Source organism: Paraburkholderia sp. GAS42 (assembly GCF_050436565.1).
Lineage (GTDB): Bacteria > Pseudomonadota > Gammaproteobacteria > Burkholderiales > Burkholderiaceae > Paraburkholderia.
Genome location: NZ_JBNDML010000003.1, coordinates 459789 through 517459 on the forward strand (window position 1 = coordinate 459789; position 57671 = coordinate 517459).

A 57671-nucleotide genomic window follows, 5' to 3' on the forward strand; every position below is an offset into this window, starting at 1 on the left:
GCTCCGTGATACCACGCCGATCGTCGCTTTGTGCCGATGCATGCGCGTGAACAAAAGGAGTCGGAAATACAGTTCGAGTGGCGTCGGGGAATTCGAAAATGCGTCTGTCAAAGGTTGATCTGAATCTCTTCGTTGTCTTCGAAGCCGTCTACAGAACGCGAAACCTGACGCGCGCGGCGGAGATGCTATTCATCACTCAGCCAGCTGTTAGCAATGCGTTGGCGCGGATGCGCAAGGCATTCGACGATCAGCTCTTTGTCAGTACGTCGGCCGGCATGATACCGACTGCTGTTTCGGAAAACATCATCGGCCAGGTTCGTGAGGCGCTGCAACTGCTTGACTCGAGTACTCACGTCGGAGGACGCTTCGACCCCGCCTCGTCTGAGCGTACGTTCCGGCTCAGCATGACCGACCTCACGGAGGCGCTCCTTCTGCCCGCACTGGAGGAAGTGCTGCAGCGACAGGCTCCTGGCATCCGCATCGAAAGCTACTTCACGACGCGTAAAGAGGTTCCGGAAGCGCTAGCCAGCAGTGCGGTCAATCTTGCGATCGACGCGCCGCTGATTGATGACCCATACGTCGAGCAGGAGCCGCTGGGCCGCGACCGGTATGCATGCATGCTGCGTCACGACCATCCGTTTACCAGGAAGAAGCTGACGATCGATGACTACCTCAGGTTCGGTCATATCCACGTATCCAGCCGCCCCCAGGGACCTGGTCTCGTCGATGCGGAACTGAACAGGCTGGGCCTCAGGCGATCGATTCAGACACGGGTTCAACACTATCTGGTAGCCCCGTTGATCGCGATGCGAACCGATCTCGTCCTCACGGCCCCCCTTGTGCTCCTTCGGCGGTATGACGCGCGAATCCTGGCGCTGCCGTTCGATCTTCCGGATCTCGAGTCTCATTGCTACTGGCATCGAAGCGTGACCGGGGACCCGGCTCATCGTTGGCTGCGCGAGCAGGTTGGCCGTCTCATGCGGGAAATGAATCAGTAGCCGGGGCCTGCGAGGCCTATGGGGTACACGTGCCCGGTGTCACGAAAACTTATTGTCGGCTATCACGACAATAAATTTCCCGAATGACGCGGCGCTGGGTATTCTGCTAGCCATGTTGAAACGAGGATGGTATGGCAGAACTCTATCTTGTACGGCATGGTCAGGCGTCTTTTGGCGCCGAAAACTATGACGAGCTATCTCATTCCGGTCGTACCCAGTCGCGTTGGCTCGGCGAGTACTTCGCGCAGGCGAAATTGCGGTTCGATCGCGTTGTCATCGGAACGATGCAGCGGCATCGTCAAACTGCCGATGCTATTCTCGCCGCAATGGGGGGCCCGCAAGTAGAGATCGCGCAAGACGCGGGTTTGAACGAATACGATTTCCAGGCATTGTTCGCAGCCCTCGGCGACGAGGGTTTGCCGCTGGGTTTGTCTGCAGGTCTCTCGGCCACAAGTTCAAAAAAGGACTTCTACAAAGGACTCAGGCACGTGCTGCAGCTTTGGGCCGATGACCGTTTGCCTGGCCGTGTTCCAGAGACGTGGCATCAATTCCAGACGCGTGTCCAGCGTGCGCGCATCGACATCCAGCGGGCTGGCGGCAGGCGCGTTCTGGTGGTGAGTTCGGGTGGTCCGATTGCGGTAAGTGCCCAACAGGTTCTGCAGGCGCCTGCTGCGACCGCGATTGCACTGAACATGCAGATTCGAAACAGCAGCGTTTGCCAATATGTCTTTAACGACGGCGCGATGTCGCTAGTCAGCTTCAATTCGCTGCCTCATCTCGAACGTGCCGAGAGGCATGAGTTTGTCACCTACGGCTGACCTCAGTCGGGAATTACGCAATATGAACTACCCCCACGCTCACTTACGTTCGCTGCCCCCCGAGGGGGCCGTTGCCTCCCTTTGGGCGGCCCGGCGGGAGGCAGCATGAATGCCAGCCTTCAATTCGACATCGAAGATCTCACACGTTATCTGACGGTGCACGTGCCCGGGTTTCAAGGGCCGTTGTCCGTCGAGAAATTTCCCGGAGGACAATCCAATCCGACGTTTCTTTTGAAGGCGCAAAGCGGTCGCTACGTGCTGAGACGTCAACCTCCCGGCGCACTGCTCAAGTCCGCACATGCCGTTGATCGGGAGTTTCGCGTGCTGTCGGCGCTCGGCCGGACACCGGTCCCTGTCGCCTGTGCCATGCACCTTTGCGAGGACCGTGACGTCATCGGTAGCCTGTTTTACGTCATGAGCTACGAAGACGGGCGAATCTTCTGGAATCCGGCGCTGCCCGAAGTGCCCGTCGAGGAGCGTGGCTCCATCTACGACGCACTGCTCGGCACGATGGCGGCTCTCCACGGCGTGGATATCGACGAAGCCGGATTGTCGGACTACGGCCGCCCGGGCAACTATTTCGCGCGTCAAATCGACGTCTGGACCAGGCAATATCGCGCCGCGCAGACCGATACATTGGAGGCGATGGAGTCGCTGATCGAGTGGCTGCCTGCCCACTGCCCGCCGGAAGCTGGAAACCCTTCGCTCGTGCACGGAGATTTCCGTATCGACAACCTCATTTTCATGCGCGATGCGCCGCAAGTCCGCGCTGTTCTCGACTGGGAGCTATCGACGCTGGGCAATCCACTGGCTGACATCGCGTACTTCTGCATGTGTTTGCGGCTCCCGCCGGGCAGCCATATCGCCGGACTCAAGGGCTTGGATCGAGGGGCGTTGGGGGTGCCGGACGAGGCGTCGATTGTCGAGCGATATTGCGAGCTCCGGGGAATTTCGTCGATTGAGAACTGGAACTTCTACCTGGCGTTCAGCTTCTTCCGGCTCGCCGCTATCGCACAGGGCGTGAAGAAGCGGGCCTTGAGCGGTAACGCATCGAATGAAAAGGCGCGACAGGTGGGGGAGATGGCTGGGGTGCTTGCGAAGATGGGCGTTGACCTGATCTGAACGCAGGCAGGAAAAACGGGATGTAGACATATCGGAGATGATTGTGACTACTAATTTGTTTGATCTGAAAGAAAAGATTGCTCTGGTGACGGGCGCCAGCCGGGGGATCGGTGAGGAGATCGCCAAACTTCTCGCCGAGCAGGGTGCTCACGTGATTGTGTCGAGCCGCAAGCTGGAAGATTGCGAATCTGTGGCACGCGAGATCAAGGAAGCGGGCGGGAGCGCTGAAGCGAAACCGTGCCATGTCGGGCGTGTCGAGGACATTCTCGCGATCTTCCAGCATATTCGTGCACGGCATGGCCGTCTGGACATCCTCGTCAACAACGCAGCGACGAATCCGTATTTTGGCCACATTCTTGATACCGATCTGTCGTCATTCGAAAAAACGGTGGAAGTCAACTTGCGCGGTTACTTCTTCATGTCTGTGGAGGCGGGCAAGTTGATGCGGGAGCACGGCGGCGGTGCGATCGTCAACACGGCTTCGGTCAATGCATTGCAGCCTGGCGACAGGCAGGGAATCTACTCGATCACCAAAGCCGCCGTTGTCAACATGACGCGGGCATTCGCGAAGGAGTGCGGGCCGTTGGGGATTCGAGTGAATGCGCTGCTTCCCGGATTGACCAAAACCCGATTTGCGGGGGCACTGTTCGAGGATCAGACCACGTACGAAAACTGGATGTCGCGCATTCCGCTGCGCCGCCACGCGGAACCTCGTGAGATGGCGGGTACGGTGCTTTACCTTGTGTCCGACGCTGCGAGCTATACCAATGGGGAGTGTGTCGTCGTCGACGGTGGACTGACGATCTAGTCAAGTGGTCGAAGCACGCGGTTGGCCGCGCTGCTGGCCAATGCCTCGACGACATTAATCAGGATTATGGAAGCGTAAAAATGGATTTCGCATACAGCCCGAAGGTCGAAGCGCTGCGCACACAGGTGCGTACGTTCATGGAAGCTCACATCGTTCCGCGCATCCGGCAATGGCACGAGGAGGTGAATGCCGGTCAATATCCAGTTTCCTTTATGGAGACCTTGAAGGAGCGAGCGCGTGAAGAGGGTCTCTGGAACCTGTTCCTTCCGCATCTGCGCGATGACGAGCCCGGTACCCGCCTGACCAATCTCGAGTACGCGCCCCTCGCTGAAATCATGGGGCGGGTGTCGTGGGCATCGGAGGTGTTCAACTGCAATGCGCCGGACACGGGCAATATGGAGCTGCTCCATATGTTTGCCACGCCCGCTCAGCGCGAACTGTGGCTCAAGCCCCTTCTCGACGGCAAGATCCGCTCGGCGTTTGCAATGACGGAACCGGCGGTGGCTTCCTCAGACGCGACCAATATCACGACGTCGATTCGTCGCGACGGGGATGACTATGTCATTGACGGCCGCAAGTGGTTTATCACGAATGCAGCACACCCGAATTGCAAGCTCTTCATCGTGATGGGCAAAACGGATCCGGACGCACCGAGCCACCGTCAGCAGAGCATGATTCTCGTGCCCCGCGATACACCCGGCGTCAAGGTGATCCGCAATATCACGGTGGTCAATCACCTGGCACCGGAAGGACACTGCGAGATCGAGTTCAAAGGGGTGCGCGTACCCCGGTCGAATCTCCTCGGTGAAGAGGGTAGCGGCTTTGCGCTCGCGCAGGCGCGCCTTGGGCCGGGACGGATTCACCACTGCATGCGTTCGATCGGCGCCGCGGAACTGGCGCTCGAGTTGATGGTGGAACGGGCCCAGGCGCGCACGACATTCGGAAAGATGCTGCATGAGCATGGGTCTGTCGCCGAATGGATCGCGAAGTCCAGAATCGAAATCGATCAAGCGAGGCTGTTTGTTCTAAAAGCCGCGTGGATGATCGACAACGTGGGTGCGAAGGAGGCGCGCAAGGAGATCTCGATGATCAAGGCGCTCGTACCGGGTGTTCACACCGCCGTTTGCGAGCGGGCGATGCAGGTGTTTGGCGCGATGGGGCTGAGCCCCGACACGCCATTGGCCGATAGCTGGACGTGGGGCCGTGCGTTGCGGTTCGCAGACGGCCCGGACGAGGTTCACTTGCAGAGCATTGCACGAATGGAAATCAAGGCGCAGCCCTATGAGCAGGGGAAGGATAATCCCTACCTGATGGCTTCGGCGTAATGCCTGGAGCCAGTTTCAAAGAGTGACCCTGCGGGGGGCCTGGGCGGCGAGTGGCACGAATATTCTCAACGTTAAGGCCCTCCAGGGAGGTCGATCCCCCGCAGTGCGTTGAGCTTCCATCGCCAGGCGCAAGATGTGCCAATGCGGTTTCCGGTGCGTTGGCGAGACGACTAGCACTCGCCGTCAGATCCCCCCAACAGGGACCGCGTTTCCTCTGAGGGCTCCGCAGTAAGTACGCTTTCAAAGGTGTCCATCAAGCTGGACACCGCGTATTGCGGGGACCAGAGTCCTCCCGAATCGCCACTGTCCCGGCTCGCTTCCCACGCTGCAAGCGAGGCATTGCCGTAGATGCCGACGAGCGACAGTCTGTGATCAACGATTGCCGGCGGAATATCGGAAAGCAGGTTTCGGAGCAGGGCGTTGCAACGCTGATAACCCAGATTCCACTTGTCTTCCAGCGCCTCCCGCAAGAACGCGCGATTGTTCAACTGCAAGTTGGCAATCATGCGGATGTACGTCGCCTGACCCGTGCGATCCGCCAGCTCAAGCATCGGAAAGAGCAGCGCGCCTAATACCGCTCGCACGTTTATCCCTTCTTCTGCCTCCAGTCTGTCGAGCCGCGCCTGACGGTCTTCGTCTATCAGGCGCGCACCGTCGACTACCAGCTCACGTGCCAGTTCCAGTTTGTTCCCGAAGTAGTAGCGCAGCGAGGCGCTGTTTCGCTGCCCTGCGGCCGAGATGATGTCCTGCACGGAAACCCCGTCCAATCCGCGCAGCGCGAACAGGCGTTGGGCTTCTTCTTTTAAGCGAATTCGTGTCTCCGCCCCATCCGAGCGAAGGGTTTTCCCTGATGTCGTCATTACTTTACCGTGTCGAGTTAATTAACTACACTGGCTTAACTAACCCAGTTGGAGAAACTTAACATGAAAGTCGTAGTTGTTGGAGGAGGCATTGGTGGCTTAACGACCGCTCTGGCGCTGCTGCGCCACGGCATCGAGCCGATTGTACTGGAGCGTGCCCCGCAATTGACGGAGGTCGGAGCGGGCGTTCAGATCGCCGCGAACGGCACGATCGTGCTCCGGGAACTGGGGCTCGAGCCGGCGCTGGCGAGCATTGCGACCGTGCCGGAACGCTTTGACTACCTCGAACTGTCGACAGGGCGTCTCCTGTACGTTGCTCCATTGGGCAAGGAGGCAGAGGCACGTTACGGCGCGCTGCTCTACAACGTCCACCGTGCCGACCTGATCGACTTGCTCGCGAAGGCCGTACCGCCCAATGTGATCCGGCTGGGGGCGCAATGCGCGTCGGTTTCCCAGGACGAGGAGGGCGCCTGCGTCACGCTGCAAAATGGCGAAGTGATTCGTGGCGACGCCGTGATCGGCGCGGATGGCATTCACTCCGCCGTTCGGACGGCCCTCCGGGGACCCGAGGAGAAGCAGTTCGCCAATATCCTGATGTGGCGCTCGCTCATTCCTGCCGACCGGCTCAAGGGCCTGAAGTTGCCGGTGGCGGGGAACAACTGGTTCGGCGTGGGCAGGAATATCGTCTCGTACTGGGTGCGCAAGGACCTCTACAGCATTCTTGCGTCGGTGCCGGCAACCGAAGTGAGCCGCGAGTCGTGGACGCAGTCGGGGGACGTCGCGCAACTGCGGCGCTCGTTCGCGGGTTCCGAGCCAACCGTCCAGAAAATGCTGGAAGCCGTCGACTCAACGTTCATCACGGGGATGTACCACCGCGATCCAATCGAACACTGGAGTACCGGACGAATCGCCCTGCTCGGCGATGCTGCGCATGCGATGGTGCCCTACCTGGCGCAAGGCGCCTGCCAGGCGATCGAAGACGCCTGGGTCCTTGCCACCTGTCTCAAGAACCATGGCCCGGCCGGCGTTCAGGACGCGCTGCTGGAATACGAACGGCGCCGCCAGCCGCGTACTACGCGGATTCAGGCCGGAGCGCGATTTGTCGTCGATTGGGCACACGAGCCCGACGAGGCGCGGGTACGCCAGCGCAACGGGCGACTGAAGGGACTCTCGCGTATCGATCCGCTGGCAGAGGCTTCGTGGTCGTTCGCCTGGGGGCACGACGTCCTCGAGGCCGCCAGGCTGCCACCGGGCGAGGTCGTAGGCTTGAGCGCGGCACGCGAAGGAAAACGGATGGCGCGCCCCGAGAGCCAGCGCGCTTTCGATCTCTGGAAGGGCGTGTTCAAGCCGGATGACATTGCGCGTGGCGACCGGGGGCAGCGTGCGGCCTACGAACGGTTCCTGCTGGAGCAGTTCCCGGCGCCGGCAAGCACCGAAGTGACGGACGTCGATCTTCACGGGGTGAGCGCGTTGCGTGTGGTTGCAGCGGGAGCCCCTCACAAGGCGACCGTGTTGCATTTCCATGGCGGCGGCTACGTGCTGGGTTCGGCGAAGAGCTCGATTGAATACGCAAGCCGTCTCTCGCGCGCCCTGAACGCTCCGTGCTACACGGTCGACTATCGCCTTGCGCCCGAGCATCCGTATCCGGCGGCATTCGATGACGCCTTCAGCGCGTATCGCGGCTTGCTCGCTTCGGGTGTCGATCCGTCGACGGTGTTCCTGAGCGGCGAATCGTCCGGGGGCGGCCTCGCCCTGGCGCTGGCTGCTGCGTTGCGTCGCGCGAGGCTGCCGTTGCCGGCCGGCGTCATTGCAATCTGCCCGCTCACCGACCTCACGCTTGGTGGCCCCTCCGTCATGACGAATTCGGGAGACGACCCGGCCGCGAATCGCGAGACGTTGTCCAACCTCGTCGCGTCTTACTTCCAGGGCCATGAGCCGACCGATCCGATGGTGTCGCCGCTGTTCGCGGATCTCGCAGAGCTTCCGCCGGTATTCCTTGCGGCCGTCGAGGGAGAGGTGCTGGAAAGCGACACGACTCGTTTTGCGGAGCGGGCAAAGGCAGCCGGCGCGAACGTGAAGTTGAAGATGGTGGCCGATTCGGTTCACGTCTTCACGCTCTTCCCGTTCTTGCCGGAAACCGCCGGGACGCTCGAAGAAATCGGCCAGTGGAGCCGCGAGCTCCTTCAGAAGTAGAGAGACGCATCCGCCTCGCGCATGGCGCCAGGTTCGGATGCGACAACCTGCTCACGCGTCGCCGGCGTGGGCAGGTCCCGCTTGCGTCACAAGCGGTTTGCCAGTGACGCAAGCAATCGGTTTCAAGGCGCTTCGCCATATCACTGCATTTCGTCTCATGCCCGGAGTAGACATGACGGCAACATCAACGCGTCGACTGGTCGACACGCTGCGGCAACTATCCGCGCCGCAGACATCGCTGTACACCAATCTCGAAGTCTCCTCGAGCCGCCATCCAGAAAAGGCAGCAATCCTTTACTACGGCAGTACCGTAACCTACCGGCAGTTGCAATACGAAGTTCAAGCGATGGCGGGTTTCCTGCAGCAGCACTGCGGCATAACCCGGGGTGACCGCGTCGTCCTGTACATGCAGAACAGTCCGCAGTTCGTCGTCGCTTTCTATGCGGTGCTGCGCGCGGATGCGGTAGTCGTGCCCGTCAACCCGATGAACCGGACTTCGGAGCTGCAACACATATTCGAAGATAGTGGGGCTAGAGTCGCCTTCGTCGGCGAAGAACTCATGGAGCACGTACGGTCGCTGTCGGGCCGCCACGTGGACTATGTGATCCCTGCACGTTATGCCGACTATCTTCACGACCAGACCGATCTCCCGCTGCCCGATGTCCTGACATCGCCCGGACCGCAGCCTCATGCAGAATCTGTCGACGGCCATGCTGCCCCCATCGGCTGGAACGACGCGCTCTCGCGCGCGTGCATTCCGCGCGACCACGAATCCCGGCCCGAGGATCTGGCAGTCATTCCGTATACGTCCGGGACGACCGGTCGCCCCAAAGGGTGCATCCATACACATCGCAGTGTGATGCATTCGACGGTCTCGTGCGCTGAATGGCCGAGCCTCGCGAACAAGAGCGTGATGCTGTGCTCCGTGCCGTTGTTTCACGTCACCGGCATGCAGAACTGCATGAACATGCCGATATTCATCGGCGCCACGATGGCGATCATGACCCGCTGGGACGCGAAATGTGCCGCGCACGTGATCGAACGCTACCGCGTAAGCACGTGGATCACTGTTCCCACGATGCTCATCGACCTGCTGAACCTGGCGGACGTCGACAGGTTCGACCTGAGTTCCATTGCGTACCTGAGCGGCGGCGGCGCCGCGATGCCGCAGGCTGTCGCACGGCAGATAGAGGAGCGTTGGGGCATCCCGTACGTAGAAGGGTACGGTCTCACCGAGACGATGGCGGCGACCCACATCAATCCACCGAAGCACAGCAAGCAACAGTGCATGGGTGTGCCGGTCTTCAGCACGGATTCACTCGTCGTCGATCCCGAGACGCTCGAGCCTCTCGGCGAAGGAGAAACAGGCGAGATTCTCGTCAGCGGACCTCAAGTATTCGATGGGTACTGGAAGGCGCCGGAATCTACGCGAGATGCATTCGTTCTGATCGATGGGAAGCGCTACCTGCGCACCGGAGACCTCGGCTACGTCGATCGGGACGGCTATTTCTTCGTCGTCGACCGGCTGAAGCGCATGATCAATGCCTCCGGCTACAAAGTCTGGCCGGCCGAGGTCGAGGCCATGCTGTTCGAGCATCCCGCTGTCCAGGAGGCGTGTGTCATTGCGACTCACGATCCGCGCCGAGGCGAGTCGGTAAAGGCGCTCATCGTGCTACGGAGCGGCGAATACGCGACGGAAGAAGACATTGTGTCATGGGCCCGCGAGCGCATGGCGTCCTATAAGGTCCCACGTGTCGTTCAGTTTGCCACCAGCTTGCCCCGTACTTCGAGCGGAAAGATCCAGTGGAGACTGCTGCAGGAAGAGGAAGCGCGCAGTCGAAACGCCCAATCCGAAGGTCGCCCCTGAAGCATATCGGGGGAGATGTTCTCGTTTGCCGGCGCCTGCGCGATCTGCTTTGCCAGGCGTAGGGTTATCCCGCACGCCCGTTCAATGCGATGGAATAAGGCGTGCCGCAGTGGTCGATGCGTTCGCAGCGCGGAATGTAAATTTTCTGGCAGTTGTGGTCAACGTTTCCGGGCAACGTGTGGTTGTGGGCACAACGCCTTGATCGGAGCCAGTGCCGTCAAGGACGAAGTTTTCGTCGAGTCCGCAGGTTGATCAAGTCATCGCGGCCCGTCGAGTCACGCAACAAGCAGAAATCAAGCGCTCGAACTTTGCTGGCAATCAATAAGTTGTAGATGTGGTTCATATAGTTCGTAGTGCGACATAATCATAATATCGGAGTTTATAAATGAGGAAGGTAAGGAGATTGTCCGAAAAAGAGTTGCATCGACGCAAGGCCAGCCTGCTGGCTGCCATCATGTCTACTGCGACGCTGTATTCCGTCTCAGCAGCCGCGCAGTCGTCGGTAACGCTTTTTGGCCTCGTCGATGAGGGAATTCGCTACACGACTCATGCGAATCCGCAAGGCGATTCTCGCGTGCAGCTCGCCAACGGCGCAAACGAGAGTACTTGGGGATTCAGGGGAGCGGAAGACATCGGCGGCGGAACGAAGGTCGTATTCCAGTTCGAGAATCGCTTCTTCCCGAACTCCGGGGCGACCGACCCCGCTTATCCGTTCTTCAATACCGCATTTGTTGGCGTGCAGTCGAGCAGTTACGGAAAGCTGACAATGGGCCGCCAGCTCAACCCGCTTGCCGACGCTGTTCTGAGCGCCTTCATAACTAATCCATGGCTGCCGACCTTCTACCAGTTTCGGCCGGAAGTCACGATGGCTCAGGGCGTGTGGACCAGCAACATGGTCAAATACGCCGCGCGATGGCAATACCTGACGGCTGAGGTGTCCTACGCGTTTGGTGGCAATGCAGGCGCATTTGGTTCGGGAAGTCAGATTGGGGCATCGATTCTCTATTTGCCCGGTCAGCCATTGCGCCTGGCTGCCGCGTACCTTGACTCGCGCGATGCCGTGAACGGCTCCGCGCACTTCAAATCCTGGACTGCCGGCGGGTCCTATTCGTTCGAAGAAACGACGCTTATTGCCGGCTGGGCCGTGAACAGGCAGGACGCCAGATTTGTCGGCAATTTCCCTAACGGTCCATTCAGTCAGCCGGAATTGACCGCGCTGAAATTCAATACGTTCAGTTCCCGGCAAATGTTTTATGGTGGGGTCACGCAGCTGATAGGGGACGCGACGCACCTTTCTGCGAACGTGTGGCGCACGATTCAGACCGGGAAGACGCAGGCAGCCAACGGGAACGCGACGCAATTCCAGCTGCTGGCGGACTATAGCTGGTCGAAACGCACGGATACCTATCTGGAAGCCGACTACTCGCTGTACCGCGGCGGAATGGTTGGCGCCCAGTTCCAGGGCATCAACGCCCTGAGCTCGGCGTACGGCACGACCCAGCTAGGCATCATGGCTGGCGTACGGCATACGTTCTAGCTTCGGGACGACGAGCGGCTCGGGAGCGCACCGGCGGGAGCGATCACTAGGAATCCTGAAAGGACGCGAGGATGTCCTTCGAACATATTTCGATTCGACCATACCGGAGAGCGATCGCTCCTTTTTCGGCCATTGCCTTGAGCTCCAGCGACAGTGTCTGGCGCGTGATGCCGAGCATCATGGCCAGTGTGTCCTGGGAGACGCTGACGTCCTGGCGACTCTGTGGCCACGTTGCCACGTCGCCCGCCGCGAGCAGCAGCAGGCGCCGCGCAACACGTGCGCGCGTCGAGTGGAGGGTGGCATCTTCGACCATGCGATAGAGCCAGTTGATGTGGATGGACTGCAATTCGGCGATGGCCCGGAGGAACGCTTGACTCTGCATCAGTTCTTCAAACGCTGCTGTCCTGACCACGAAGACGGTCGAGCGCTCGATCGCTACGACATCACGTGCACGTGGCTGGCGACTGGTCATGGAAGTCTGTCCAAACCAGTTACCGGCTTCGATGACGGCCAGGATCGCCTCCTTGCCGTCTTCGCGAAGCGTGAAGGCTTTGAGTCTGCCGTCTTTGAGACCACAGAAGCTGGTCGGCGTATCGCCGCGGCGGAACAGAAATTCGCCAGCCTGCAGCGTGATCAATTCGCTTCGCTGGATAAGCGCCTCCTGCTCGACCGCAGGCAAGGCGCAGAACCACTGGTTTGTCCGCATTTCTTCGGACGTGTCGGTCATGAATGCCATTTTGAAGCGGTCAATGTATACATGTGTTGAAAACGCGACGGACGATCGCAAGTTGATGCGGCCTCCAACGCGTCCATATCGGACCGCGCGGCCGGAGGCCTCCACCCCATTATCGGGTTCGGGCCACTGATCGAGAAGCTCAATTCATTCTATCCCTGTGGAAAATCGCCATGCAAGGTCCACCTGGCGCGCTTTTGTTTGTGTTGTCCAGCGGCGAGACGCGGGAAATACGCACATGCAAAAGCCTGTCTCCCCCGACTGTATCCACAGCACTCCCCCATTCAGGGGGTACTTCCCGAGTCCTGACACCTGGATCATTGTCCCAACGCGATGCCACAGCAGGCCGAGAAAAATAACCAGATCAGCATTCGCTCGCAATTCATATTTGGACTAAAGGAGATATCGATGCACGACGAAGTCAAGACGCCAGGGTCCACCGCCTACGCCTATCCGTTGCTGATCAAGCAGCTGTTGCTCACGCCGTTCGTTCAGGCGCAGGACGAGGAGATCGTCTACCGGGATCAGTTCCGGATGACCTATGCGACCTTGCGCGAGCGTATTGCACGTCTCGCCAACGGTTTGAGCCAACTTGGCGTGCAGCATGGCAGCACCGTCGGGGTGATGGATTGGGACAGCCACCGCTATCTCGAATGCTATTTCGCTGTTCCGATGATGGGCGCTGTCTTGCAGACCGTGAACGTGCGTCTGTCCCCGGCTGAAATCGCCTACACGATCAATCACGCCGGCGCAGAAGTCCTGCTGGTGCACACCGATTTTCTGCCCGTCGTCGAAGCGATCAAGGACAAACTGGAAACAGTGCGTACTTTCATCTGGATCGATGAGCGAGGCGCCGAAGCTTGTGCACACAATATTCCCTTCTCGGCTGAATACGAGGCCATGTTGGCGGCGAACAGCACGAGCTACGCGTTCCCCGATTTTGACGAGAACACGCGTGCAACGACGTTCTACACCACCGGTACGACCGGTCTTCCCAAGGGCGTCTACTTTACGCATCGGCAACTGGTTCTGCACACCATCACCCTGATGGCGGCACTGGCGAGCCCTGTCTCGGGACAGCGTTTCCATCGTGGCGACGTGTACATGCCACTCACCCCGATGTTTCACGTGCACGCGTGGGGCATGCCGTATATCGCAACGGTTATGGGTGTGAAGCAGGTCTATCCCGGGCGCTACCTGCCGGACCGGCTCGCACGACTCGTGCGCGAAGAGGGCGTCACGTTTTCACATTGCGTCGGCACGATCCTGCACATGCTGCTCTCGTGCGCGGAGGGGAAGGCGACGGACTTGAGCAAGTGGAAGATCGTCATCGGCGGTGGCGCGTTGCCGCAAGGCCTCGCCCAGGCGGCGCTAGACCGGGGCATCGATGTGTTTGTCGGTTACGGGATGTCGGAGACTTGCCCCGTGCTCAGTCTCGCGCAACTTCCACCCGGGACCGAAAAGCTCGGCGCCGACGAGCAGCTTCGCCTGCGCTGCAAGACCGGTCGGCCTGTTCCTCTCGTTGACCTGCGTGTCGTCGACGACAACATGGACGAGCTCGTCCACGACGGCAAAGCCACTGGCGAGATCGTCGTGCGCGCCCCGTGGCTCACGCAGGGCTATCTGAACAATCCCGAGGCTTCCCAACAGCTTTGGGCCGGCGGCTATCTCCATACGCAGGACATTGCCAATATCGATCCAACGGGCAACATACAAATCACCGACCGTTCGAAGGACGTGATCAAGTCCGGCGGCGAGTGGGTTTCATCGCTCGAGATAGAAGATCTGATTTCGCAATACGAGGGTGTTTCCGAAGTGGCCGTCATCGGCATCAAGGATGAGAAGTGGGGGGAGCGACCGGTGGCGGTGGTCGTGCTCAAGGAGGGGGCGGCAGTCACGGAGGACGACATCAAGCAGCACGTATTGTCGTTCAGCACATCCGGAAAGATATCGAAATACGCGGTGCCGCAGATCGTGAAGTTCGTCGATGCGATCAGCAAGACGAGTGTCGGCAAGATGAACAAGAAGTGGCTGCGCGAGCAGTTCGCCTGATTGTCAAGAAAATTTCCGGGAGTGGAAGCGATGAGCACGGGCAATTACAGCGTGGCCAACATCGGCGACTTCGTGGGTCGCGAGCTGGGAGTATCGAACTGGGTCGTTGTCGATCAGATGCGTATCAACGCGTTCGCCGAGTGTACGGGCGACAGGCAATGGATTCACGTGGACGAGGAGCGGGCGAAGCGCGAGAGCCCGTTCGGCGGCACGATCGCACACGGTTATTTGACCCTGTCGTTGCTGGCGGGCCTCGCGATCGAGATCGGCATCGTTCCCAAGGACGCTTCGGCGGGGCTCAACTACGGTCTGGACAAAGTGCGTTTCATGACGCCCGTCAAGGCAGGTGCGCGGGTGCGTAGTCGTGTCACGCTCGTGTCGGCGGAGAACAAGGGCGGCGGCCGCATCCTCATCAAGGCAATGAACGAACTGCAGATCGATGGCGAGGACAAGCCGGCACTGGTTGCAGAAACCCTTGCGATGCTGGTCGCGTGATTCATGACTTTTGGCGCAGCGGAAGATATTCCTGAAGGAGCAGCAAAATGGCGGTAACCACTGAAAGCCCGCAGCAAGGCGACAAGGCCGATGATCTCGCGGCGTCGGCTGCTGAGGGAATGCTGGGTCCCAATCCCTTTGTCGGTCTGCGGCCATGCGATATCGTCGCAACTGCGCAGCAAATCGGCGCTCAGGCATGGCGGCAACCTGGGTTGGTCATGGAGCAGGAAGCGGCTTTCGCTCGCGAGCTTTTCGGGCTTTTCTCGGGTAGCGCGGAATCTACGCCGCCAAAGGGCGACAAACGCTTCACCGACGCCGCATGGCAGAACAATTCGCTGTATCGCGTGACGCTGCAAGGCTACCTCGCGTGGCGCAATGCCCTTGCAGGTTTCGTCGAGCGCTCCGGGCTGGATCCTGATAACAAGGAGCGCGCGCGGTTTGTAATGTCGCTCATTACGGACGCGGCGTCCCCGACTAACACGCTGCTGGGCAATCCTGCGGCGCTCAAGAAGGTCATTGATACGGGTGGCGCCAGCCTGCTGGACGGCTGCAACAACATCGTGATGGACCTGCTCAAGAATCACGGGATGCCCGCGCAGGTCAACAAGACGGCTTTCGACGTAGGCAGGAACCTCGGTACATCCAAAGGCGCGGTCGTCTTTCGCAACGAAGTGCTAGAACTGATCCAGTACGCGCCGGCGACGCAGGAAGTCTACAGCCGGCCGCAGCTGATCGTGCCGCCGCAGATCAACAAGTTCTACATCTTCGATCTCTCCGAGGGCAAGAGCATCGTCGACTATCTGGTCAAGAACGAGCTCCAGGTTTTTGTCGTCAGCTGGCGCAATCCGACCGCGGCTCAAAGCCACTGGGATCTGGACACGTACGTCAGCGCGCTCGTGGAAGCCATTGCGGCTGTGCGCGAGATCACCGGGTGCGACGACGTCAACCTGCACGGCGCCTGCTCGGGGGCGATGACCATTTCGGCTTTGCTTGGACATCTCGCGAGCCAGGGTGAAAAGACGGTCAATGCGACCACGCTGATGGTTGCCGTACTCGACAACACCGCCGACTCGCAACTCGGCCTCTTTGCAACGCCTGAGGCCATTGCGGCGGCGAAGCAGCACAGCATTTCACGTGGGGTGCTGGCGGGCGAGGAAATGGGACGCGTCTTCGCCTGGATGAGGCCCAACGATCTGGTGTGGAACTACTGGGTCAACAACTACTTGCTGGGCAACGCACCACCTGCTTTTGACGTCCTTTACTGGAACAACGATACGACTCGGCTGCCGGCGAAGACGCATGGGCAATTGCTCGACATTTTCACGCAAAACCTCTTCAGCAAGCCAGGCGCGCTGATGGTGCTGGGCACGCCGATAGACCTTTCCGAGGTCAAGTGCGACAAGTATGTGGTGGCAGGCATGACGGATCACATTACGCCGTGGAAGGGCGTGTACAACACCGCCACGACGTTTGGTGGCAATACCCGTTTCGTCCTGAGTTCAAGCGGTCATATCCAGAGCCTGATCAATCCTCCCGGTAATCCGAAGGCAAAGTACTACCTCAACCCCGAGTTGCCCGCGAACGCCGATGCGTGGCTTGCCGGCGCACAGGCTGAAACGGACTCGTGGTGGGGCAACTGGAGAGACTGGCTGGTCGCCCGGTCCGGCGACAAGCGGGCAGCGCCTGCGGCGCCAGGCAGCGAACAACACCCGGCTGGTGTGAAAGCACCCGGGACCTATGTTTCGGAAGCCTGACCGGCATCATTGCCGGATAGCGAAAACGTTTTTTTGCAACTACTTTAACGGAGTTATCATGACAGCGACCCATCCCAGCAATATCTTTGCTGAATATACGAAGCTCATCACGCAGTTCAAGCTACCGGGCGTCGACGTAGCCGCCATCCTCGAATCGCGCCGCAAGGACATTGAAGCGCTCGCTGAGGCGAATATGACTGCGCTCGCTGGCGTACAGCAACTCGGTCAGAAGCAGGTAGATATCGTGCGTTCGACGATGACTGAACTGCAATCGCTCGTTGCCCGCTTGAGGTCCACTGGCAGCGAACCCGCTGCTGCGACGGGCGAAGGGGTTCAAAAGACACTGCAAAAGGCATTCGTGGACATGCAGGAGCTCGCGGATGTGGCGTACCGGGCTCAAACCGACAGTATCGCTGTCGTCACGAAGCGCTTTGCGGAGCATGTCGAGGAATTGAAAGCGCTCATGCAGCCCAGGAAGTGATCTGGCGGGCTGGTGCGAGCCGCCGCCATAGCGATACGAAGCCAAGCGTCCAACCAGCAACCATCTTGCATGGGACCAGAGTAAGCGCTAAGGGGGCAGGAGTAAGCGCTAAAGTGCTAAAGCGCTAACTCCAGCCGACACGCTAACGCTGGTCGACACAGAGGATCAACCGGATGACCGGATTACAAACAAGCGCGGAGTGTGTCGACGCCATGCAAATTCAGACGATCGATCTGGACGGCCAGTTGCTGCGTGTCGCAGTCCGGCGTGGTAGCGACGCCTCGCCGCCGCTGCTTTTATTCAATGGCATCGGCGCAAATCTCGAACTGGTTGAACCATTCGTTGCGGCACTGGATGACGTGACCGTCATCGTCTTCGACGCCCCCGGCGTTGGCGGCTCGCCCGTCCCCGTGATCCCGTATCGGTTCTCGACGCTTGCCGTCCTGTCTGACAAGCTGCTGACGCGGCTCGGATACGACGGCCCTGTCGACGTGCTCGGCGTATCGTGGGGTGGGGCGCTGGCCCAGCAGTTCGCGCACCTTTACCCCCGGCGCTGTCGCAGGCTCATTCTCGCGGCCACCTCTCCCGGGGTAATCATGGTGCCTGCGCGGCTGTCGGTGCTTTCAAAACTGATCGGGCCGCGACGCTATACCGATCCGGCGTACCTGCGGCAAATCGGGGCGGAGATATACGGGGGCGCCTACCGCCACGATGCCGCGCTGCTCGAGGAACATAGCCGCCATATCCAGGCGCCACGCGGCCGTGGCTATCTCTATCAATTGCTGGCTGCATCCGGTTGGACCAGCTTGCCGTGGCTGGGCGCGCTTCGGCAAACGACGCTCGTCATGCATGGAAGCGACGACCCCATCGTGCCGCTCACAAACGCCAGGATTCTCGCGGCAAGGATTCGAAATGCGACCCTGCACGTGATAGATGACGGCCATCTTTTTCTGATCACCCGGGCAAGTGAAGTCGCTCCGGTGGTGAAGCGGTTCCTGCGGCAGGAGGCGAGTTGAGCTTCGTGACTGGGACAGACAGGAACTCCGGGCACGCACAGGCTGACCCAGTTTGGGACGAAAAGCTGGTTCGGCTGAAGCGCATGCGCACGACAGCGACCTGTTTGCTCGCGGCGATGATCGTGCTACTCCTCACGTGTGTGGCCTGGCAGGCTGCGTATCCCTGGCTAGCGTGGCCACGTGCTTTTGCCGAGGCGGGTACAGTCGGTGCGATTGCAGACTGGTATGCCGTCGTCGCGTTGTTCCGGCACCCGTGCGGGATTCCGGTCCCGCACACGGCCATCATTCCGAAGAACCAGCAGCGCATAGCCGAGAGTTTGGGCAGCTTCGTCGAGGAAAACTTCCTGACCCCCGAAATCATCGTCGAGCGACTGAGTGGTTTCAACGCGGCGCAAGCGCTGGCGGGATGGCTCGCAGTACGTGAAAACAGCGCGGTGATCGCGGATGTGGTGGCCGGTTCGCTCCCCCGATTGCTCGACGGCATGGACGAGACGGACGTCGAACATCTCTTCGGTCGTCTCGTCATTCCGCGATTGCGCACGCTCGAGGTGTCTCGCATGGCGGGTCAGGTCCTGGATATCCTCACCGAAGGCAACCGTCATCAGCCTTTGCTGGATCGCGGACTGAGCGCCGTGGAAAGGTGGTTGAGCACCCATGTGGACCTGATCAAGGCGAAGTTCGGCGAGGCGTCGAAATTCACGCCGGCGCCGCTGGACGCATACATCGTCAACAAGTTTGTCGAAGGCATCATTGCGCTCATCCATGAGGTCGTGGCGAACCCCGAGCACGCGCTTCGGCGTCAGTTCGACGGGGCGGTGCAAGATCTATCCAGCAACCTGCGGACGTCAGCTGTTTATCGCCGGTTTGGTCGACTGTTGCTGCGCGACTGCATTCGGCATCTCGAAGAGGGGGGCTATTACCGTGTCCTGCTCTATCACGTCCGTGCGCACGTGCTTGCTGATCTCGGAAGCGGGCACTCCGCGGTGCGCGACATGATCGCCGGTACCTTCGTATCCATCGGTAAAGGCGTTGCGAGTGAGCCGTCCATTCAGCACAAGTTGAACGCATGGTGGCTTGATATTGCCGGCCTGCTCGTGTTGCGCCATCGCCATCAACTGTCGGCGCTGATCACCGACGTCGTGAAAGGCTGGGACACGAAGGAGGTGAGCCGGAAGCTCGAGGCCGAGATAGGCCGGGACCTGCAGTTCATTCGAATCAACGGCACGTTTGTCGGTGGCACGGTGGGCGTCCTGATCCATGCATGTGTATTTCTTGTCTTGCGGTAAGCCAGGTACTGTCCGCGTACTGCGTGCTATTGGTTATGTTTGACCAGTCCAAGCATCTGCGCGCGCGCGACAGCTTGAGCGCGTTTGTCGACGGCCAGCTTGGTAAAGATGCTCTTTACGTGGGACTTGACCGTTTCAGGTGTTATTCCGAGCGTACGCGCAATTTCCTTGTTCGACTGCCCCTGTGCGATCAACTCGACAATGCCGCGCTCTCGCGAGCTGAGCTGGGTCCGCTCGCCTTCTCGCCGGGGCGTGCTGTTGGGTTCGTGCTGTGATCGCCAGCTATCCAGCAGTCGGTCTAGCCAGGGCACTATTTCCTGCACTTTGGCAGGGGTGCGGGCGCTGTCGCGCGCCAGCTTCAATAGCGGGCCGATCTCCGGCCCTTGATCGACAATGGACTGGCAGATCCCGGCTGGCGCTGCGACCGTCGCAACGTCGTGGAATACCTCGAGCGCCCGATCGCGCTCGCCTGCGTTCAGCCACGCCAGCGCGAGGAGGGTCCGCAGTCGCAGCGCGAGATAACTTCCGTGGAGGTGTTCGAGACGCTCGAGTGCACCGCTCAAAATCCCGACCGCCTCCTGGCTTTGCTGCCTTCGTATCGCCAGGCACGCAGCCGCGAGGTCCCGGTAGTTCTCGATCTCCGGCGACTCCGGAGCGGACGACCCGGAGCTGGAGGTGGCCAACTGACGCAGCTGTGCCACGCACGCGCCTGCTTCGGCAAGCCTGCCTTCTGCAAGATTCAGTCGAGTTCTTTCCGCGAGCGCGGCGGCAATCAGCCGGTTCCATCGACGCGCCTGACCCAGCACCTGTGCACCGTCGAGCAAGGCATACGCCTGCGCAAAATTGGAGCGCGCCACGGCGATTCGAACGAGTATGCGATAGCCGATCAGCACGCTGTCGAGAAATACGGCAAGTTCAATGACCGGCATGAGCTCGACGAGCAGCGCTTCAGCTTCGTCCAGCCGGCCCTGCTCATAACGCAATTGGGCGATCATCGGGGCGCACAACGCCGCCGCTATCGACTGCGGGCCCGAATGGTGCTCGGCGAGCTCCATCGCTTCGCTGAAATGGCGCTCTGCATGCGAAAAGTGCAGTTGCTGCATTTCCACATGGCCGAGCAGGCAGAGCCGATAGACCGAGGAGAATACGCTGCGTTGGTCTTCCTCGATCGAGTCGGGAATCCAGGGTGTGGCGTGAAGGGCCTCAAGATTACCCGCTTTCCAGTGGGCGAAGCGCGCCACGTTTGAGACCGCGTTGGTGGTCCATGAATCGCGCGACGGCCGGGCCAGATATTCTTGCGCGAGCGTAAGCGCCTTTTGCGGATCATCTTGTAAGGCTGCAAGTGCCGAGCGAATGGCGACGCACTCCCACCGGACATGGTCAGCGTCGATACCCTTGTCGGCGGCATCGCGTTCGATCGAATCCAGCATCGTGACCGCGTCATCGAAGCGCATGGCGAGTACGGTGCCCCAGGCAATTGCGAGCGTGACTGTGATCTGTGCCCGCATCAGGTCGGCTGGGAATTGACGCTGCCAGCCGACCAGCGTGAGCAGATCGCCTCCTTTCAGGAGGGACATGGCGCAGTGTTCCATGAGGCGAATGGCATCGTCGGTTGCGCCGGCCGCAATCGCATGCCTGACTGCGTCGGTCCACTGGCGCTGCGCCGCGTACCATTGCCACGCGCGGCGATGCAGGTCGGCGATCTCCTCGTGGTACCGGACCTCCAGCCGACGCTGGAGGTACTCGGCCATGAGCGGGTGATAGCGGAACCAGTGTCCTTCCAGGTCCAGCGGCTCCAGCAGCAACTGGCGCGCGACAATGGCGTCCAGCATGATCTGGCTCGGTTTGAGGCCGGTGAGCGCCTCACAAAGCGGTGCGCTCAGACGTTCGAGTATCGCCGTACGCAGCATGAACTCGAACATCCCGGCAGGTAAGGACTGGAGTATGTCTTCGAGGTAGTCTGCAAGCGGCCTTGATGCGCCGGTCGGCGCGCTGGCCCGCCAGCCTCGGGGGCGATCGTCCCGGGCCAGCACCGAAGCGGAGATGCGTAGCGCGGCAGCCCAGCCTTCGGTGGTCGCGAACAGCGACTTCATGTCCGTAGTGCGGAGCTTGCCGGGGCATTCGCGCTCGACGAAGCGGCGCGTCTCGTCGAAGTTGAATCGCAACGTCGACGCGTCGATTTCCAGGAGATCGTTTCGGGCTCGCAGCCTGGCCGTAGGAAGAGGGGGATCCGTTCGGGTGCACAGCACCACGTGGACCTGCGAGGGCACTTTGGCAATGAAGAGCGACATCGCTTCGTGAATCGGTGCCTCGCTGATCAAGTGGTAGTCGTCGATGAAAAGGTAGACCTCGTCGTCGACGTCGACAAGCTCGTCAATCAGCGTCGACGCGAGCGCATACGCCGGCACAAACGACGCTTCAGCGGTCAAGGCTATCACTGAGGCGCCAACGTTGCCGCAGGTTTGCCGTAACGCCTGCGCGAGATGATTGAAGTATCGAGCGGGTTCGTCATCGTCGGCGTCGAGAGATAGCCAGGCGACCCGCGCACTGCTTGTCCCCAGCATGTTTAGCCAGGTGAGCGCGAGCGACGTCTTGCCAAATCCAGCGGGAGCCCTGAGCACCGTCAGGCGCTTCGTTTCTATCTGCGCGGCAAGACCGGCGAGGCGCGGACGATCGATCAGGCCGGCGGGCAGGCGTGGCGGAAGGACCTTCGTTGCGAGGAACAGAGGTGGCCTGTTCGGGAACGTCGCTTCTGTCACGTGCATCAGCTGCTCCAGGCGTTCGGGTTGACCCTGGCTGCCATCCCCCGTCCATGCAATCGTGCTCCCCTTTAAGGGGGATTTTGCGCGGTCTCGCGCTCGGACACTATGGATTCCAGCGAGGAGACGCGCAGTTCCACGGCTGGACAGCGGTGCGGCACGCCGGCCGGTCATGGGGAAGTCGCCCCTCGGCGGGCGCCGCCTGAACCGGTGTTTTGTTCACGAAATGATACGCCCAACCATCCTGAGGGAGGAGACATGCCTATCGCATCGAATCGTATTGCGCCGCACAAACTCAGGCCGGCGGCGCGTATCCCGGACAAACAAAACGAAACCTCGAGCGATCGGTTCACATGGCCGGCGTGGTGGAGTCCTTTATCGAAACGGAGCAGGCAATGAAAGTACTGGTTCCTGTCAAACGCGTCGTCGACGCGAATGTGAGAGTCCGCGTGAAAGCCGACGGCAGCGCCGTCGACATCGCGAATGTGAAGCTGTCGATGAACCCCTTCGACGAAATCAGCGTGGAAGAGGCTGTGCGTTTGAAGGAAGCCGGCGCGGCGTCAGAGGTGGTCGTCGTGTCCTGCGGGGTGCAGAGCTGCCAGGAAACGTTGCGCACGGCGATGGCGACAGGCGCTGACCGCGGCATCCTCGTCGAGACCGACGCCGGGTTGCAGCCGCTCGCCGTGGCGAAGCTGCTCAAAGCGCTGGTGGACAAGGAGCAGCCGCAACTCGTGATGCTCGGCAAGCAGGCCATCGACGACGACGCGAACCAGGTCGGCCAGATGCTCGCTGCGCTGCTCGGCTGGCCGCAGGCGACCTTCGCATCGAAGGTGAGCGTCGAAGCAGGCAAGGCGACCGTGACGCGCGAGATCGACGGCGGACTTGAGACGATCGAGGTCGATCTGCCGGCCGTCGTGACCACCGATCTCCGGCTCAACACACCGCGCTATGCGACGCTGCCCAACATCATGAAGGCGAAGAAGAAGCCGCTCGACGTGGTGACACCCGATGCCCTCGGCGTCGACATCGCACCACGGCTGTCGACGCTGAAGCTCGCGGAGCCGCCGAAACGCGAGGCGGGCATACGCGTGGCCGATGCCGCAGATCTCGTGGCGAGGCTGAAGAACGTCGCACACGTCATCTGATCGGAAGAGGGAAACATGTCCATACTCGTTATTGCAGAACACGACAATCAGACGCTGAAGGCTGCGACGTTGAACACCGTCACCGCCGCTGCGCGTCTTGGCGACGACATTCATGTTCTCGTCGCCGGATCGCAATGCGTGACTGTGGCCGAACAGGTCGCACGCATCGCCGGCGTGAGCCGCGTGCGGGTCGCCGATGCGCCGCACTATGCGCATCCGCTGGCCGAGAACCTGGCCGCGCTGATCGCGACGGTCGCGGCCGGCTACAGCCACGTGCTGGCGCCCGCCACTACGACCGCGAAGAACGCGATGCCGCGCGTGGCCGCGCTGCTCGACGTCGCGCAGATCTCCGACATCGTTGCCGTCGAGTCCGCCGATACGTTCGTGCGCCCCATCTACGCGGGCAACGTGCTGGCGACAGTGCGAAGCGCGGACCGCATCAAGGTCATCACAGTACGCACGACAGCCTTTGCGGCGGCGCCCGCCGAAGGCGGCGCGGCGGCGATCGAATCGCTCGCGCCGGCCGTCGAGGTCCCGGGCTCACGCTTCGTGAGCCAGCAACTGACCCGCTCCGGGCGTCCTGAGCTGACATCGGCGCAGCGGGTGATCTCGGGCGGCCGGGGCATGGGCTCCGGCGAAAACTTCGCATTGCTGGAGGACATCGCCAACAAACTGGGCGCAGCGGTCGGCGCGTCGCGCGCTGCCGTGGATGCCGGCTTCGTGCCAAACGACTATCAGGTGGGCCAGACCGGCAAGGTCATCGCGCCGCAACTCTATATCGCGGTCGGCATCTCCGGCGCGATCCAGCATCTGGCCGGCATGAAGGACTCAAAGGTGATCGTCGCGATCAACAAGGACGAGGAGGCGCCGATCTTTCAGGTCGCCGATTACTGGATCGTCGGCGATCTCTTCAAGGTATTGCCAGAGCTGTCCGGTGCACTGGACAAACTGCAACAAAACTGATGCCGGAGACCAAGATGAGCACCTATATTGCACCGCTGCGCGACATGCGCTTCGTGATGACGGAACTGGCCGGTCTCGGCGAGTTGTCTTCGCTGCCGGGCTTCGAGGAGGTGACGCCCGAACTCGCCGAGGCTGTGCTCGACGAGGCGGCGAAGCTCGCGACTGAAGTGCTGGCACCGCTCAACAAGCCCGGCGACGGGCAGGGCGCGCGCCTGACGAAGGACGGCGTCGTTGCAGCGGACGGTTTCGCGACAGCCTACCGGCAGTTCGTCGAAAGCGGCTGGAGCGGCCTCTCCGGCGACCCGGATTTCGGTGGCCAGGGGCTGCCCGAGTTGCTGCATGCGCCGACCGTCGAGATGTGGAATTCGTCCAACATGGCGTTCGCACTGTGTCCTCTGCTGACGGCGGGCGCCACGGAGGCGCTGAGGCAGCACGGCTCGGAAGAACTCAAGGGACGCTATTTACCCAATCTCGTCAGCGGCGAGTGGACGGGCACCATGAACCTGACCGAGCCGCAAGCGGGCTCGGATCTCGCCGCCGTGCGCACGAAAGCGGTGCCCGTTGGCGACCACTATCGCCTCTACGGCCAGAAGATTTTTATCACGTGGGGCGATCACGATATGACGGACAACGTCATTCATCTCGTCCTCGCACGCACGCCGGACGCGCCCGAGGGCGTGCGCGGCATATCGCTCTTTGTCGTGCCCAAGTTCCTGCTGAATGCCGATGGTTCTTCCGGGCAACGCAATGACGTTCACTGTGTGTCCCTCGAACACAAGCTCGGTATTCACGCGAGTCCGACCTGCGTGATGAGCTTCGGTGATCAGGGTGGGGCGATCGGTTATCTGGTGGGGCAGGAGAACAAAGGTCTCGCGCATATGTTCACGATGATGAACGAGGCGCGCCAGAAGGTAGGTATCCAGGGGCTCGCGATGGCGGAACGCGCTTATCAGCAGGCCCGCGAATACGCGAAGGAACGCGTCCAGGGGCGGCTCGCGGCCAGCAAATCGGGTGGCGCTGTTGCCATCATCCATCACCCGGACGTACGGCGCATGTTGATGACGATGAAGTCCGAGATCGAAGCGATGCGTGCTTTCGCGTACGTGATGGCCGCGGACATGGACCACGCGCACCGCGACCCCGACGCCGGTGAGCGCGCACGTCGCCAGGCGCGTGTCGATCTTCTGATCCCCGTGTTGAAGGCGTGGTGTACGGAGTTGGGCGTCGAGATTGCATCGATGGGTGTGCAGGTGCACGGCGGGATGGGCTACATCGAAGAGACGGGCGCATGCCAGTTCCTGCGCGATGCGCGAATCGCGCCGATCTATGAGGGCACGACGGGCATCCAGGCTGCCGACCTCGTAAGCCGCAAGCTCGCGTCAGATCAGGGCGCGGGGATGGCTGAACTGGTTGCGGAGATGCGTCAGGCCGCGCTGGAGTTGGCGCGCAGCACGGATACGCAAGTGGCGTCCGTTGGCACGGCGCTCGCGGCCGGTGTAGAGGCGCTCGACGATGCCACCGCCTGGATGCTGCACGCATTGGCGACTCAGCCCGATGCAGCGCTTGCCAGTTCCGTCGACTATCTGATGCTCACCGGCTACGTGTGCGGCGGGTGGCAGATGGGGCGCGCAGCGCTTGTTGCGTCAGGAAAAAGCGCTGCGAATGAAGACGTGGACTTCCATCGCACCAAGCTCGCCACCGCGCGCTTCTACGCCGACAAGGTCTTGCCCAGAGCGAATGCGCTTCTGGAGACGATCCGCAGCGGCGCATCGAGCCTGCCAATCGAGCAGTTCTGACCCACCTTATGTCATTTCGGCTTCTTCAGCACATCGAGCCCTTCCGGTAGCTGCGCATCCGGGAAATGCGTGGAAAGCGTGGTTTCGCGCCACCGCTCCAGTTCCTCGGCGCGCTCAGCGTCTGCGAGACTGCAGACGTGCAGCGCATCGCCACCGAGCAACAGGCGCAACGGAAGTTCGTCGCGACGTGATAGTTCGACGATTAATGTCGCGATCTTCGCGGGGTCGCTGATTTCGTGACCGCCATAAGCTTCCAGAAGCCTGAGCATCTTGCCGACCGACTGTTCGTAGTCGGGCAACATGTCATCAATGCCGCGACGTGCTTCGCTGGCCCAGTCGGTGCGCATCCCTCCCGGTTCCAGCGTACATACGCGGATGCCCAGGTGAGCAACCTCCTTCGCCACGACATCGCTGAAACCGCCGACGGCCCACTTCGCCGCCTGGTAGGCGGACAACCCTGGGGTCGACGTGCGGCCGCCCGCCGATGACACCTGGAAAATATGACCAGCGCGCTGTTCGCGCATCACTGGCAGCACGGCACGGGTCAGGTTGACCACACCGAACAGGTTAGTTTCCACCTGATCGCGGAAATCTTGCGTTGTCATTTGCTCGAACGGAGCGGTGTGGCCATAACCAGCGTTATTAACCAGCACGTCGAGGCGACCAAAGGCATTGAGCGCGTGGTCGACCGCGCGCTGCGCGGCAACCTCATCGGTGACATCGAGTGCGACGGCACGAACCCGGTCTTCATAGCGCTCGACGAGATCTACCAGGCGTTCGGGATCGCGAGCGCCAGCAACAAGACGATCGCCCGAGGCAAGGACCGCCTCGCTGATCAGACGCCCAAGGCCGCGCGCAGCGCCGGTTACCAGCCAGATTTTTGAAGTATCAGACATAGTGAATCCCTTTAGTTGCGGCCCCCTGCGAGGCCTTCGAGACGTTTTCCCAGCTTTCCCAAACCTTCAGGCGTTCCGCGTAGACCTGTTCGATCAACGGAAATGTGTATCTCCCGAGCGAGAAGATGATCGCTACGAGTTGACATATTGGGTAAAACTGTCAGTTGCAGTCTAGTTCATTTGACAGTTTTCGTCAAAGTGTCTTGCCGTCGATGTGTCATAATCGCTGTCATGAGCGAAGGAACTTCAACGCGCCGTGACCAGGTGGCCCAGGCGGCGATAGGCGTATTTCTACGATATGGCTATGCGCGCACGACAATGGCAGACATCGCGCAAGCGGCGGGTCTATCTCGTCCGACGCTGTATCTGGCGTTTCCCGACAAGGACGCGATCTTTCATGCAGTCGTGGACGCGATGGTGGCTGACAAGCTGAGCGAGATTCGCCAGCGACTGCCTCGTTATCGCGGGTTCGAAAAAAAACTGCGCTATGCCTGTGAGGCGTGGGGAGCAGAGGGATTCGAGTTGGTACAGGCACACCCGGACGCAAAAGACATGTTTGATCTGGGTTTCGCGTCCGTCTGTAATGGATTTTCCGCGTTCGGCGACTTGTTGACGGAAATCATCAGTGCACCACTCGCCGAATCGGGCCTCGGGATAGCAGCCGGCGACCTGGCTCAGACGATCGTGTTTGCTATCAAGGGGTTTAAGGAAATTGCTCGCGATGGTGCAGACATGCGGCGAATGATTGGCGTGCAGGTCGCGATCGTCTCTGCCGCGCTGGGTCGGAAAGGCTGATCCTGTTCTACGGGAGCGATGAGTGCGCAAGAACGCCGCAAGCGGCGCCCGGAAGCGTGAACTGGCGCCACTTCTATTCCGATCAGTTCCGCTTTCGCCCGCACCTGTACGTGTAAACGGAATTGAGCACCTAGCCGTGAAGTGGCACGCTCAAGCGTTACGCGCCGCCACGAGCAGTTTCGACACGAGACGCTGTACGACTTCGCCTGATTCATCCATCGTCTCTGACGCAACTGTCGCGATCCCTTGCGATGGTTTGGACTTCGACCGCTGAACATCCTGCACGGTGCTGACGACCCGGAGGATATTGCCGGGCCGCACGGGTTTGACCCATGCAATATCGACGTTCATACCGATGATGCCTCCCGCGAGCGGCAATCCGCCTGACGCCAGGAGGCGCATCGTAATTGCGGCAGTGTGCCAACCGCTTGCGGCAAGACCACGGAAAATCGATTCTCTCGCGGCAGTATCGTCAAGATGAAACGGTTGTGGATCGAATTCTGACGCGAAGCGCTTGATGTCAGCCTCCGTCACCGTAAAGGTCGGCGAGTCGAATTGCATGCCGACCTTCAGGTCATCCAGATATAAGTGTTCTGTCATCGTCTGTACTCCGGCTTGTCGATTGGCTGGCGACAGGGATCGCTGGAGGCGCGCTTAAGCGACGATCATTTTCGGGCAGCTTCTGGGCGGCCTGTCCTCCGCGGTGTCTGCATTGAGTCGTCCGTGAACAATTCGACCGTCGCGGACCTCGGACGTTCAGACGTCGGACCCACCCAGCAAGCGGCCGTTCAGTTCGCGAGGATGATTGAACGTTGCTTTATCGGCCATGTTGCGGTTCTTCGTACCTCACCAGGTACGACCCGCTGCGAAGGGCGATTTCAGGGCGCTTCGAGGGCGGATGTTGAAGAACGGATGCGCGTGCGCCGGCGTTCAGATTTTATCGTGCAGTGCCAAAGTGGCATGCGCTGCAGCCCGCATCTCAGCCAGCAGTGCTTCGCCTGGCCATGAAGGGCGCACGTCGGCTCGCTCGGCCTCCCGCACGAGTTCGCATAGCCGTTCGTTTACCGGCGCCGTTTGCCCAAGGCGTTGGGCGAGGCGCACGACCTCGCCGTTTATCCAGTCGATTTCCGTGGCGCGCCCTGCCGCCAGGTCGTCGCACATCGATGAGCGCGCGAGCGGATCGATCGTCAGCATCGTGCGGCCCAGCCGTTCGAACAAGGCATCGGGTACGCTGAGAACACGCGGTATCCAGGTGGCCGGAAGCGGCGTCACTCTGGCCGGTCGTATGCCGGCCCGTTTCAGAAGCGCGAGCGCTTCTTTCTGCGCCATAGCGAGGCAGATCCGATAGGCGCGTTGCGAGAGCTCCTCCTTCAAAGGCCGGTTCGCTAGCGCGTTGATGGCATTGTTGAGGTTGAGCAACAGCTTCGCCCACTGCACCGGCAACATATCGACGTGCTGGATCAGCGGCAGACCCGCCTGGCTGAACGCGTCGACGAACGGCTGCATGGCCGGCGTATGTCTGATCTCCAGCTCGCCCGCCGAACCTTGATGAAATCTGCCAGGGCCGCGTTCGACGACATTGAATGGCACCATCCCTTCCAGTACCGTGTGCTGTGGCAGCGCGGCGCGCAGCACGTCCGCATTGCCAATCCCGTTCTGGAAGCTCACGACGATCGTGCCGGGGCGAAGCACGTTCGCCAGTTCTGCCGCGGCCGTGGGTGTCGCAGCAGACTTGACTGTGACGAGCACGAGATCGGCAGCGGCGGCGCTGGCCGCCTCCGTCGATACGTCGATCCGCTCCGGCGGCACTTGCCAGCGGCTATCGTCGTGCCGCGACAGCGTGATGCCTTGATTGCGCAACTGGTCGGCCACGCGTGCACGCCCAATGAAACTGACGTCGCTACCCCCGGCAAGAAGCCGTCCGCCGACATAACAACCAATGGAGCCAGCGCCGTAGATAAAGATTTTTGCCATGCAGGTTCTCACGTGATCTACCCATTACATCCGCGTTGCGTTGAATCGGCAAACGCGGCCCATGACGCTTACGCCGTTCGCTCAGCACATGCCGTCGGGCATAGTGCGAGCGGACCGTGCTAGTCAGCATATCCGGGGTTACGGCGGTCGAGCCGACGGAGCAGCCCGGGCCACACCAGCGCCCCCGGCGTGACGCCCCGCGTCGCCAGCGCGATCTGCTCCCTGATACCGTCGAGAATCGGCTGTGCGATCTGAGTCAGCTTTCCGCCACCTGCCAGGGCGCGCACCTGAATCAAAGAGGCCGCTTCAAAGAAGTACATGGCGACGAAGGCGTCCGCCGCCGTAGCGCCGACCGTCAGCAGGCCGTGGTTGCGCAGCATCAGATAAGTGTTGCTTCCGAGGTCTTGTACGAGACGAGGCTTTTCGGCTTCATTGAGTGCGATGCCCTCGTAGTCGTGGTAGCCGAGCGACGCCAGCACACCAAGTGACTGCTGGGAGAGCGGCAGCAATCCCGCCTCCTGCGCCGACACGGCAACGCCGTTGACCGAGTGAGTGTGCATCACGCAAAGGGCGTCTTCGCGTGCCGCATGCACCGCGCTATGGATCGTGAAGCCGGCCGGATTGACGTCATGCGGCGATTCGGCAATCTTGCGGCCGTCGAGGCCGATCTTGACCAGCGAAGACGCGGTGATTTCTTCGAACATCATCCCGTAGGGGTTGATCAGGAAATGGTGTTCGGGGCCGGGCACGCGCGCCGAGATGTGGGTAAACACCAGATCGTCCCACCCAAACAGCGCCGTGAGACGGTACGCGGCCGCGAGATTGACTCGCGCTTCCCATTCGGCAGGTGAAACGTCGTTCTTCAGACTGACAACAGATGAGGCCACGTCGACACTCCTTATTCGATGGTTCAAGCAATGGAATAACCTGAGACAACGCCCTGCGAAATCGCTCATTCGGCCCCCGCGACGCAGCAGGTGCATCAAGGGCCAAAAGTCATTGCGTCGTCAGATGCGAGTCCACATGATGTTCGCGAACCCGCCTAAAATCTGTCAGATACCCGACAGGTCGACGCGCCAATGGAATCCAGCCTGCACCGCTACCGGACACAACTCGAAACGACTCCATGGTTCCGGGGCCTGCCCGTCGAGTTGCGGGACTACCTGGTCAGCCATGCCAACCTGCTCACGCTGGAAAAGGGCCAATTCCTGTATCGGCGTGGCGAACAGTCTTATGGCTTGTACGCTGTGCTGGGCGGCGCACTCGCAATGGGCACAGTCGGGGTGGATGGGAAAGAGGCGTTGCTCGCGGTGCTCGGACCGACTGCATGGGTGGGGGAAATCTCGCTGTTCGATGGACTGCCGCGTCCGCACGACGCCACCGCCGTTAGCAGGACGCTTCTGCTGCACGTGCCCGAGTCCGCGCTGCAAGACCTGCTCGACTCCACGCCCCGCTATTGGCGCGATTTTGCGTTGTTGATGGCGCAAAGACTTCGGGTTTCGTTCGAGAACGCCGAAGCGATGACCCTCTTGCCCGCGGCACAGCGCGTGGCGAACCGTTTGCTGATGATCGCTGGAGGTTATGGCGGTCTCAACGCCTCGCAGAGCAGGATAAGGGTCTCACAAGACAGCCTGGCTTCAATGGTGTCGCTGTCGCGACAAACCACTAATCAGTTGCTCAGGAACCTCGAAAGTCAACGCATATTGAGCCTGAAATCCGGGGAAATCGCGATTCTCGATTTCGACCGATTGCGCGCAGCCAGTCTCGGCGATCCAGATCCGTGACTGTCACGCCGTTTCGTCGCGTCCTGGGTGAGCGGGTTGCTCATGACGCTGTCGCCATAGGTGGTCATGCGCCGCACCAAGGTACGCGACCTCGGTCGAATGCGCGTGCAAGCGTTGTCTGCGAGCCTTGCTTTCAGTCCCAGGACAAGGCCGTGTAGAGCCCGGTTGGGGGTGCAATCGACTGCAGCACGCCTCGCATGCTACTAGTCGGAGGATCTTATGGAAAAAGGCGGAAGTATGCTTTGGAAAAAGCCACCGGAGGCACGCAAGTCTCTCCGTAGTAGGTACACGTAATCTTGTCTGACTGCTCGTTTGACGGTTCCGGCTCACTCCATACGAGCACCAGGGCTGCCAAACCTGCAGCAGCAAGCACGCCCGTCACGCAAACAAGTCGCTTCATGGCAGTCACCTCATTTCGTCGATGCAGCTGACACCGCTGTCTTCTGTTACGCAGCAAGCAATTTAACGATCAGGCAATGCGCGATTTAGAGGTGGAGGACGAAGGGATATTTGCATTGCTGTCCACCTCCGCCTGCCTGTTTCCGGCAATGGACATGGCGGTCAGATATCCGAACGTCAACGCGGGCCCGAGTGTTATCCCCGCGCCAATGTAGTGTCCGCCCACCGGCGAGTTCATATCGTTGCCGCAAGCGTAGAGTCCAGGGATTGGACGGTTATCGCGATCGAGCACTTCGCCGTTACTTCCGGTCACGAGACCACGGCTTGTACCGAAGTCGCCCGGCATCAGCTTGACAGCGTAAAAGGGCCCACGCTCGATGGGTCCCAGGCAGGGATTGGGTGAATGTGTCGGGTCGCCCTTGTAAATGTTGTAGGCGGACGATCCCTTCCCGAAATCGGTGTCCACGCCGGTGGCTGCGAATTCGTTATTGCGCGCGACGCTGCGTTCGAGTCTGCTCGGGTCGACGCCGAGTTTGCCGGCAAGTTCAACCAGCGTCCGGCCACTGAAGAGGTATTCCGCCTTCTCGTAGCGCCGCAGCGACAAGCTACCGGGAAGAATGACGCCAATGCCGTACTTCTTTACGGTTGCCGCGTCGGCAATGAGATAGGCGGGGATGGCGCCTGCATCGAACATCCCCAGCGTGAATGCGTGGTAAGACGCTGCCTCGTTCGTGAAGCGGTTTCCGTCCTTGCCCACTGCAATGAACCCGGGCTTGGGACGATCGAGCATGAAGTGCCCCCACAAGACCTCATCGCCCTTCTCATTCGAAAGCACGGACATTGGCACATAGAAACCGGTGTCTTCGGAGTTGTGGTCAATTCGCCCCCCGGCCGACAGACCTAGACGAATACCCTCGCCAACGTTACCAGGCAGTCCGAGTCCCAACTCGACGGTGGGCTTGCGTGAGTGTTCCTTGCGCATTTCCCGGCTGCCTGGATACCCTCCGGTCGCAATCACCACACCCCGGCGAGCGCGGATTCGAATTGTGCGTCCGTCCCGAAACACTTCTGCACCGACGACAGTACCGTTATCGATGATCAGTCTGGTGGCGGACGACTGCAGCCAGATATTGATTTGCCGATCCAGAATTGTCTTGTACAGGCGAGCGATGAGCGCATTTCCGCCAACGAGCCGGGTGCCACGGTGATAACTCAACCGATCCACGCCATAGCGCAAAAAGCGCTTCATCACGTGGCGGAACGAGCGAAGTGACCTGGTGAAGGAAAGGAAGTGAAGCAGGTCGACCAGGTCCAGCATCATTCCACCGAACGGTGCAAACGCCGGTAGTGGGGCACGTAAATTCTTGAAGTGCTGGCCAAGTTTGCGAGCATCGAATTCCAGCGGGGCATGAGCGCGGCCAAACATGCCGCCCTCCAGCTCGGGGTAGTAGTCCGGGTAATCGACTGCCATCACCTCTAGCGCCGAGTTGCGTAACATATAGTCGAGGGCGACCCGGCCTTTGAGGATGTAGGCCTCCTGCAATGAGCGATCGACACTCGTACCGACAGTCCTCGCAAAGTATTGGCGCGCTTTATCGAATGAATCTTTGAAGCCGGCGGCCTGCATTGGCGCGCTATCGACGAACCACAACATTCCCACCGACCACGCGGAAGTTCCGCCGACCTGATCGGTCTTCTCGAGAACGAGCGGCTCGAGCCCCTCGTTCTTCGACACGATCGCCGCCGTCAAGCCAGCGGCACCTGCACCCATGATGATGACGTCGACCTCGCGGTCCCAATTCTCCGTCGTTGCGGTGCCCATGGTGTTCGTCCTGTTTTAAGCGTTTCTGGCAGATCGATTCGAAAAACGGTGTTCACGCATTCCCTGAACACCGGTCGCACAACACTAGCGTAGTGCGCCTCATGCCGCAGTCAAATAGATCGATATAGGATTATGCGTATAGCGATAAATGTATATCGAATGATGTGTTTCGGAGTGGGCGATGTCAAGCGTTTTAGGGAATCCCCTGGCCTCACCAGGCAGCCCGTTCGGTTCGACGCCGTGACATGGCTGGAGAGTCCCCACAATTTCTTGACAGATATCGTTCTGTGACAGATCATTCGATATAAATCGACTATCTGGCGGTCGCGGATTGGGGTCGCATTTGTAGCAACAACAGGAGAAACAATGAGCAAGCTTCAGTTGTCCGTCGCGGTAGGCAACTACGACCGGATCAGGCCATTGGTCGACGGCGAGGTTCAAATCGAGGGCGTGGATCCGGTCTTCATGTTGCAGGATCCCGAAGAGATCTTTTTTCGCGCCTTCAGGCACGCCGACTTCGACATTTGCGAACTCTCGCTCAGCAGCTACTCGGTGAAGACCGCTGCGGGAACTTCCCCGTACATCGCCGTGCCGGTCTTTCCGTCGCGAGCCTTTCGACATACGTCGATTTATGTGCGCGCGGATAGGGGCATTAACCGCGCGGAAGATCTGAAAGGCAAGCGCATCGGTGTGCCGGAATATCAGCTAACGGCTAACGTCTGGGTACGTCTGCTTCTCGAAGAAGAGTACGGCGTCAAGCCTTCGGATGTGACCTGGGTGCGTGGCGGATACGAAGATCCGACCAGGGTGGAGAAGATCACACTGAACTTGCCTGCGGACGTCAAGCTGGAGAACGCGCCCGAAGGGAAGACGATCTCGAGCCTGCTGGCGGACGGGGAAATCGATGCTGTCATTGGACCGCGAGCGCCTTCATGCTTCGACCGTGGGCATCCCCAGGTCAAGTACCTGTTCGACGATCCGCACAAAGCCGCGGCAGACTGGTACACACGTACGAAGCTGTTTCCGATCATGCACACGCTGGGAGTCAGGAAGACGCTGGCAGAGCGCCATCCCTGGCTGCCTGGCGCAGTGATGAAGGCATTTGAGAAGTCTAAAGCGCTTGCGTTGACGCGGTTGAGCGATACGGCGGCCACCAAAGTCACGCTGCCGTTCGTCGAGGACCAGTTACGTGCCGCTCGTAAACTGATGGGTACCGACTTCTGGTCGTATGGTTTTGCGAACAATGAGCATGCTATTGATCGTTTTCTTGCCCGCCATTTTGCAGAGGGACTGTCAGCTCGCCAGCTTCAACCGCGCGAGCTATTCCACCCGGCAACCCTCGAAAGCTTTGCAATTTGAACAAGAAACGCAGGGATAGGCCGGAATAGCCCGTGTCGCGGCGTCCGCGCGGCGCGGGCGTGGTGCGTTCGTTCTGATCGTCAACCAGCGCGATAGACGCGGCCAGTGCACCCCTTCGCAACTGGCAGGAGACAAACGATGAAACCTGCTTCGGTCATCGATGCCCAGAAGCTCATCGACGAGCACCCATTCGGCCGCTTTCAGCGACTCATTTTTTTCATGTGCTTCGTGATTGTCATGCTGGATGGTTTCGACACTGCGGCAATCGGTTTCATCGCGCCGTCGTTACTGACTGAGTGGCATCTCGCGAAGCCCGACCTCGCGCCAGTCCTGAGTGCCGCACTGTTCGGCCTCGCGTTCGGTGCGCTCGTGTCCGGCCCTTTGTCAGATCGTGTCGGACGACGGTCGCTGATGGTCGGAGCCGTGTTTCTCTTCGGAGTTGCCTGCGTTACATCCGCGTTCTCAACGAACATCGGTCAACTGACTCTGCTGCGCTTCATCACGGGCATCGGCCTCGGCGCAGCGATGCCTGGCGCGGTGACCATGATGGACGAGTTCTGCCCGACCCGGCGCCGCGCCACTGTGACCAGCCTGATGTGCTGCGGATTCCCACTCGGCGCGGCTTGCGGCGGGCTGCTTGCAACATGGCTGATTCCTCACGCTGGCTGGCGAAGTGTTCTGATACTGGGCGGCGTCACGCCGATACTTCACAGTGTCTTGCTACTGTTCTGGATGCCGGAATCGGTGCGCTTTATGGTTGCAAACGGCAAGCCCGTCGCGCGCATTCGCGCGATTCTGTCGCGTATCTCCGATGAAGCGATCCACGCGCGCGGTTTCGCTCTTACCGAGAGCGCACCGGGGACGGGCGACAAGGGGCTCGGCGTTGTGTTGTCGCGTGCATACATCGTCGGTTCATTGATGCTATGGATCGCGGCCTTCATGGGCCTTCTGGTGATCTACGCATTAATCAACTGGATGCCGATTCTGCTGAAGGACGCGGGCCTGAGCCTGAGAGGCGCGACGGTAATTTCCGCACTGTTCCCGCTGGGTGGTATCGGCGCGGTGTTGTGCGGCGCACTGATGGATCGCTTCAATGCAAATTTAGTGATTGCCGCGTGCTACGCGCTCGCTGCGATCAGTCTCTTTTGTATTGGAGAGACAGCGGGACACATAGGCCTGCTTGTGCCCATCGTTGTTGTGTGCGGCGTGCTGATGAACACTGCGCAAGCCTCAATGAATGCGCTTGCGGCTGCGTTTTATCCGACTGAGGGTCGCGGCACGGGTGTCGCGTGGATGCTCGGCATGGCCCGCTTTGGCGGGATCGCAGGCTCGTTTCTCGTCGCCGAACTCGTAAGGTCGCATTTTACGTTCGTAGGTGTCTTTGCGACGATCGCCGTTGCCGGAGCGCTTTCGTGTATCGCTTTGCTGGTCAAGCAGTTTGCTCTGCCGCACGTCTTCAGACCGACGCCCGGCGGAGTGGGATCACTGAGTCACTGAGCGGGCGGCAGTGGTTGCCCCGTCGTACTGGATGCAGATACCAGCCGCCGTGCGGGGAGTGCTCCGAGCTATCAACAACATCGTACTCAATCAGCCTTCGAGGAGGAGACCTGGCATGTTCACTGAGGCGCCCACAGCAGCATTCGAATACGTATCTGAAGTGTATGAAGCCATTGATTCGAAAGACGAGCAGCAGCTAGCGCGCTACCTGACGGAAAACTGCACGTTTGTCTATGCCAATAGCGACCCGGTCACCGGACGCGCAAATGTTGCCGAGGCTTCAAAGGCGTTCATGGCTTTGATCGCCGGCATCAAGCATCACCTGCTTGATGTCTGGTCGTTCGACGACGTCGTTATATCGCGGCTCGACGTGACTTACACGCGCAAGGATGGATCGACACTGACGGTGCCGGGGGTGACCATCTGGCGGCTACGCGACAGGCAGATCGACGATTACCGTATCTACATCGACGTTGCACCGCTGTTTGCGCATTGATTACAAAGGGAGCGTAAGCCGATGAACCGGACTCTTGAAGGTAGGACGATCATCGTTACGGGCGGTGGCACGGGTATTGGACGGGCAGCGGCCATGGCGCGCGCTGCGGCAGGCGCGCGCTTGCCGCACGCGTTTCCGAAGATGCCCTCTCCGGCAAGGCGAGGCTTGTCGGAGTGGCCGCACTATCACCAGTGACGGATTTGACACTGTCGGGTGAGTCGTATGTGACGCGCGCAGATGCCGATCCGTATTTCACCCTCCCGCAGGTGACGGAACTATGGTCGAACTGGCGCTCATTGGCGATACGCAGGCGCACCTTGGGGCGCTCGCGACGCACCGCCATCGATGACCATTTCCGCGGCCTGCATGCTGCTCGAGTAGTCCGAAGCGAGAAAGAGGGCGGCCTGTGCTACTTCTTCGGCATCATTGAGGCGGCCGATCGGAATGCTTCGGATCAGGCTCTTTTCGAGCTCCTGCAACTGCGTCTCTGTCTGAACAATGGTGTTCCAGATCGGCGTGCGAGTCGGGCCCGGAACCAGCGTATTGACGCGAATGCCTTTCGGCGTCAGTTCGGATGCAAGCGCGCGTGCCATGCCCGATATTCCCGCTTTGCTTGCAGCATAGATGCCGAATCCGCCGATACCCATAGTCGCGACGACAGAGCCGATGAGAATGACCGACGAGCCCGAACGCAGATGTGGCAGTGCGGCCTGCACAGTGTAGAAGCTCCCGGCGACGTTGATCCTGAGTATGCATTCAACGAGGTCGCTGGGCGTGTTGTCCAAAGGTGTGGGGGATACGACGCCAGCACTGGCAAGCAGCACATCGATATGGCCAAACTGGCGACCGGCTTCCGTGAAGGCGTCGACGAGTGCATTAGCGTTCGTGACATCCGCCTCGATCGTCACGACCTTTGCGCCAAGCTGACCACGTGCGGCATGAAGCGTATCCGCATTGTTGCTCATGAGGATAACGTTCGCTCCTTCCTCAAGAAAGAGTCGCGCCGAAGCCAACCCGATTCCACTGTCTCCGCCAGTAATAACCGCGACCTTATCTTTAAGCTGCATGCGTGACTCCGAGGTTTGTGGGGTTTCGAAACGGATTACCTTCGAATCGGAACGCGCTGCCTCGCGCGGCGATTGCACGCTCGATGCGAGGCCACACGACGTGCGGCATCAATACAGCAACGTGCCGAGATTGACGCTTCCTGTGCGCTCTCTCGCCGCGATGATTTTTTCAGTCCCGTCCTTTCGCACTCGCACTTCAATGGACGAGGACAGCTCAGTCAAACCGGAGAACCGGAAGTCGCCGAAATGGTCGGTCTGCGTCGTGCGTTCGCTGCCATCGGCGGAGTCGAGCAGTACGACTTCCACACCCTCCAGGTTGCGCATACGACCATCACCCATGTCTTCGCAAACATTGCCTGCGACCAGATGGCTGAGCGCATCGTCGAGATTGCGGTAGAAGACGCGTGGCTTCGTTCCGAACTCGGGGTGAATGACGGACAGATGCTCCTTCTCGACCATGTCTCGCAACTCGGCATCTTCTGCCTTCAACGCGCGAATCGCCCTGGTCGGGCAAGCCTGCGCACAACGGGGTTCGTTCCAGCCGGAGTCGAGCAGGTGTGCGTCAAAGTTCCAGTTCTGCGGCACCTGTTCCTGTTCGTTCCACTCGATCATGTCGTACGGGCACGACTTGACCAGATCGCGCCGGCCGCGTGACTTGACCGGGTCAATCACAACGACACCGTCCGGGCGCTTGTAGATGGATCCATCTTTGGCTGCATTGACGCACGGCGCGTTGTCGCAATGGTTGCATGTCTTCGGGATATAGGTCACGTCGACGAGCGTGCCTTCTCCGCGAACGTGACGTTCGATCCGGATCGTTTCGAGACCCTCCGGAGGATGAGGCGCCGAATAGCCTGGAAAAGCGTTTCCGCTGTATTCATCCTTGGTCGCGATGACACAGTTTCTGCAGTTGATGCAGAGCGAAACGTCGATGATCAATGCCCAGCCGGTCATGCTGCCTTCTCCAGTGTTGCGTCCCATTTGTCTACCTCCACCCAGCAGCTGTTCGGCATGATCCCGTCCGAGGTCGGACTCATTTTTCGACCGGGAGTGAGGAGGTTGAGACAACCTCCACGATCGACCAGACCGACCGAAGTCTGGATCAGGTCGAGTTCAGCACACGATTCATTGCCGCGCGCGACACCTTCTTTGACAAGCTGGGAAACGTCCACCGCGCAGATCACCGATGCCTGCGCGTTATGAACGCGAACCAGATCGCCGGATTTCAGCGCTCGGGCTGCAGCATCCTGGGGGTTCATTCTCAGCACCCAGTATCGATAGCCGCCAACATTCATCCGGTGCTCATTGATGGTGCTGATGTGGCTGTTCTTTCCGTCCGCCTGCGAATGGAAGCTATACACGGGATGGTTGGTCACGAGTTGCAGAGGGAAGCGTTGCCGTCTGGCACTATCGCCGTTCATATACCGGTTGACCGCCGGCCGTGCAGGATCGATTTTCTCGATGCGGCGCAGACTTGATGGAACGAACTCGAACTTGCCCGACTGCGTGGGAAGGCTCTCTCCAAACTTTGTCGAGTACACGCCGGGAAGCGGGTTGGCCTCCGGCAGATCCTTCGGGCGACCTTCGGCAAACCAGCGCATGTCGACCGGTTGCCGGTCGTTGTCCGCGGGCGGCGGCACGACGTGATAACCCTTCTTGAGGAACTTCTTCCAGGTCGTTTGCTTCGGCAGATCCGTCGAGTTGAACATCCGCTCACACCACGTCAGTTCCGAGCCGCCGCCTTCGGAGTACATGCCGCCGTATCCAAGCCGCAAGAGGATGTCGAGGAAGATCTGGTAGTCGGACCTGGATTCGCCAAGCGGCTCGATGCATTTGTGCTGCATGATCATCATCCGATGATTGAGCTGGCTCTGGGCGTGCTGGATATAGCCGCCGCAATTTGCCCATTCGGAGATGTCGTCGCGTTCGAGCGCTGTACACGCCGGCAGGATGATGTCGGCAAACTGCGCCTCGTTCTCCATCCAGATCGACTGGTTGACGATGAATTCGAGCGACGGATGACGGTACGCATCGACGAGCCGGTTCGATCCCGGGACCGTACCGAACGACGATGAACCATAGCGATACAGCATGTGGATGGGCGAATAGCCTGGCCGCGGATACGCGTAGTGGGCAAATTGTCCTTCTGTCGAGAAGCCTTCCCACAGGTAGCCATCCGCCGTGCCCTGGGTGATCGCTTCGGCAAACCGTTGGCGAGGCACGGACTGCTTCACGGGATTGATCGTGATGATGTGTGGCATGCGGCAGTAGTTGTGCGCTGCACTCGCTGTGTAGTTCAGGTCGCCGGAGATTCCGCCCTCGGCATAGCCCGGGAAGTAGAAGTTCAGATCCTGCGGTGCGCCAATTTGCAGGTTGCCGAAATTGATACCCGGCTTTCCCCAACCCTGCATCGCCATCATCATCACGACATTGCGTGCCCACTGGGCACCGGTTTCCGTGCGGCATGCGCCACCGAAGCCCGCGCCCAGGCCGCCTGCCGCGAGATACGTCTTCTTCGATGCCCATAGCTGGGCAAGACTGCGGACGTCTTTCGCCGGAATACCGGTTTCGGCTTCCTGCCACTCGGGCGTCTTGGGCAAGCCGTCTTCCTCCCCAAGCACATAAGCGCGCCACTCGTCGAAGCCCGTTGTCCTCGAGGCCACGTACTCTTTGTCATAGGTTTCGTTCACCATCCATTCATGCATGATGGCAATCGCGAAAGCCGCATCGGTACCGGGGCGAACAGGGAGCCACTTGCCACCAAGAAGCTGGGCGGATTGCGTCAGGTACGGGTCGATATGGACAAACTCGATGCCAAGCTGCTTCGCCCACAGGCGACGCTCCGTGCCTTCGAAGCCGGCGTAGACGCCGTTGGTCGACTCCGGGTCGCTCGACCAGAATACGATCACCTCGGCATGTTCGAGGCAGTCCTCCGTCGTGCCGTAAAAGCCTGGCGTGCCCAGACGCAGGCTGTTGCCATAGTGATGCATGGCACCCCAGTACCAGCCTTCCCAACTGATCGGGCTCATTTCGACGCGCGTGTATCCGATCAGGTTGCCGAAGCGCTGCATGGCGCTCAGGTAGTAGTTAATGTTCCCCCACTGATGATGTGCCCCTGTGGCCATGGCGATCGCACCCGGGCCATGCTGCTGTTTCATGCGCGTGATTTCGCCTGCGACAATGTCGAGCGCTTCGTCCCAGCTAATGCGCTCGTATTTCGAAATGCCGCGGTTCTGGGGATTGCGTTCGCCTTTCGGGTCGAAGTCGACCCGCTTCATCGGGTAGAGAATCCGCTTGTCGGAGTACACGAGCGATTTCAGCGAAAGCGCGTGCGGGCTGACCGTTGCGCGCCGAGCCGGCGAGAAACGGCGTCCCCTTGCCGTGATGCTCCAGCTCGGTCCGTCTTCGTCAGCAAGATCGATTGGGGTTGTCCGGATGATCTTGCCATCCTTCACGAAGACAAAAACCGGGCCGCCGTTGGTGAGCGTGACGTAGCGGGTTGTCCCGTCCTTCATCTTCATGCCCCGGCGCCAGGAAGCCGTCTTCATGATGTTGACCAGCCGACCGAACCACACCAGCGCCTGATCACTTCCGCCCTGCGTGATCTTGAAGTTCTTGAGTGCATCGATCAGGAAGGCGTGATCGGTCGTCGGCGCGAGCATCCGGCGTGCGGTTGGCGCATCCATGAAGATGAGTTCAGCGTCTGGCTTGGGCAATACTCCCCAGCGCGCAGAGATGCTGCCGTTCCTGAAATGAAGTTGTCTCGCGAGACTGTTGTCCCGCAGTCGCAACTGGATCACCCAGTTTCCTGACGCGAGGTGTTCGCGCATGCTGGGAAACTTGCGTGCAGCGATCCGCAGGGCGGTCGGCATCAGCCAAAGTATGAATACAAGAAGGTACCGTTGCATGTGAGTCTGGATCCTGAGCTGAAATACGCTATCTGCGTCGCGCAAGGCAACGACCCCGTCAAGCGGCGCATTCTGGGTCAGCGCCGCAAAACGGCCGCACGTCTGGCCACGTGTTGTATGATCTTTCTTGCGACGGATCATCTGCAAAAAGATAATTCCATCTCATATCGATTTATATCGAATGATGTGATTAAGGATGAACAAAGTCAAGAACTCCAGGGAATGCCCTGGTCCGCGCTTCTGTTAACTGCTTTTGTTTCGCCATACGGATTCATCCCTGAGTGGCGATCCTAACGTCAAGGAAAGAGCGAATGCCCAAATCGAACACCAATGCGGTCAAAGCGACCCGAAACGCTGCCGTGCCAGTGGTTGCCGAGGAGAAGCAACCCTTAGAGGTATTTGATGATCGTGGCAGAACCATTCCGTGGATGGCAAGAACGGTGCACAGGCTCTACGACGCCCAGGCCCAGAAGATTCTCGACCGGGAGAACATCGCCATTGCGTACTGGTACTACCTTCGGGTGCTGGCGGAACGTGGCGAGATCAACCAGCTTGAGTTGAGCAAGCGCGTGGGTATTGCGTCGACCACGGCAGTGCCTGCTCTCGACAACCTCGAAAAGCGTGGCCTCGTGCAAAGAACCCGCGATCCAAACGACAGACGAAAGTATTTCGTCACGCTGCAGGGTGAAGGCAAACGTCTCGTGGATGAGCTTTTGCCTGAGTTGACGGAGATGATCTCTGCATCACTCGACGGCATCACTCAACGGGATATGCGCGTTTTCTGGAAGGTCATGCATCAGATCGAAGCCAACCTGACCCAGATGTCCCAGGACGACACGATGGTGGATTGAATAACCCTTAAGCGGTGTGCCATTCCTTCATGTGTGGGTCCGCACATGTGTGGAGACTCTCCAATGCCATGGCCACTGCGACGCGATTTACGTTTTCGGTGTGCCAGTAGACAGAGACGGATCCGAAGCCCTCGAGTTGAATGGGCAAAATACGCAGCGCGTTCAATTGTTCGAATCGAAGGGCGGCCCGATGCGACGCGACGCCCACCAGTTCCGTGTTGTTCAGCAGCGTCAGATTGAGAATCGACGAGTTGGATTCGACGCAATGGCCTGGCTGCGTGCGTCCTTCCGCCGCCAGCGCCGCCTCCAGTGCAGTTCGCACAGGCGTGCCTTGCGGCCAGACGATCCACGAATAGGCGAGCACGTCGTCCCAGGTGAGCGTTGCATTTCCAGCGAGCGGGTGCTGCGGCCCTGCGACGAAGTTGATCGGCTCCGTGTAGAGCGTTTTCGTCTGCAACTGCGGATCGTCGTACTGCTGACCGGATCGTCCAACGACGATATCCAGTTCGCCGCACGCAAGCTGCGGCATCAGCTGGTTCATCGTGCTCTCCACGATCCGCACCTGCGCGCGGGGCATCCGCTCCAGAAGCCGGGCCACCGCGAGAGGCACGGTATCGGCCGCTGATACACCCGACGTTCCAATGCTCACGAGACCGCTGCCGCCTTCACGCATGGCCTGCATATCGTCGCGCGCGACATCGAGATGGGCTTCGATGCGGCGCGCGTGTTCGATCAGCGCCTCGCCATACGACGTAGGCCGCAAGCCGCGTGCGTGTCGCTCGAATAGCGGCAGGCCGACATCCTCCTCCAGCTCCTTGAGCCACTTCGATAACGCCGGTTGCGTGGTGTTGAGCACCGCCGCCGATTGACTCAAATTGCCTGTGCTCGCGAGGCTCAGCAGCACCTGCAGATGCCTCAGACGAAGGCGGTAAGTCCAGTCCATCGCCCAATCCTCCATGTCGATCGGAGTTAGCGCAGAGCGCCTGCTCTGGTCACATGCAACTTGTTGCCCACATTCCCGCTACGGCTGCCGGGATATATCCAAAAACGTATGGATTAGATGTTTTCGCAATTTTACGGGATATGACTGTGTCGCATATAAATCATGCATAGGGTCTACGAGCGCGACGCGTGATCAGCCGACGTACCCCACACGTGACAACGACAGGAGACGCGAATGACCAGCAACAATCCGGGCGCATCACGCGCAGCCTACTACGAGCAGATCGCGCGGCAGCGTATGGCGCCGCTGTGGGAATCGCTGCACAACCTCGTACCCAAAGCGCCGCAACCGAAAGCCCAGCCCGCCATCTGGAAATATGCGCAGGTGCGCGATCTGGTGATGCTGGCCGGTTCCGTGATCAGCGCCGAAGAGGCCGTCCGTCGTGTGCTGATACTCGAGAACCCAGGCTTGCCCGGTAAGTCGAGCATGACACCGAATCTGTACGCCGGACTGCAGCTGATCCTGCCTGGCGAGATCGCGCCGAGTCACCGGCATACGCAGTCGGCGCTGCGTTTCATCGTCGAAGGCAAGGGCGCGTGGACGGCCGTGAATGGCGAGCGCACGATCATGCATCCGGGCGACTTCATCATCACGCCGTCGTGGACGTGGCACGACCACGGGAACCCGTCGGTGGAAGACGGCGGCGAGCCCGTCGTGTGGCTCGACGGCCTCGATATTCCCCTCGTTGCCCAGATGGACGCCGGGTTTGCCGAAAACTACCCCGAGGCGACGCAGCCGCTTGCGCGCCCCGAGGGCGACAGCTTCGCGCGCTTTGGTCACAACATGGTGCCCGTGCGGCATCGCGTGTCCGATCCCACCTCGCCGATTTTCAGCTATCCGTATGAGCGCAGCCGCGAAGCGCTCGACGCGCTGTATCGGAACGGCGAACTCGACGAGTGGGACGGCGTGAAGCTGCGGTATGTGAACCCGACGACGGGCGGCTGGCCGATGCCAACCATCGCGACGTTCATGCAATACCTGCCCGCAGGCTTCAAGGGCCGTCCGTACCGCAGCACCGATGCGACCGTCTACTGCGTCGTCGAAGGCAAGGGCGCCGTGAAGATCGGCAATGACGAATTCACGTTCGAACCGCACGACGTGTTCGTCGCGCCGTCGTGGGCGCCCGTGCAACTGTCGGCGTCGGCGGAAAGTGTGCTGTTCAGCTATTCGGATCGCCCCGTGCTCGCCGCGCTGAATCTGCTGCGCGAAGAACGCGGCTGACCAGCCTGCTTTTTCAGCCGCGCATGCTGCACCTGCGTGTGTGCTCTCCTTTATCTATTGAGTCGAAATCATCATGACTTTTGTTTTCCCGCCCGAAGCACCCGTTGCCGTTCCCGTCGCCGGTAGCGACGCTCAATTCGCGGTGCGCCGCGTCTATTGCGTGGGCCGTAACTACGCGGCGCACGCGCGCGAAATGGGTTTCGATCCCGATCGTGAGCCGCCGTTCTTCTTCTGCAAGCCGGCCGACGCCGTGGTGCCTGTCGCGTATGGCGAGACGCTCGAACTGGTCTATCCGTCGCAGACGCAGAACTATCACTATGAAGCGGAACTCGTCGCGGTGATTGGCAAGGGCGGTTCGGATATTCCGGTTGAACAGGCGTTGGATTATGTCTGGGGCTACGCGGTCGGTCTCGACATGACGCGCCGCGACCTGCAGATGAAGATGCGCGAGATGGGCCGCCCGTGGGAAATCGGCAAGGCATTCGACCGTTCCGCGCCGATGGGCCCGATTCATCCGGTCAGGGCGGTAGGTCACTTCGAAAGCGGCGGTTTGTGGCTCACCGTCAATGGCGAGACGAAGCAGAAGAGCGATGTGTCGCATTTGATCTGGTCGGTCGCCGAAACCGTTTCAGATCTGTCGAAGTACTTCCGCCTCGAACCGGGTGATGTCATTTTCACAGGTACTCCCGAAGGCGTTGGCGCAGTGAAGACGGGCGACACGATGAGGGTCGGCGTCGAGCGTCTGGGGGAAGTGACGGTACGCGTGGCCTCACCTACGTAATTTGCATTGGACGGAGGTCTACTCGTGCAACTCCATAGCTTCTTCAACAGCTCGACGTCGTACCGCGTGCGCATTGCGCTCGCGCTCAAAGGTCTCGCGTACGACACGCTGCCCGTCAATATCCGTGTCGGCGAGCATCGCGCAGCGGATTACGTGGCGAACGTGAATCCATCCGCATCGGTGCCCGCGTTGATCGACGGCGTTTTCAAGCTCGGCCAGTCACTCGCGATCATCGACTATCTCGACCAGACCCATCCCGAGCCGCGCCTGATTCCGCTCGAACCAGCAGTGCGGGCGCGCGTACTCGAACTTTCGACGCTGATTGCCTGCGACATCCATCCCGTCAACAACGTGCGCGTGCTGCGCTATCTGGAAACGGAACTGAAGGTGACGCCGCAGCAAAAAACCGCGTGGTATCGACACTGGATCGCTCAAGGGATGGCGGCCGTCGAGCGCCTGCTCGAACGCAGCAACGAAGGCCCGTGGTGCTTCGGTGCGCAACCGACGCTCGCTGACGTGTCCCTTGTGCCGCAGATCGCCAACGCGCTGCGCATGGACTGCGATCTGGGCGCCTGTCCGCGCAGCCTCGCTGTGTATGAACACGCTTCGAAACATCCGGCATTCGCTGCAGCAGAGCCGCAGCGCCAGCCCGATTACGTTGCTTGATTGCATGGGACGGGAGCGCTTTTGCGTGGGACCGGAGTCAGTCCTGAAGCACTAACTCCGGATCGACATAAGCGTTAAAGCGCTCACTCCCGTCGACAAAGGAGACAGTCATGAGTGAGACAAACAAGGCGCGCCGCGTGCTCGTAATCGGCGGCGGTATTGGTGGACTGGCTGCTGCGCTGGCGCTCGCACGGCAGGGCATTCGCGTGCAGCTGCTCGAGCAGGCTCCCGAGATCCAGGAGATAGGCGCGGGCATCCAGCTGGCCGCGAATGCGTTCAACGCGCTCGATGCGTTGGGTGTCGGCGAGGCGGCGCGCGGCCGGGCCGTGTTCACCGACTACCTGAGCCTGAGGGACGCGCTCGACGCGAAGGAAATCGTGCGCATCGATGTCGGCGCGCCATATCGCGCGCGCTTTGGCAATCCGTATGCGGTGATTCATCGTGCGGATATCCATCTGTCGATTCTCGAAGCCGTCAAGGATCATCCGCTGATCCAGTTCCGCACGAACACGCAGGTCTGCGCCCTGGATCAGGATGCCAACGGCGTGACCGTCACCGATCAGCATGGCGAGCGCTACAGCGCGGACGCGGTGATTGGTTGCGATGGCGTGAAATCAGCGATACGCAGGGCGCTGATCGGTGACGCGCATCGCGTGACGGGGCATGTTGTGTATCGCGCAGTCGTCGATGTCGAGAACATGCCTGAGGACTTGCGAATCAATGCACCTGTCGTGTGGGCGGGTCCGCATTGTCACCTTGTGCATTATCCGCTGCGCGGCGGCCGGCAGTACAACCTGGTCGTCACGTTCCATAGCCGCGAAAAGGAGGAATGGGGCGTGCGCGAAGGCAGCAAGCAGGAAGTGCTGTCGTACTTCGAGGGCATCCATCCGCTGCCGCACCAGATGCTCGACCGGCCGACTTCATGGAAGCGCTGGGCCACGGCGGATCGCGATCCCGTGGAACGCTGGAGCGAGGGGCGCGCCACCGTGCTCGGCGACGCGGCGCACCCAATGACTCAGTACCTCGCGCAGGGTGCCTGTCAGGCGCTTGAAGACGCAGTCACGCTCGGCGCGGCCGTTGCCGCGACTGAAGGCGATTTCGAAGCGGCGTTCAAGCTGTACGAGTCGGTGCGCATTCCGCGCACGGCGCGCGTGCTCTACTCGGCGCGTGAAATGGGCCGCATCTATCATGCGAAGGGCGTCGAGCGTCTGGTGCGCAATTCGCTTTGGGTCGGCCGCACGCAGGAGCAGTTCTACGACGCGTTGGCGTGGTTGCATGGCTGGCGCGCCGAAGACTGTCTGAATGGCGCCGCCCAGGGATAACGGCACGGGTCGCCTTTGGCTGGTTATCCCAACTTGACGAGATTGAGCACCGGCAGCGGACCGCCCGGGATTTGAACCAGCCGGCCCCCGGCCTCGAGCAAACCCAGGTCGATGCCGAAGAAGCCGGGCTGCTCGATCAGTGCGCCCACTTTTTCTTTCGCATGTGCGTCGTCTCCCACGAAGAACTGGAGATAATCGAGTGAGAACGTGACGCCTTTCTCGCATAGCCCGGCTGTGCATCCAGGCCCCATGTGCGTCATTCGCACGCTGGCGTCCATGTAGCCACGAGCAATCTGTTTGCGCGGCTGTGCCCGTCTTACCCGAGATGGAGCAAGCTCGAGCAGGACGGGCAGGTACACATGTTCTTTTGCGCGCTCGCGTCCAGGGGAAAATAACAGCCCCGGGACGCGAACCTTACCCGGATTACGGGAAGGGGGTGTTGCAACGCTGCGAGCGCGCTTGCGCGCGGCTGTAGGCGCTGGCGTACAGGTGTCTGTACGCTACCGTGGCATCGGTTAGAAGAAGTGCATGATGCCGAAGTAGCCGCCTTGCTGGTTATGGCCCGGCAGAGGCTGGGAATCGGCCGTCTCAACAGGGAAAGCTGAGCTTTTGCCATTGAACATCGCTCCGAGGGTCAGGTAGAGGAATGTCCGTTTTGACAGGTTGTAGGTGGTGGCGATGGCACCGAGATTTCCCTCTCCGCCGCCATGATTGACGTTTCCGTGATACCAGCCGGCCTGCAAGGCGAGGGCAGGGGTAGCCTGATACGAGGCGCCTACCCAGACCTGCTGGCTGCGTGTGGCGGCGAAAGGATTAAACGAAGTGGCGACCGTGTCCTGTCCGGATGAGACCAGTTGCTGATAGCCGGTGTAGAACTTGAGTCCGCCTAACTGGTATGTGGCACCCGCCATATATTCTCGTGACGCCGTATACAGGTCTGAAAAATGCCCGTTGGCGTCATGGATTTCTTCATAAACTCCGTACGCGGCGAAGTTGGTCAGTGTGTACTGTGCGCTCACACTGAACTGGCGATTGCCACGGAAGTTGCCGGCCTGGTTGCCGAATCCGTCCTGGACCCGGAAGGAGAAGCCGGCCCAGGTAGGTGAATTGTAAGTGACGACATTTGATCGCGGACCCCACGCTCGCCCGAATGCGAAGTTGCCAACACCTATCCCCACCTGTTCCCCCAGTGGGTCAATGTACCAACCGGTTTCGTCGGTCAGACTCATCGCCTGTCCGAACCAGATACTTCCGTATTTATCGTCGGCCAAACCGACATACGCATCGCGGGTGAAGATCGTGTTAGGTGGAATCTGACCATTTCCGGAAGTAAAAAGGCTTTCGAGTTTGAAGACTGCATGCACGCCTCCTCCGAGGTCTTCATCGCCTTTAAGGCCAAACCAGCTGTATCCGTACTGGTTGCTGCCGAACCTGAAATTATTCTTCGACTGGCCGGTCGGCGTCGCGACGTTCGTGACGAAATCGAGCCCCGATGCGACGCGCCCATACAGGGTCACAGTGCTCTGCGCATAGGTGTTGCAGACGCCACACGCCATCAACGCAGTACATAAAGTGATCTTTCTCATTTCGTTATCCTTAGCATAAAAAAGAATCTCCAGGAATTTCCTTGTGACCTCTTTCGGGTCTATGCAATCAGCTTGCCAGGTCAGGCTTGCCGTTTTGACGCAACGTCGAACCGGCAGGACGAGTGGGCTTGAAGACCCTGCACCACTCAACGATCTTCTACTAGTTGCTTTTGCGAAAAGTTCTCGCGGCCGCTGGCAGATGGCGCACGGTGGTTGCGAGCAGGATTGCGCCCGCCTGCACGAGCAGTTGAACTGCGGGGCCTGAGCCGAGTGCCAGCACAAGCTGACCGAGCTGCGCCATGAAGAGCGCCGCTACAGCACTGGCGACAACACTGCCTTTGCCGCCGGTAAAGGGTGTGCCGCCAACCACTACTGCTGCGATGGCGGGGAGCAGGTAGTCATTTCCCGACGTTTGCGACGCGCTACCAATGAACCCGGCGAGAAGCATGCCGGCTGCAGAGAAGCACACCGCCGACGCCACATAAGCGCCAATCCTGTACTGCAGGACCCTTACCCCAGCGGCTTCTGCCGCGCGCGGATTGACACCCACAGCGACAAAACGGCGACCGATCGCGGTTTTCCGGGTGATGAACCACGCCGTCACCACGAAAGCAAAGGCGAACAGTACATTAGCGGGCAAGCCAATAAACTGGGCGTGTGAGATGGTCTGCATGATGACCGGGACGTTGACCGGAACATTGCCGGTCAACGAACGGACGCCGCCAACAAGAAGCGCGTTGACTGCCAACGTCGCAACCAGGGGTGTAATCGCAAACCTCGAGACCAATGTTCCATTAACGATTCCGACAATCGCACCCACGCACACGGTGAAGACCACTGCAAGGCCGACGGATTCGAGACCAAATCCGGTGCGGGCCATCACCACGCCCGCAAGCGAGACCATCCCGATGGCTGACATGTCGAGGCCCCGCTGCTGGATGACCAGAGTCTGGCCCGTCGCGACAATGGCCAGGATGCCCGCAAACGGAAGCATGGCCAGGATGGAACCACGGGTCACGGTCCCCGGTGCGACCACCGAACTGACGGAGAAGAGAAGAATCAGTCCAATCCAGATCCACCAGTAATCACCGAACACTGGAATCCGACCGGACTTCGACTTCGAAGAGGATGACCGCAGCAGGTCCGATACCCTATTTGCCCGATTGCTTACGACGTGTCTCATTTCGCCACCGCCATTTCTCTGCTCTTGGAATAGAGGGCGACAGACGCGAGGATCATCCCGCCCAACAGATACGATTGCCACGAATCTCCAATGTCCAGGAATGAGGTGACCACATTGACCTGGATGATGAGGAGGGCGCCAAGGAGGGAGCCGACAAAGGACCCGCGTCCGCCGAACAGACTGGCCCCGCCGATGACGACGGCGGCAATGCTCGCGAGTGTGTAGTTGATGCCCGCGCCCGGGTCGCCTGAACCGACCTGTGCCATCATCGGCACGGCGGCAACGCCGGCAAGGAGCGAGCAACCCACGTACGCAGTAAGTAACGTCAGATGTGGACGCACACCCGCCATACGGGCTGCTTCAATCCGCGAGCCCACGCCGCGAAACGTGAGACCAAGCCGGGTCTTGAAGAGAGCGAACTCGAGCGCGATCGCGAGAACGACAGCGAAGATTGCGATAATCGGCACAAAGCCGGCCTGCGTACCGATTACCTCGACCACCGAATCTGCGATCAATCCGCCTGGAACGGGGCGTAACAGGAGGGACGCCGCCTGCAAAGCCATGTAGGTGGCTAGCGTTGCGACCATTGGATGTAGTCGGAAGGGGTCGACCAGTATCCAGTTCACTAACCCGACTGCAACTGCGACCAGGAAGACAATCGCCCATCCCGACAACTGGTGTCCCAATGAGGCTCCGTCGTTCAGGAAAAACGACTGCATGACGACCATCAGCCCCATCAGTGGTCCAACAGATAGATCGATACCTCCAACGAGCATGAGCGCTTGCTGCCCGTATGCGACGATGGCCAATGTCGCCACGAGCGCTAGCACCCCACTCAGGTTGCGCGCGGACAGATAGGTTTCGTTGACGTGCGTTGCATAGATGCCGAGTGCACAGACTGCCAGTGCGAGCATGACGAGGGGCGCCCAGTCTCCCGATGCCCACTTCCAGAATCCAGGGATGCTTGCCGAACCTCTCTCGCGCTCCGTGGTCGCAGTCAGCACCGCGGACGTGATGTTATTTTCGTTGACAGCAGCGTCGCGCAGTTCCTTGACGATATGCCCGCGAGAGAAGATCAACACACGGTCACACAGGCCGGCCACCTCGAGCGCATCTGACGAGACCACGATAACGGCGGTGCCGGCTGCAGCAGCCTGGCGGAGCACTTTGTAGATCTCCATCCGCGCGCCAATGTCCACACCCTGCGTTGGCTCGTCGACGAGCAGAACCTCGGGATTGCTCGCTAGAACACTGGCCAGCACCAGCTTCTGCTGATTGCCTCCCGACAAAGAGCGAATTGGCGTCTCAACAGACGGTGTTTTGACCGCGAAACCTGCTACTGCCAGTTTGGTGCGTCTCGCTTCGCTTTTCTGACTGATCCAGCCACGAATGGAATCGAACGGAAGACTGCGGAGTGAGAAATTCTCACGTACGGATAATTCACCGAAGATGGCATCCCGATGGCGGTCACCAGGGAGGTAGCGGATGCCCGAGGTGGCGGCAGCCTGAGACGTCTGAATTCTCGCTGGCTTTCCGTTGACGGTGACGCCGCCGCGGCTTCGGGCAAGACCCGCGAGGGCGCGGATGAACTCGCGCTGTCCGTTGCCGTCTATCCCTGCCAGGCCCACGATTTCCCCTTTCCTTATCTGCACCGATACGTCAGTGAAGCCAGTTCCGCGAAGCGATATAACATCGAGGACCACCCCGGCACGGTCGTTTCCGACTTTCGCGGGGAACTCGCGGTCAAGCGCTCCGCCGACGATGAGTTCGACGATCTGTTGTTCGCTGAGCCTGGCAGCGTCATACGTGCCTTGTCCTTGCCCGTCGCGCAGAACGGTAAGGCGGTTGGCAATCTTCTGCACTTCGCGAATGCGGTGTGAGATATAGACGACCGAGCAACCCGAGGCCGCCACTTTGCGGATATGCGCAAATAGACGGTCGACGTCTTCCGCCAGTAGATGCTCGGTGGGCTCGTCGAGGACGAGAACTTTCGGGTTGGCAGCGAGAGCCTTCACGATCTCGACGATAAAGCGCTGTTCTGGATTCAGGCTCAAAACCCGCTCGTTTGCGTCAATCGCGACGTCGCCACTCCACTGTCGCAGGAGCTGTTGTGTCCATTGTGCTGTGTTCATCAGAGAAGGGCGTTGTTCGGCCGGCACGCCGAGATAGAGATTCTCTGCAACAGTCAGATCTGGCATGAGAGCCGGTTCCTGTCGCACGATCGCCAGGCCGAGCCGTCGCGCCGCGTCGGTGTCGCCTTTGGTTTCTACGCCGTTGATAACGACGCGCCCTTTTTCGGGGACGAGTGCGCCGGACGCAACCGCCATGAGCGTGGACTTACCTGCGCCGTTCTCGCCGACGAGTCCATGTACTTCGCCCGCGAGCACCGAGAACGTGACGTTATCAAGTGCCCGTACACCGGGGAAGACTTTTGTGACACCGTCGATCTGAAGCAGAGTGTTCTGGTCGTTCATAATTCGTCTCGAGCGTTACTGCTCAAACACTGCCTTGAGCTTTTCAGGGGGGAGGGCGGAGGACAGGTCGGCATCAGGCGGCGCGCCAGGGTCGCACTTGGGATCAAGGCCCTTGGCGCTGTCGGCGTACGCGAAAGGAAGTATTGAGGGCGATTCGTTGTCAGTCGTACCCTGGTAGCTGGCGACTCCATGCCGCACTGCGAAGCGCACGTAAGTTGTCGTGCCGTCGAGCGTGTAGTAAGGAAATGCTGCGCCCGACTTCCTGGCCGACAGGTAGTGACAGTTCAGCTCGTTATCGCTTGCGATGGTTACGATGGCGGGGACCGGGAGGTGTGCCTGCTCGAATGCTTTCGCTGCTGCGAGCGCGGTCACTCCATAGTCTGTAACGATCGCGTCTATGTGCGGGTACTGCGCGATAAGGCCCGCGGTGGCTTTCTGCGCATCCACCGGATTCCAGTTCGTAACGATAAATTGCTCGTTTAACAGCTTCAGGTTCGGATATTTCTTGAGGCCGCCCTTCAGACCGTCCATGAAGTTCTGGGATCCGGCGGCGCCAGGCGAGCCGCCCATGAACACGACGTTGCCTTTCTTGAGGGTTGTTCCAAGCCAGTCGGCCCAAAGCACACCAATCTGCTTGGTGTCCCCGACGACGTTGACGACATAGTCGCGTCCGTCCACCCCGGATATCTGTGCCGAGTACGGTACGACCGATACACCCGCTTTCATGGCCGCACGCATGGCCGGGAGTTGCACGGCGCCAAAATCCGGAAGCATGATCAGCACATTGACGCCTTGCGCGACCATGCTGTTAATGTCGGAATTCGCCTTTTGCGGATCGCCGTTGGCGTTGCTGTAGATGATCCGCTTGACGTTCTTGCAGCGGCTGAGTTCGTCCTTGACTTCGGCCAGACCCGTCTTGCGCCAGGTGTTGCCACCGTATCCATCGGACACGCCGACGATCATCGGCTTCGACCCGCAAAGGGGCGTTATATCGCCTTGGCGGTTCGTTAGTGAATCGCCTGCCGCGTGTGCGGCAGTACTAATCAGGCCTGCCGAGATGAGCAGTGCAATGCTGCGGAGCGGAAGCGGAACAAATAGCCCGAGCGGACGGTATCCTCGGTCCTGCTTGCCTGTGTGGTCTGTACAGACCTCCTGCCCGGCAGGTGACTCGCCTTCCGCAATGAACTGGTTCTGCATTTTTGGCGCCGCAGCTTGCCAAACTCGAAACTTATCGAACATGACGATCCTCAAGGTAGGTAATGATCCGGATTCGAAAATGCGTTGAGGCACATCTCGAACCCAATAGCACTCTTTTGAACACTGGCCTCGCTATTGGATAAAGCTCGCACGAGAACAGACGATGACGAGTTGTGCCATCGCGCAAACCGGAACAGGTTGCTCACATCCCGGCATAAATCCGAGGCGTGAAGTTAGAAATCCTATGTTATGTATTCAGTGAAATCTTCGTTCAGATCTTGTTGGGCATGTCAGAAAGCGCGTGTCCCGTATCCAATGCTCGTCTTACTAAGTTGATATGGAATCATGCTATGCAAGATCGATTTATATCGAATAATGTGTTTCGGGATGAACAAAGTCAAGAACCCTAGGGAATGTCCCTAGCGGAGGGTATTGAGGTGGTTCGGTCTGCGCTGAGGAAAGCCAGGCAGCCGTTTCCGCATGCGAAAGGAGGCAACGTGTCGCGTCTGGACTGTTGTCCGCCACGCAACGGTGAATCGGTGGAGTGGGTACTTACCCCAGGAGTTTCTTTCTCTTAGACTATTTTCAGCCGTGGCAGAAAAGTTGCTTCGTCACGCCACTCACACAATCCTTGAGGTACATGATCATGAAGTCGTTCACTAAGGCGGTCCTTATCGCGGCCCTAATCGCGGCGGCACCCGTTGCGTCGTTCGCGCAGTCCAATCAGTCGCTCAGCCGTGCACAGGTACGTGACGAACTCTCTCGGATCGAGAGTGCTGGCTATAACCCGCGCGACGGGATTCACTACCCGGAAAACATCCAGGCTGCTGAATCAAAAGTCGCAGCACAGAATGCCGCAGCGCAAGGTGACGTGTCGGGCTACGGTGGTGCAACCGGCGGGACCTCTCATTCAGGTCACTCGCAGGGCCTGTAACGCCTGGCTATATCGTGAACTGCGGCAGCCAGGCCGCAGTTCACTGTGCTTCGCCGCGCGCTGATCGAGGCCAGCGCGTCACGCAAGCCAGCGCCAGTCAGCTAGTCTACGATCGTGCCGTCATTAGACTTCTCCGTGAGGTTTTGCGCGATCTGATGCATAACCTTCCAGAAGATGCACTTCTCCTCGGGTGCTACCCCATCAAAGGAGCCGGAAATCATGTGCACGATCTCCGGCATCAGTTCATCAACCAGACGTCTGCCGTCGTCAGTGAGGCTGACGTAGTACTTGCGTCGGTCCTTCGGATCGCGAGTTCTCGTTAATAAGCCGCGCTTTTCCATGCTGTCCAAAGCAGGCACAGCAGTGGTCGAGGCGATCCCCACGCGTTTGCTCAGTTCCAGTTGATTCAGTTCACCGCGTTGGGCCAGCACCCGCAGGTAGTACCAATGCGCGATGGAGACTTTCTCCCTGTCGAGGATCCTCTGCGCTTCGACGTTATACAACCGATGCAGTGTTCGGGTCATCCACGGAACAGTTCTGCCGCGATCGTCGAAGATCTCCCGCGGTTCCTTTTCCGCTGGGTCGCAAGGCGACTCGATCGTATCCAGGGCGATATCGATTGCGGTGGGGTAGCGCTTAGCCATTCGCTCATTCCTCGACAGATAGATGTGAACCGGCTACGCGCCGGGTCGCCGCGGAAAAATCAGTCATAGCGTCTTTCCAGGGGATTCCCTGGTGCCCTTGACTTTATTAATTCCGAAACGCATCATTCGATGTAAATCGATCGTGCACGGAATCATCTTAGCACAAATGATTCGATTGGGAGGGCGGTAGGCTTTCGTGAGTCTATGGCTTTGTTGTTTGATGAGGCACCAGCCCCGTCGGAACGTTCGATGCCTGTCTGATTGCCGTTGGTTCAGAAAAATTCGAACCCTTACTTCACTACTTACGTCGAGGATCATCATCATGGAAAAACTTCCACTTTGGGAAGCCGCCAAGCGCGAAATGGAGGAGTACCAGTTCCTCGCTGGACCTGAACTGCAGCCCAAATGGGACGTTCCAGAAAAAATCGCAATCAACGCGGCTGTGTCTGGCCGCTTTGAAACGAGCACGTCATTTGAGGAATACGTGGATGCAGCGTCAAGCGTGATCGAGGCCGGTGCATGTGGCGTTCACATCGACTTTTCATGGATGACCGACGCACAGGGTCGACGCCTTGACCGGGACATTCCTCCGGTCGAAGCCTATTCTGCCGTTCTCGAGCCGCTCAGGGCGCGCTTTGGCAACGACTTTGTTCCGAACCTGAATGTGCTCCACGGAACGACCTTCGACATGTGCATGAGTCCAGCGCGCGCCGGATTGACTGAGGTAGCGCCATGTGCTCCAGGTCACCCGGAGGCCTTCATGGTGCCGGCAATTGAGGCGCTCGAGGCCGCCGGCGTCAAGCCGGAGCTGGCAATCCATAGCTCCGGAGAAATTGAACTTGCGAAGCGCAAGCTCATTGATACAGGCATTCTCAAGAAACCGTACAACTGGCTGATTCTGTACGGGCTGCCATTCAACGTTGGCCGCACTCTGGTTTCGGGCACCTGGGTCAGCAATGCTCGGGACATGGCCCAACACATGTTCCTGATGGTCGACCAGATTCGCCAGATTGATCCAACCTCAGTAATCAGTGTCTGTGCGGCGGGACGCGCCAGTCTGTACATGACGACGCTTGCCACGATGATGGGCTTGCACATCCGGATCGGGACGGAAGATACACCCTGGAAGTACCCTAACAGCGACGAGCGTCTCAAGGACAACCTCGAAATGTTCGGCATGGCGCGTGACATCGCAGGCCTTCTCGGACGCACTCCGGCAACTGCGAATGAGTACCGGGCGCTCGTTGGAAAGCCAACGCGCCAGTAACGTGTGGCTGCTGTGGCGCTGTGAGAGCGGCGCCATTCATAAAGAGCGGTTGTTCGACGTTGACGATGAAATGCAATGCCAGGAATCCTGGCAATACGGTTGGCGATCGGATTCTGTGGCTGTTGCAAGTCTGAATAATTATTCTTCAGGCCCTGGCGTGCTCGACGCGTGCCTGGACGCTCCATGGGCCACGCCGACTGTGAGCGTTCTATAACCGAGGAGAGTGGACAAATGAGTGATCAGACAAATGGCGGAGAGCCTCCTGTGCAACTGTGGACCCGGGATGGGTTTATGGGCGCAATTTCTGTCGTTACCCGGTCGACATACGCGCCAGATTACCTTTCTGTGGAGGGTCCGCATGCACCGCGACGGGCGGTCCTTGACAAGTTGATACCAGACGATCGGGACAATGCGGATGCTCTTCCGACCACCGTGGCGACGTCCAGGCTGGGCGTCAAGTTGCTTGTGTCCGGCCGGCGCAAGCCGATGCCGTACGTGATTCGAAATGTCGAGGCGGACGAAATCCATTTCATCCAG

49 protein-coding genes (1 of these 49 only partly in view) are annotated in these 57671 nt (G+C 59.9%); 31 read left to right on the top strand and 18 right to left on the bottom strand.

What is annotated here, in order from left to right:
- Window positions 1-98 precede the first annotated feature (98 nt).
- The 5 genes from P3T16_RS07060 (at window position 99) to P3T16_RS07080 (ending at window position 5071) form a co-directional block, all read left to right on the top strand.
- Window positions 99-998, top strand: a complete 900-nt coding sequence (locus tag P3T16_RS07060) for a LysR family transcriptional regulator (protein ID WP_429259727.1) — start codon at window positions 99-101, stop codon at window positions 996-998.
- Window positions 999-1129: 131 nt separating this feature from the next.
- Window positions 1130-1816 (top strand): histidine phosphatase family protein, encoded by a 687-nt coding sequence (locus tag P3T16_RS07065; protein ID WP_429259726.1) that lies wholly within the window; start codon window positions 1130-1132, stop codon window positions 1814-1816.
- A gap of 105 nt (window positions 1817-1921) precedes the next feature.
- The gene (locus tag P3T16_RS07070) at window positions 1922-2938 is read left to right on the top strand and encodes a phosphotransferase (RefSeq protein WP_429341733.1); all 1017 of its coding nucleotides are present in this window, start codon (window positions 1922-1924) and stop codon (window positions 2936-2938) included.
- Window positions 2939-2981: 43 nt separating this feature from the next.
- Entirely contained in the window at window positions 2982-3746 is a 765-nt protein-coding gene (locus tag P3T16_RS07075; RefSeq protein ID WP_429341672.1) for an SDR family oxidoreductase, read from the top strand.
- Window positions 3747-3826: 80 nt separating this feature from the next.
- Window positions 3827-5071: an acyl-CoA dehydrogenase family protein gene (locus P3T16_RS07080; protein WP_429259723.1), complete on the top strand. Its 1245-nt coding sequence runs from the start codon at window positions 3827-3829 to the stop codon at window positions 5069-5071.
- Between the two features lie 170 nt (window positions 5072-5241).
- On the opposite strand, the gene P3T16_RS07085 is transcribed toward P3T16_RS07080, so the two are convergent.
- Window positions 5242-5931, bottom strand: a complete 690-nt coding sequence (locus P3T16_RS07085; RefSeq protein ID WP_429341673.1) for a TetR/AcrR family transcriptional regulator — start codon at window positions 5929-5931, stop codon at window positions 5242-5244.
- A gap of 63 nt (window positions 5932-5994) precedes the next feature.
- On the opposite strand from P3T16_RS07085, the gene P3T16_RS07090 reads away from it, so the two are divergent.
- From P3T16_RS07090 to P3T16_RS07100, 3 genes are all read left to right on the top strand, one after another.
- Window positions 5995-8124, top strand: a complete 2130-nt coding sequence (locus tag P3T16_RS07090) for an alpha/beta hydrolase fold domain-containing protein (RefSeq protein ID WP_429341674.1) — start codon at window positions 5995-5997, stop codon at window positions 8122-8124.
- A 172-nt stretch (window positions 8125-8296) separates the two neighbouring features.
- A complete protein-coding gene (locus tag P3T16_RS07095; RefSeq protein ID WP_429259720.1) occupies window positions 8297-9991 on the top strand; it encodes a long-chain-fatty-acid--CoA ligase in 1695 nt (564 codons plus the stop codon).
- A gap of 454 nt (window positions 9992-10445) precedes the next feature.
- Window positions 10446-11528 (top strand): porin, encoded by a 1083-nt coding sequence (locus P3T16_RS07100; RefSeq protein ID WP_429341675.1) that lies wholly within the window; start codon window positions 10446-10448, stop codon window positions 11526-11528.
- Between the two features lie 46 nt (window positions 11529-11574).
- Here P3T16_RS07100 and P3T16_RS07105 read toward each other — a convergent pair whose 3' ends face one another.
- Complete coding sequence (locus P3T16_RS07105) at window positions 11575-12264, bottom strand: Crp/Fnr family transcriptional regulator (RefSeq protein ID WP_429259718.1); 690 nt, start codon at window positions 12262-12264, stop codon at window positions 11575-11577.
- Between the two features lie 405 nt (window positions 12265-12669).
- On the opposite strand from P3T16_RS07105, the gene P3T16_RS07110 reads away from it, so the two are divergent.
- From P3T16_RS07110 to P3T16_RS07135, 6 genes are all read left to right on the top strand, one after another.
- On the top strand, window positions 12670-14313 hold the full coding sequence (locus tag P3T16_RS07110; protein ID WP_429341676.1) for a fatty acid--CoA ligase: 1644 nt from the start codon (window positions 12670-12672) through the stop codon (window positions 14311-14313).
- 30 nt (window positions 14314-14343) lie between these two features.
- Window positions 14344-14808, top strand: coding sequence for a MaoC family dehydratase (locus tag P3T16_RS07115; protein ID WP_429341677.1), 465 nt, complete (start codon window positions 14344-14346; stop codon window positions 14806-14808).
- Between the two features lie 47 nt (window positions 14809-14855).
- Window positions 14856-16562, top strand: coding sequence for an alpha/beta fold hydrolase (locus P3T16_RS07120; RefSeq protein WP_429341678.1), 1707 nt, complete (start codon window positions 14856-14858; stop codon window positions 16560-16562).
- 58 nt (window positions 16563-16620) lie between these two features.
- Entirely contained in the window at window positions 16621-17043 is a 423-nt protein-coding gene (locus tag P3T16_RS07125; RefSeq protein ID WP_429341679.1) for a phasin family protein, read from the top strand.
- Window positions 17044-17216: 173 nt separating this feature from the next.
- Window positions 17217-18059: a poly(3-hydroxyalkanoate) depolymerase gene (gene phaZ, locus P3T16_RS07130; protein WP_429341680.1), complete on the top strand. Its 843-nt coding sequence runs from the start codon at window positions 17217-17219 to the stop codon at window positions 18057-18059.
- Window positions 18060-18064: 5 nt separating this feature from the next.
- Window positions 18065-19345, top strand: a complete 1281-nt coding sequence (locus P3T16_RS07135; protein ID WP_429341734.1) for a DUF445 domain-containing protein — start codon at window positions 18065-18067, stop codon at window positions 19343-19345.
- A gap of 26 nt (window positions 19346-19371) precedes the next feature.
- On the opposite strand, the gene P3T16_RS07140 is transcribed toward P3T16_RS07135, so the two are convergent.
- Window positions 19372-22278, bottom strand: a complete 2907-nt coding sequence (locus P3T16_RS07140; RefSeq protein ID WP_429341681.1) for a LuxR C-terminal-related transcriptional regulator — start codon at window positions 22276-22278, stop codon at window positions 19372-19374.
- Between the two features lie 221 nt (window positions 22279-22499).
- Here P3T16_RS07140 and P3T16_RS07145 point away from each other — a divergent pair, with 221 nt between their 5' ends.
- From P3T16_RS07145 to P3T16_RS07155, 3 genes are read left to right on the top strand one after another with little or no spacing between them, the layout of a single operon-like run.
- Window positions 22500-23249, top strand: coding sequence for an electron transfer flavoprotein subunit beta/FixA family protein (locus P3T16_RS07145; RefSeq protein ID WP_429341682.1), 750 nt, complete (start codon window positions 22500-22502; stop codon window positions 23247-23249).
- Between the two features lie 15 nt (window positions 23250-23264).
- Complete coding sequence (locus P3T16_RS07150; RefSeq protein ID WP_429341683.1) at window positions 23265-24212, top strand: electron transfer flavoprotein subunit alpha/FixB family protein; 948 nt, start codon at window positions 23265-23267, stop codon at window positions 24210-24212.
- Between the two features lie 14 nt (window positions 24213-24226).
- Window positions 24227-26008 carry an acyl-CoA dehydrogenase C-terminal domain-containing protein gene (locus tag P3T16_RS07155; RefSeq protein WP_429341684.1) on the top strand — a complete coding sequence of 594 codons (1782 nt, stop codon included), beginning with the start codon at window positions 24227-24229 and terminating at the stop codon, window positions 26006-26008.
- An 11-nt stretch (window positions 26009-26019) separates the two neighbouring features.
- Here the strand turns inward: P3T16_RS07155 and P3T16_RS07160 are convergent, their stop codons facing one another.
- Window positions 26020-26904, bottom strand: a complete 885-nt coding sequence (locus tag P3T16_RS07160; protein WP_429341685.1) for an SDR family NAD(P)-dependent oxidoreductase — start codon at window positions 26902-26904, stop codon at window positions 26020-26022.
- A 231-nt stretch (window positions 26905-27135) separates the two neighbouring features.
- Between P3T16_RS07160 and P3T16_RS07165 the strand changes: the two genes are divergently transcribed.
- Window positions 27136-27699 carry a TetR/AcrR family transcriptional regulator gene (locus tag P3T16_RS07165; protein ID WP_429341686.1) on the top strand — a complete coding sequence of 188 codons (564 nt, stop codon included), beginning with the start codon at window positions 27136-27138 and terminating at the stop codon, window positions 27697-27699.
- Between the two features lie 150 nt (window positions 27700-27849).
- On the opposite strand, the gene P3T16_RS07170 is transcribed toward P3T16_RS07165, so the two are convergent.
- The 3 genes from P3T16_RS07170 to P3T16_RS07180 all read right to left on the bottom strand — a co-directional run bounded on the left by P3T16_RS07170 (window position 27850) and on the right by P3T16_RS07180 (window position 30560).
- A complete protein-coding gene (locus P3T16_RS07170; protein WP_429341687.1) occupies window positions 27850-28299 on the bottom strand; it encodes a MaoC family dehydratase in 450 nt (149 codons plus the stop codon).
- A 330-nt stretch (window positions 28300-28629) separates the two neighbouring features.
- Entirely contained in the window at window positions 28630-29673 is a 1044-nt protein-coding gene (locus P3T16_RS07175) for a 2-dehydropantoate 2-reductase (protein ID WP_429259705.1), read from the bottom strand.
- 119 nt (window positions 29674-29792) lie between these two features.
- Window positions 29793-30560 (bottom strand): class II aldolase/adducin family protein, encoded by a 768-nt coding sequence (locus P3T16_RS07180; protein WP_429341735.1) that lies wholly within the window; start codon window positions 30558-30560, stop codon window positions 29793-29795.
- A gap of 192 nt (window positions 30561-30752) precedes the next feature.
- Here P3T16_RS07180 and P3T16_RS07185 point away from each other — a divergent pair, with 192 nt between their 5' ends.
- Window positions 30753-31457, top strand: a complete 705-nt coding sequence (locus P3T16_RS07185; RefSeq protein WP_429259703.1) for a Crp/Fnr family transcriptional regulator — start codon at window positions 30753-30755, stop codon at window positions 31455-31457.
- Between the two features lie 469 nt (window positions 31458-31926).
- Here the strand turns inward: P3T16_RS07185 and P3T16_RS07190 are convergent, their stop codons facing one another.
- Window positions 31927-33678 carry an FAD-dependent oxidoreductase gene (locus P3T16_RS07190; protein ID WP_429341688.1) on the bottom strand — a complete coding sequence of 584 codons (1752 nt, stop codon included), beginning with the start codon at window positions 33676-33678 and terminating at the stop codon, window positions 31927-31929.
- A gap of 366 nt (window positions 33679-34044) precedes the next feature.
- Between P3T16_RS07190 and P3T16_RS07195 the strand changes: the two genes are divergently transcribed.
- The 4 genes from P3T16_RS07195 (at window position 34045) to P3T16_RS07210 (ending at window position 37225) form a co-directional block, all read left to right on the top strand.
- On the top strand, window positions 34045-35037 hold the full coding sequence (locus tag P3T16_RS07195) for an ABC transporter substrate-binding protein (RefSeq protein WP_429341689.1): 993 nt from the start codon (window positions 34045-34047) through the stop codon (window positions 35035-35037).
- A 138-nt stretch (window positions 35038-35175) separates the two neighbouring features.
- Window positions 35176-36534 (top strand): MFS transporter, encoded by a 1359-nt coding sequence (locus tag P3T16_RS07200; protein WP_429341690.1) that lies wholly within the window; start codon window positions 35176-35178, stop codon window positions 36532-36534.
- A gap of 115 nt (window positions 36535-36649) precedes the next feature.
- Window positions 36650-37030 (top strand): nuclear transport factor 2 family protein, encoded by a 381-nt coding sequence (locus P3T16_RS07205; protein ID WP_429259699.1) that lies wholly within the window; start codon window positions 36650-36652, stop codon window positions 37028-37030.
- A gap of 21 nt (window positions 37031-37051) precedes the next feature.
- Window positions 37052-37225, top strand: a complete 174-nt coding sequence (locus P3T16_RS07210) for a hypothetical protein (protein WP_429341691.1) — start codon at window positions 37052-37054, stop codon at window positions 37223-37225.
- 98 nt (window positions 37226-37323) lie between these two features.
- Here P3T16_RS07210 and P3T16_RS07215 read toward each other — a convergent pair whose 3' ends face one another.
- The 3 genes from P3T16_RS07215 to P3T16_RS07225 are packed head-to-tail and all read right to left on the bottom strand — an operon-like array spanning window position 37324 to window position 42005.
- Window positions 37324-38175 (bottom strand): SDR family NAD(P)-dependent oxidoreductase, encoded by an 852-nt coding sequence (locus P3T16_RS07215; RefSeq protein WP_429341692.1) that lies wholly within the window; start codon window positions 38173-38175, stop codon window positions 37324-37326.
- Between the two features lie 30 nt (window positions 38176-38205).
- Window positions 38206-39078, bottom strand: coding sequence for a 4Fe-4S dicluster domain-containing protein (locus P3T16_RS07220; protein WP_429341693.1), 873 nt, complete (start codon window positions 39076-39078; stop codon window positions 38206-38208).
- The gene (locus tag P3T16_RS07225; protein WP_429341694.1) at window positions 39048-42005 is read right to left on the bottom strand and encodes a molybdopterin-dependent oxidoreductase; all 2958 of its coding nucleotides are present in this window, start codon (window positions 42003-42005) and stop codon (window positions 39048-39050) included. Before P3T16_RS07225 ends, P3T16_RS07220 begins: the two co-directional genes overlap by 31 nt.
- A 311-nt stretch (window positions 42006-42316) precedes the next feature.
- Between P3T16_RS07225 and P3T16_RS07230 the strand changes: the two genes are divergently transcribed.
- Window positions 42317-42856, top strand: coding sequence for a MarR family winged helix-turn-helix transcriptional regulator (locus P3T16_RS07230; protein ID WP_429259694.1), 540 nt, complete (start codon window positions 42317-42319; stop codon window positions 42854-42856).
- A 7-nt stretch (window positions 42857-42863) separates the two neighbouring features.
- On the opposite strand, the gene P3T16_RS07235 is transcribed toward P3T16_RS07230, so the two are convergent.
- On the bottom strand, window positions 42864-43799 hold the full coding sequence (locus P3T16_RS07235) for a LysR family transcriptional regulator (protein ID WP_429341695.1): 936 nt from the start codon (window positions 43797-43799) through the stop codon (window positions 42864-42866).
- 234 nt (window positions 43800-44033) lie between these two features.
- Between P3T16_RS07235 and gtdA the strand changes: the two genes are divergently transcribed.
- The 4 genes from gtdA to P3T16_RS07255 all read left to right on the top strand — a co-directional run bounded on the left by gtdA (window position 44034) and on the right by P3T16_RS07255 (window position 47849).
- Window positions 44034-45080 (top strand): gentisate 1,2-dioxygenase, encoded by a 1047-nt coding sequence (gene gtdA / locus P3T16_RS07240; RefSeq protein WP_429341696.1) that lies wholly within the window; start codon window positions 44034-44036, stop codon window positions 45078-45080.
- Between the two features lie 73 nt (window positions 45081-45153).
- A complete protein-coding gene (locus tag P3T16_RS07245; protein WP_429341697.1) occupies window positions 45154-45861 on the top strand; it encodes a fumarylacetoacetate hydrolase family protein in 708 nt (235 codons plus the stop codon).
- 24 nt (window positions 45862-45885) lie between these two features.
- Window positions 45886-46527: a maleylacetoacetate isomerase gene (gene maiA, locus P3T16_RS07250; protein WP_429341698.1), complete on the top strand. Its 642-nt coding sequence runs from the start codon at window positions 45886-45888 to the stop codon at window positions 46525-46527.
- Between the two features lie 110 nt (window positions 46528-46637).
- Window positions 46638-47849 carry a 3-hydroxybenzoate 6-monooxygenase gene (locus P3T16_RS07255; protein ID WP_429341699.1) on the top strand — a complete coding sequence of 404 codons (1212 nt, stop codon included), beginning with the start codon at window positions 46638-46640 and terminating at the stop codon, window positions 47847-47849.
- 23 nt (window positions 47850-47872) lie between these two features.
- Here the strand turns inward: P3T16_RS07255 and P3T16_RS07260 are convergent, their stop codons facing one another.
- The 5 genes from P3T16_RS07260 to P3T16_RS07280 form a co-directional block, all read right to left on the bottom strand.
- On the bottom strand, window positions 47873-48127 hold the full coding sequence (locus P3T16_RS07260) for a hypothetical protein (protein ID WP_429341700.1): 255 nt from the start codon (window positions 48125-48127) through the stop codon (window positions 47873-47875).
- 237 nt (window positions 48128-48364) lie between these two features.
- A complete protein-coding gene (locus P3T16_RS07265; protein ID WP_429341701.1) occupies window positions 48365-49435 on the bottom strand; it encodes a porin in 1071 nt (356 codons plus the stop codon).
- 160 nt (window positions 49436-49595) lie between these two features.
- Window positions 49596-50531 carry an ABC transporter permease gene (locus tag P3T16_RS07270; protein WP_429341702.1) on the bottom strand — a complete coding sequence of 312 codons (936 nt, stop codon included), beginning with the start codon at window positions 50529-50531 and terminating at the stop codon, window positions 49596-49598.
- An 83-nt stretch (window positions 50532-50614) separates the two neighbouring features.
- Window positions 50615-53092, bottom strand: a complete 2478-nt coding sequence (locus P3T16_RS07275) for an ATP-binding cassette domain-containing protein (protein WP_429341703.1) — start codon at window positions 53090-53092, stop codon at window positions 50615-50617.
- A 15-nt stretch (window positions 53093-53107) separates the two neighbouring features.
- A complete protein-coding gene (locus P3T16_RS07280) occupies window positions 53108-54331 on the bottom strand; it encodes a substrate-binding domain-containing protein (RefSeq protein WP_429341704.1) in 1224 nt (407 codons plus the stop codon).
- Between the two features lie 604 nt (window positions 54332-54935).
- Between P3T16_RS07280 and P3T16_RS07285 the strand changes: the two genes are divergently transcribed.
- Window positions 54936-55223 (top strand): DUF4148 domain-containing protein, encoded by a 288-nt coding sequence (locus tag P3T16_RS07285; RefSeq protein WP_429341705.1) that lies wholly within the window; start codon window positions 54936-54938, stop codon window positions 55221-55223.
- 101 nt (window positions 55224-55324) lie between these two features.
- Here P3T16_RS07285 and P3T16_RS07290 read toward each other — a convergent pair whose 3' ends face one another.
- Window positions 55325-55867 (bottom strand): MarR family winged helix-turn-helix transcriptional regulator, encoded by a 543-nt coding sequence (locus P3T16_RS07290; protein ID WP_429341706.1) that lies wholly within the window; start codon window positions 55865-55867, stop codon window positions 55325-55327.
- Window positions 55868-56186: 319 nt separating this feature from the next.
- Between P3T16_RS07290 and P3T16_RS07295 the strand changes: the two genes are divergently transcribed.
- On the top strand, window positions 56187-57134 hold the full coding sequence (locus tag P3T16_RS07295) for a 3-keto-5-aminohexanoate cleavage protein (protein ID WP_429341736.1): 948 nt from the start codon (window positions 56187-56189) through the stop codon (window positions 57132-57134).
- Between the two features lie 231 nt (window positions 57135-57365).
- Window positions 57366-57671, top strand: the start of a protein-coding gene (locus P3T16_RS07300) for a cupin domain-containing protein (protein ID WP_429341707.1). It continues 744 nt past the right edge of the window; 306 of the gene's 1050 nt are visible here — the first part of the coding sequence; the start codon lies at window positions 57366-57368; its stop codon lies beyond the right edge, outside the window.

Excerpts from the sequence above, each read along its gene's own strand:
- P3T16_RS07060 (WP_429259727.1), top strand. The coding sequence starts at position 99 with ATGCGTCTGTCAAAGGTTGATCTGAATCTCTTCGTTGTCTTCGAAGCC.
- P3T16_RS07065 (WP_429259726.1), top strand. The coding sequence starts at position 1,130 with ATGGCAGAACTCTATCTTGTACGGCATGGTCAGGCGTCTTTTGGCGCC.
- P3T16_RS07070 (WP_429341733.1), top strand. The coding sequence starts at position 1,922 with ATGAATGCCAGCCTTCAATTCGACATCGAAGATCTCACACGTTATCTG.
- P3T16_RS07080 (WP_429259723.1), top strand. The coding sequence starts at position 3,827 with ATGGATTTCGCATACAGCCCGAAGGTCGAAGCGCTGCGCACACAGGTG.
- P3T16_RS07085 (WP_429341673.1), bottom strand. The coding sequence starts at position 5,931 with ATGACGACATCAGGGAAAACCCTTCGCTCGGATGGGGCGGAGACACGA.
- P3T16_RS07090 (WP_429341674.1), top strand. The coding sequence starts at position 5,995 with ATGAAAGTCGTAGTTGTTGGAGGAGGCATTGGTGGCTTAACGACCGCT.
- P3T16_RS07095 (WP_429259720.1), top strand. The coding sequence starts at position 8,297 with ATGACGGCAACATCAACGCGTCGACTGGTCGACACGCTGCGGCAACTA.
- P3T16_RS07100 (WP_429341675.1), top strand. The coding sequence starts at position 10,446 with ATGTCTACTGCGACGCTGTATTCCGTCTCAGCAGCCGCGCAGTCGTCG.
- P3T16_RS07105 (WP_429259718.1), bottom strand. The coding sequence starts at position 12,264 with ATGGCATTCATGACCGACACGTCCGAAGAAATGCGGACAAACCAGTGG.
- P3T16_RS07110 (WP_429341676.1), top strand. The coding sequence starts at position 12,670 with ATGCACGACGAAGTCAAGACGCCAGGGTCCACCGCCTACGCCTATCCG.
- P3T16_RS07115 (WP_429341677.1), top strand. The coding sequence starts at position 14,344 with ATGAGCACGGGCAATTACAGCGTGGCCAACATCGGCGACTTCGTGGGT.
- P3T16_RS07120 (WP_429341678.1), top strand. The coding sequence starts at position 14,856 with ATGGCGGTAACCACTGAAAGCCCGCAGCAAGGCGACAAGGCCGATGAT.
- P3T16_RS07125 (WP_429341679.1), top strand. The coding sequence starts at position 16,621 with ATGACAGCGACCCATCCCAGCAATATCTTTGCTGAATATACGAAGCTC.
- phaZ (WP_429341680.1), top strand. The coding sequence starts at position 17,217 with ATGACCGGATTACAAACAAGCGCGGAGTGTGTCGACGCCATGCAAATT.
- P3T16_RS07140 (WP_429341681.1), bottom strand. The coding sequence starts at position 22,278 with ATGACCGGCCGGCGTGCCGCACCGCTGTCCAGCCGTGGAACTGCGCGT.
- P3T16_RS07145 (WP_429341682.1), top strand. The coding sequence starts at position 22,500 with ATGAAAGTACTGGTTCCTGTCAAACGCGTCGTCGACGCGAATGTGAGA.
- P3T16_RS07150 (WP_429341683.1), top strand. The coding sequence starts at position 23,265 with ATGTCCATACTCGTTATTGCAGAACACGACAATCAGACGCTGAAGGCT.
- P3T16_RS07155 (WP_429341684.1), top strand. The coding sequence starts at position 24,227 with ATGAGCACCTATATTGCACCGCTGCGCGACATGCGCTTCGTGATGACG.
- P3T16_RS07160 (WP_429341685.1), bottom strand. The coding sequence starts at position 26,904 with ATGTCTGATACTTCAAAAATCTGGCTGGTAACCGGCGCTGCGCGCGGC.
- P3T16_RS07165 (WP_429341686.1), top strand. The coding sequence starts at position 27,136 with ATGAGCGAAGGAACTTCAACGCGCCGTGACCAGGTGGCCCAGGCGGCG.
- P3T16_RS07170 (WP_429341687.1), bottom strand. The coding sequence starts at position 28,299 with ATGACAGAACACTTATATCTGGATGACCTGAAGGTCGGCATGCAATTC.
- P3T16_RS07175 (WP_429259705.1), bottom strand. The coding sequence starts at position 29,673 with ATGGCAAAAATCTTTATCTACGGCGCTGGCTCCATTGGTTGTTATGTC.
- P3T16_RS07185 (WP_429259703.1), top strand. The coding sequence starts at position 30,753 with ATGGAATCCAGCCTGCACCGCTACCGGACACAACTCGAAACGACTCCA.
- P3T16_RS07190 (WP_429341688.1), bottom strand. The coding sequence starts at position 33,678 with ATGGGCACCGCAACGACGGAGAATTGGGACCGCGAGGTCGACGTCATC.
- P3T16_RS07195 (WP_429341689.1), top strand. The coding sequence starts at position 34,045 with ATGAGCAAGCTTCAGTTGTCCGTCGCGGTAGGCAACTACGACCGGATC.
- P3T16_RS07200 (WP_429341690.1), top strand. The coding sequence starts at position 35,176 with ATGAAACCTGCTTCGGTCATCGATGCCCAGAAGCTCATCGACGAGCAC.
- P3T16_RS07205 (WP_429259699.1), top strand. The coding sequence starts at position 36,650 with ATGTTCACTGAGGCGCCCACAGCAGCATTCGAATACGTATCTGAAGTG.
- P3T16_RS07210 (WP_429341691.1), top strand. The coding sequence starts at position 37,052 with ATGAACCGGACTCTTGAAGGTAGGACGATCATCGTTACGGGCGGTGGC.
- P3T16_RS07220 (WP_429341693.1), bottom strand. The coding sequence starts at position 39,078 with ATGGGACGCAACACTGGAGAAGGCAGCATGACCGGCTGGGCATTGATC.
- P3T16_RS07225 (WP_429341694.1), bottom strand. The coding sequence starts at position 42,005 with ATGCAACGGTACCTTCTTGTATTCATACTTTGGCTGATGCCGACCGCC.
- P3T16_RS07230 (WP_429259694.1), top strand. The coding sequence starts at position 42,317 with ATGCCCAAATCGAACACCAATGCGGTCAAAGCGACCCGAAACGCTGCC.
- P3T16_RS07235 (WP_429341695.1), bottom strand. The coding sequence starts at position 43,799 with ATGGACTGGACTTACCGCCTTCGTCTGAGGCATCTGCAGGTGCTGCTG.
- gtdA (WP_429341696.1), top strand. The coding sequence starts at position 44,034 with ATGACCAGCAACAATCCGGGCGCATCACGCGCAGCCTACTACGAGCAG.
- P3T16_RS07245 (WP_429341697.1), top strand. The coding sequence starts at position 45,154 with ATGACTTTTGTTTTCCCGCCCGAAGCACCCGTTGCCGTTCCCGTCGCC.
- P3T16_RS07255 (WP_429341699.1), top strand. The coding sequence starts at position 46,638 with ATGAGTGAGACAAACAAGGCGCGCCGCGTGCTCGTAATCGGCGGCGGT.
- P3T16_RS07260 (WP_429341700.1), bottom strand. The coding sequence starts at position 48,127 with ATGGACGCCAGCGTGCGAATGACGCACATGGGGCCTGGATGCACAGCC.
- P3T16_RS07265 (WP_429341701.1), bottom strand. The coding sequence starts at position 49,435 with ATGAGAAAGATCACTTTATGTACTGCGTTGATGGCGTGTGGCGTCTGC.
- P3T16_RS07275 (WP_429341703.1), bottom strand. The coding sequence starts at position 53,092 with ATGAACGACCAGAACACTCTGCTTCAGATCGACGGTGTCACAAAAGTC.
- P3T16_RS07280 (WP_429341704.1), bottom strand. The coding sequence starts at position 54,331 with ATGTTCGATAAGTTTCGAGTTTGGCAAGCTGCGGCGCCAAAAATGCAG.
- P3T16_RS07285 (WP_429341705.1), top strand. The coding sequence starts at position 54,936 with ATGAAGTCGTTCACTAAGGCGGTCCTTATCGCGGCCCTAATCGCGGCG.
- P3T16_RS07290 (WP_429341706.1), bottom strand. The coding sequence starts at position 55,867 with ATGGCTAAGCGCTACCCCACCGCAATCGATATCGCCCTGGATACGATC.